This window comes from Actinomadura sp. RB99 (assembly GCF_014706005.1).
In the GTDB taxonomy this organism is placed as follows: domain Bacteria; phylum Actinomycetota; class Actinomycetes; order Streptosporangiales; family Streptosporangiaceae; genus Spirillospora.
In genome coordinates this window covers 1-56,178 of sequence record NZ_JABMCA010000065.1, presented here as the reverse complement: position 1 = coordinate 56,178, position 56,178 = coordinate 1, and the positions used below count along the sequence as shown (strand labels likewise).

51 protein-coding genes and 1 pseudogene (1 of these 52 only partly in view) are annotated in these 56,178 nt (G+C 74.6%); 34 read left to right on the top strand and 18 right to left on the bottom strand.

Features of this window, described 5'->3' with window-relative positions; translation table 11 throughout:
- Nucleotides 1-201, top strand: partial view of a helix-turn-helix transcriptional regulator gene (locus tag amrb99_RS38555; protein WP_190865804.1) — the 3' end only. 600 nt of this gene lie to the left of the window's left edge; only the last 201 of its 801 coding nucleotides appear in the window; its start codon lies off the left edge, out of view; its stop codon occupies nt 199-201.
- A gap of 36 nt (nt 202-237) precedes the next feature.
- Here amrb99_RS38555 and amrb99_RS38550 read toward each other — a convergent pair whose 3' ends face one another.
- Nucleotides 238-1,350 carry a globin domain-containing protein gene (locus tag amrb99_RS38550; RefSeq protein ID WP_241756329.1) on the bottom strand — a complete coding sequence of 371 codons (1,113 nt, stop codon included), beginning with the start codon at nt 1,348-1,350 and terminating at the stop codon, nt 238-240.
- Nucleotides 1,351-2,018: 668 nt separating this feature from the next.
- Here amrb99_RS38550 and amrb99_RS38545 point away from each other — a divergent pair.
- The 3 genes from amrb99_RS38545 to amrb99_RS38535 all read left to right on the top strand — a co-directional run bounded on the left by amrb99_RS38545 (nt 2,019) and on the right by amrb99_RS38535 (nt 4,618).
- A complete protein-coding gene (locus amrb99_RS38545; RefSeq protein ID WP_190865792.1) occupies nt 2,019-2,768 on the top strand; it encodes a gamma-glutamyl-gamma-aminobutyrate hydrolase family protein in 750 nt (249 codons plus the stop codon).
- Between the two features lie 75 nt (nt 2,769-2,843).
- Nucleotides 2,844-3,818, top strand: coding sequence for an alpha/beta hydrolase (locus amrb99_RS38540; RefSeq protein ID WP_190865790.1), 975 nt, complete (start codon nt 2,844-2,846; stop codon nt 3,816-3,818).
- Nucleotides 3,815-4,618, top strand: a complete 804-nt coding sequence (locus amrb99_RS38535) for an enoyl-CoA hydratase/isomerase family protein (RefSeq protein ID WP_190865788.1) — start codon at nt 3,815-3,817, stop codon at nt 4,616-4,618. The genes amrb99_RS38540 and amrb99_RS38535 overlap by 4 nt, the downstream gene beginning before the upstream one ends.
- Before the next feature lie 30 nt (nt 4,619-4,648).
- Here amrb99_RS38535 and amrb99_RS38530 read toward each other — a convergent pair whose 3' ends face one another.
- Entirely contained in the window at nt 4,649-5,083 is a 435-nt protein-coding gene (locus amrb99_RS38530) for an SRPBCC family protein (protein ID WP_190865786.1), read from the bottom strand.
- A 119-nt stretch (nt 5,084-5,202) separates the two neighbouring features.
- Between amrb99_RS38530 and amrb99_RS38525 the strand changes: the two genes are divergently transcribed.
- Nucleotides 5,203-6,669, top strand: a complete 1,467-nt coding sequence (locus amrb99_RS38525; RefSeq protein ID WP_190865784.1) for an AMP-binding protein — start codon at nt 5,203-5,205, stop codon at nt 6,667-6,669.
- 70 nt (nt 6,670-6,739) lie between these two features.
- Here the strand turns inward: amrb99_RS38525 and amrb99_RS38520 are convergent, their stop codons facing one another.
- A complete protein-coding gene (locus tag amrb99_RS38520; protein ID WP_190865781.1) occupies nt 6,740-7,921 on the bottom strand; it encodes an acyl-CoA dehydrogenase family protein in 1,182 nt (393 codons plus the stop codon).
- 144 nt (nt 7,922-8,065) lie between these two features.
- Between amrb99_RS38520 and amrb99_RS38515 the strand changes: the two genes are divergently transcribed.
- The gene (locus amrb99_RS38515) at nt 8,066-9,514 is read left to right on the top strand and encodes an aldehyde dehydrogenase family protein (RefSeq protein ID WP_190865779.1); all 1,449 of its coding nucleotides are present in this window, start codon (nt 8,066-8,068) and stop codon (nt 9,512-9,514) included.
- On the opposite strand, the gene amrb99_RS38510 is transcribed toward amrb99_RS38515, so the two are convergent.
- Both amrb99_RS38510 and amrb99_RS38505 read right to left on the bottom strand, forming a co-directional pair.
- On the bottom strand, nt 9,504-11,012 hold the full coding sequence (locus amrb99_RS38510; protein WP_190865777.1) for an RtcB family protein: 1,509 nt from the start codon (nt 11,010-11,012) through the stop codon (nt 9,504-9,506). The two genes, amrb99_RS38515 and amrb99_RS38510, sit on opposite strands and share 11 nt — an antisense overlap.
- Nucleotides 11,013-11,149: 137 nt before the next feature.
- Nucleotides 11,150-11,758: a TetR family transcriptional regulator gene (locus tag amrb99_RS38505; protein ID WP_190865775.1), complete on the bottom strand. Its 609-nt coding sequence runs from the start codon at nt 11,756-11,758 to the stop codon at nt 11,150-11,152.
- 55 nt (nt 11,759-11,813) lie between these two features.
- Between amrb99_RS38505 and amrb99_RS38500 the strand changes: the two genes are divergently transcribed.
- Nucleotides 11,814-12,311, top strand: a complete 498-nt coding sequence (locus amrb99_RS38500) for a hypothetical protein (RefSeq protein WP_190865802.1) — start codon at nt 11,814-11,816, stop codon at nt 12,309-12,311.
- Here amrb99_RS38500 and amrb99_RS38495 read toward each other — a convergent pair.
- Nucleotides 12,236-13,534: an ROK family transcriptional regulator gene (locus amrb99_RS38495; protein WP_190865773.1), complete on the bottom strand. Its 1,299-nt coding sequence runs from the start codon at nt 13,532-13,534 to the stop codon at nt 12,236-12,238. The genes amrb99_RS38500 and amrb99_RS38495 overlap by 76 nt on opposite strands.
- A 157-nt stretch (nt 13,535-13,691) precedes the next feature.
- On the opposite strand from amrb99_RS38495, the gene amrb99_RS38490 reads away from it, so the two are divergent.
- The 5 genes from amrb99_RS38490 (at nt 13,692) to amrb99_RS38470 (ending at nt 21,796) form a co-directional block, all read left to right on the top strand.
- Nucleotides 13,692-15,101 (top strand): sugar ABC transporter substrate-binding protein, encoded by a 1,410-nt coding sequence (locus amrb99_RS38490; RefSeq protein WP_190865771.1) that lies wholly within the window; start codon nt 13,692-13,694, stop codon nt 15,099-15,101.
- A gap of 7 nt (nt 15,102-15,108) precedes the next feature.
- Nucleotides 15,109-16,152: a sugar ABC transporter permease gene (locus tag amrb99_RS38485; protein ID WP_190865769.1), complete on the top strand. Its 1,044-nt coding sequence runs from the start codon at nt 15,109-15,111 to the stop codon at nt 16,150-16,152.
- Nucleotides 16,145-17,038 carry an ABC transporter permease subunit gene (locus amrb99_RS38480; protein WP_190865767.1) on the top strand — a complete coding sequence of 298 codons (894 nt, stop codon included), beginning with the start codon at nt 16,145-16,147 and terminating at the stop codon, nt 17,036-17,038. Before amrb99_RS38485 ends, amrb99_RS38480 begins: the two co-directional genes overlap by 8 nt.
- A gap of 52 nt (nt 17,039-17,090) precedes the next feature.
- Nucleotides 17,091-18,464 carry a GH1 family beta-glucosidase gene (locus amrb99_RS38475; RefSeq protein ID WP_190865766.1) on the top strand — a complete coding sequence of 458 codons (1,374 nt, stop codon included), beginning with the start codon at nt 17,091-17,093 and terminating at the stop codon, nt 18,462-18,464.
- Nucleotides 18,465-18,583: 119 nt separating this feature from the next.
- Nucleotides 18,584-21,796, top strand: coding sequence for a carboxyl transferase domain-containing protein (locus tag amrb99_RS38470; RefSeq protein WP_190865763.1), 3,213 nt, complete (start codon nt 18,584-18,586; stop codon nt 21,794-21,796).
- Here the strand turns inward: amrb99_RS38470 and amrb99_RS38465 are convergent.
- Nucleotides 21,729-22,577, bottom strand: a complete 849-nt coding sequence (locus amrb99_RS38465) for an ATP-binding cassette domain-containing protein (protein WP_241756328.1) — start codon at nt 22,575-22,577, stop codon at nt 21,729-21,731. The genes amrb99_RS38470 and amrb99_RS38465 overlap by 68 nt on opposite strands.
- Before the next feature lie 175 nt (nt 22,578-22,752).
- Here amrb99_RS38465 and amrb99_RS38460 point away from each other — a divergent pair, with 175 nt between their 5' ends.
- Nucleotides 22,753-24,111, top strand: coding sequence for an FAD-binding oxidoreductase (locus tag amrb99_RS38460; protein WP_190865759.1), 1,359 nt, complete (start codon nt 22,753-22,755; stop codon nt 24,109-24,111).
- 7 nt (nt 24,112-24,118) lie between these two features.
- On the opposite strand, the gene amrb99_RS38455 is transcribed toward amrb99_RS38460, so the two are convergent.
- Both amrb99_RS38455 and amrb99_RS38450 read right to left on the bottom strand, forming a co-directional pair.
- Nucleotides 24,119-24,928 (bottom strand): SDR family NAD(P)-dependent oxidoreductase, encoded by an 810-nt coding sequence (locus amrb99_RS38455; RefSeq protein WP_190865757.1) that lies wholly within the window; start codon nt 24,926-24,928, stop codon nt 24,119-24,121.
- Nucleotides 24,929-25,012: 84 nt separating this feature from the next.
- Complete coding sequence (locus amrb99_RS38450) at nt 25,013-25,705, bottom strand: alpha/beta fold hydrolase (RefSeq protein WP_190865755.1); 693 nt, start codon at nt 25,703-25,705, stop codon at nt 25,013-25,015.
- 223 nt (nt 25,706-25,928) lie between these two features.
- On the opposite strand from amrb99_RS38450, the gene amrb99_RS38445 reads away from it, so the two are divergent.
- On the top strand, nt 25,929-27,932 hold the full coding sequence (locus amrb99_RS38445; RefSeq protein ID WP_190865753.1) for an AAA family ATPase: 2,004 nt from the start codon (nt 25,929-25,931) through the stop codon (nt 27,930-27,932).
- Nucleotides 27,933-27,999: 67 nt separating this feature from the next.
- Nucleotides 28,000-28,893 carry a DNA-3-methyladenine glycosylase 2 family protein gene (locus amrb99_RS38440; protein ID WP_190865751.1) on the top strand — a complete coding sequence of 298 codons (894 nt, stop codon included), beginning with the start codon at nt 28,000-28,002 and terminating at the stop codon, nt 28,891-28,893.
- Here the strand turns inward: amrb99_RS38440 and amrb99_RS38435 are convergent.
- Entirely contained in the window at nt 28,872-29,465 is a 594-nt protein-coding gene (locus amrb99_RS38435) for a TetR/AcrR family transcriptional regulator (protein WP_190865749.1), read from the bottom strand. The genes amrb99_RS38440 and amrb99_RS38435 overlap by 22 nt on opposite strands.
- Before the next feature lie 83 nt (nt 29,466-29,548).
- Between amrb99_RS38435 and amrb99_RS50295 the strand changes: the two genes are divergently transcribed.
- The 4 genes from amrb99_RS50295 (at nt 29,549) to amrb99_RS38420 (ending at nt 32,754) form a co-directional block, all read left to right on the top strand.
- Entirely contained in the window at nt 29,549-29,947 is a 399-nt protein-coding gene (locus amrb99_RS50295; protein ID WP_206700269.1) for a nuclear transport factor 2 family protein, read from the top strand.
- Nucleotides 29,944-30,354 carry a nuclear transport factor 2 family protein gene (locus amrb99_RS50290; protein WP_206700268.1) on the top strand — a complete coding sequence of 137 codons (411 nt, stop codon included), beginning with the start codon at nt 29,944-29,946 and terminating at the stop codon, nt 30,352-30,354. The genes amrb99_RS50295 and amrb99_RS50290 overlap by 4 nt, the downstream gene beginning before the upstream one ends.
- Before the next feature lie 136 nt (nt 30,355-30,490).
- Nucleotides 30,491-31,684, top strand: coding sequence for an acyl-CoA dehydrogenase family protein (locus amrb99_RS38425; protein ID WP_347257034.1), 1,194 nt, complete (start codon nt 30,491-30,493; stop codon nt 31,682-31,684).
- Nucleotides 31,681-32,754, top strand: a complete 1,074-nt coding sequence (locus tag amrb99_RS38420; RefSeq protein ID WP_190865745.1) for an acyl-CoA dehydrogenase family protein — start codon at nt 31,681-31,683, stop codon at nt 32,752-32,754. The genes amrb99_RS38425 and amrb99_RS38420 overlap by 4 nt, the downstream gene beginning before the upstream one ends.
- Nucleotides 32,755-32,815: 61 nt before the next feature.
- Here the strand turns inward: amrb99_RS38420 and amrb99_RS38415 are convergent, their stop codons facing one another.
- From amrb99_RS38415 to amrb99_RS52790, 5 genes are all read right to left on the bottom strand, one after another.
- A complete protein-coding gene (locus tag amrb99_RS38415; RefSeq protein ID WP_190865743.1) occupies nt 32,816-33,694 on the bottom strand; it encodes a pyridoxal-phosphate dependent enzyme in 879 nt (292 codons plus the stop codon).
- On the bottom strand, nt 33,691-34,335 hold the full coding sequence (locus tag amrb99_RS38410) for a nucleoside monophosphate kinase (RefSeq protein WP_190865741.1): 645 nt from the start codon (nt 34,333-34,335) through the stop codon (nt 33,691-33,693). Before amrb99_RS38410 ends, amrb99_RS38415 begins: the two co-directional genes overlap by 4 nt.
- Before the next feature lie 44 nt (nt 34,336-34,379).
- Nucleotides 34,380-34,934, bottom strand: a complete 555-nt coding sequence (locus tag amrb99_RS38405; RefSeq protein WP_190865739.1) for a universal stress protein — start codon at nt 34,932-34,934, stop codon at nt 34,380-34,382.
- Nucleotides 34,935-35,010: 76 nt separating this feature from the next.
- Complete coding sequence (locus amrb99_RS38400; protein ID WP_190865737.1) at nt 35,011-36,486, bottom strand: radical SAM protein; 1,476 nt, start codon at nt 36,484-36,486, stop codon at nt 35,011-35,013.
- Nucleotides 36,487-36,561: 75 nt separating this feature from the next.
- Nucleotides 36,562-36,687 carry a hypothetical protein gene (locus tag amrb99_RS52790; protein ID WP_277820189.1) on the bottom strand — a complete coding sequence of 42 codons (126 nt, stop codon included), beginning with the start codon at nt 36,685-36,687 and terminating at the stop codon, nt 36,562-36,564.
- 127 nt (nt 36,688-36,814) lie between these two features.
- Between amrb99_RS52790 and amrb99_RS38395 the strand changes: the two genes are divergently transcribed.
- From amrb99_RS38395 to amrb99_RS38350, 11 genes are all read left to right on the top strand, one after another.
- Nucleotides 36,815-37,801, top strand: coding sequence for a sigma-70 family RNA polymerase sigma factor (locus amrb99_RS38395; protein WP_190865735.1), 987 nt, complete (start codon nt 36,815-36,817; stop codon nt 37,799-37,801).
- Between the two features lie 249 nt (nt 37,802-38,050).
- A complete protein-coding gene (gene pcaH, locus amrb99_RS38390; RefSeq protein ID WP_190865734.1) occupies nt 38,051-38,716 on the top strand; it encodes a protocatechuate 3,4-dioxygenase subunit beta in 666 nt (221 codons plus the stop codon).
- Nucleotides 38,716-39,282, top strand: a complete 567-nt coding sequence (pcaG, locus tag amrb99_RS38385; protein WP_190865732.1) for a protocatechuate 3,4-dioxygenase subunit alpha — start codon at nt 38,716-38,718, stop codon at nt 39,280-39,282. The genes pcaH and pcaG overlap by 1 nt, the downstream gene beginning before the upstream one ends.
- Entirely contained in the window at nt 39,272-40,465 is a 1,194-nt protein-coding gene (gene pcaB, locus amrb99_RS38380) for a 3-carboxy-cis,cis-muconate cycloisomerase (protein WP_190865730.1), read from the top strand. The genes pcaG and pcaB overlap by 11 nt, the downstream gene beginning before the upstream one ends.
- Complete coding sequence (gene pcaD / locus amrb99_RS53495; RefSeq protein WP_347257033.1) at nt 40,462-41,256, top strand: 3-oxoadipate enol-lactonase; 795 nt, start codon at nt 40,462-40,464, stop codon at nt 41,254-41,256. Before pcaB ends, pcaD begins: the two co-directional genes overlap by 4 nt.
- Nucleotides 41,257-41,299: 43 nt before the next feature.
- The gene (gene pcaC / locus amrb99_RS53490; RefSeq protein WP_347257032.1) at nt 41,300-41,689 is read left to right on the top strand and encodes a 4-carboxymuconolactone decarboxylase; all 390 of its coding nucleotides are present in this window, start codon (nt 41,300-41,302) and stop codon (nt 41,687-41,689) included.
- A gap of 14 nt (nt 41,690-41,703) precedes the next feature.
- A complete protein-coding gene (locus amrb99_RS38370) occupies nt 41,704-42,504 on the top strand; it encodes an IclR family transcriptional regulator (protein WP_190865728.1) in 801 nt (266 codons plus the stop codon).
- 67 nt (nt 42,505-42,571) lie between these two features.
- Nucleotides 42,572-43,732, top strand: a complete 1,161-nt coding sequence (locus amrb99_RS38365; protein WP_190865726.1) for a 4-hydroxybenzoate 3-monooxygenase — start codon at nt 42,572-42,574, stop codon at nt 43,730-43,732.
- A 138-nt stretch (nt 43,733-43,870) separates the two neighbouring features.
- The gene (locus amrb99_RS38360) at nt 43,871-44,464 is read left to right on the top strand and encodes a TetR family transcriptional regulator (protein WP_190865723.1); all 594 of its coding nucleotides are present in this window, start codon (nt 43,871-43,873) and stop codon (nt 44,462-44,464) included.
- Between the two features lie 161 nt (nt 44,465-44,625).
- Complete coding sequence (locus amrb99_RS38355) at nt 44,626-46,851, top strand: MMPL family transporter (RefSeq protein WP_190865721.1); 2,226 nt, start codon at nt 44,626-44,628, stop codon at nt 46,849-46,851.
- A 99-nt stretch (nt 46,852-46,950) separates the two neighbouring features.
- Complete coding sequence (locus tag amrb99_RS38350; RefSeq protein WP_190865719.1) at nt 46,951-47,841, top strand: phosphatase PAP2 family protein; 891 nt, start codon at nt 46,951-46,953, stop codon at nt 47,839-47,841.
- Here amrb99_RS38350 and cphA read toward each other — a convergent pair whose 3' ends face one another.
- Nucleotides 47,842-50,499: a cyanophycin synthetase gene (gene cphA / locus amrb99_RS38345; RefSeq protein ID WP_190865717.1), complete on the bottom strand. Its 2,658-nt coding sequence runs from the start codon at nt 50,497-50,499 to the stop codon at nt 47,842-47,844.
- Nucleotides 50,500-50,501: 2 nt separating this feature from the next.
- A complete protein-coding gene (locus tag amrb99_RS38340) occupies nt 50,502-51,335 on the bottom strand; it encodes a cyanophycinase (RefSeq protein ID WP_190865715.1) in 834 nt (277 codons plus the stop codon).
- A gap of 168 nt (nt 51,336-51,503) precedes the next feature.
- Here amrb99_RS38340 and amrb99_RS38335 point away from each other — a divergent pair, with 168 nt between their 5' ends.
- Nucleotides 51,504-52,181: a QsdR family transcriptional regulator gene (locus amrb99_RS38335; protein ID WP_190865713.1), complete on the top strand. Its 678-nt coding sequence runs from the start codon at nt 51,504-51,506 to the stop codon at nt 52,179-52,181.
- 100 nt (nt 52,182-52,281) lie between these two features.
- Nucleotides 52,282-53,640: an AarF/UbiB family protein gene (locus tag amrb99_RS38330; RefSeq protein ID WP_190865711.1), complete on the top strand. Its 1,359-nt coding sequence runs from the start codon at nt 52,282-52,284 to the stop codon at nt 53,638-53,640.
- Nucleotides 53,641-53,714: 74 nt separating this feature from the next.
- Here the strand turns inward: amrb99_RS38330 and amrb99_RS38325 are convergent, their stop codons facing one another.
- The gene (locus amrb99_RS38325; protein WP_190865709.1) at nt 53,715-54,560 is read right to left on the bottom strand and encodes a siderophore-interacting protein; all 846 of its coding nucleotides are present in this window, start codon (nt 54,558-54,560) and stop codon (nt 53,715-53,717) included.
- Between the two features lie 188 nt (nt 54,561-54,748).
- Between amrb99_RS38325 and amrb99_RS38320 the strand changes: the two genes are divergently transcribed.
- Nucleotides 54,749-55,210, top strand: coding sequence for a nuclear transport factor 2 family protein (locus tag amrb99_RS38320; protein WP_190865707.1), 462 nt, complete (start codon nt 54,749-54,751; stop codon nt 55,208-55,210).
- A gap of 77 nt (nt 55,211-55,287) precedes the next feature.
- Nucleotides 55,288-56,178: pseudogene (locus amrb99_RS38315) on the top strand (FUSC family protein); the annotation flags it as partial.

Below are 56,178 nucleotides of genomic sequence, written 5' to 3'. Positions count from 1 at the left end.
GAGGCGATGGCCCCGCCGGCGGACCACGACGTCTTCGTGCCGCTGCGGATGCGGATCGACGGCCGGGAGCTGTCCTTCTTCAGCACCATCGCGACGTTCGGGACGCCCGTGGACATCACCGTCGCCGAGCTGGCGATCGAGTCCTTCTATCCGGCGGACGAGGCGACCACCGCGTTCCTGCGCGAGCGCGCCGGCTGGTGAGCCCCTGTCCCGGGGCGGGGCCCCGGGACAGCCCGCTCATTCCTCGGCTTTCAGCAGGTCGTGGTGGACGTGCTCCAGCGGCATCCCGAGCCCCTGGAGCGCGGCGACCGTCCTGCGCACCATCGGGACGGGGCCGGCGATGTAGGCGTCGCGGTCGTCCCAGCCGCCGTCCCAGCCGTCCAGGTCGGCCAGGACGTCGGCGGGCGTGCCGCGCAGGCCGCGGAAGTCCGGCTCGTCCGACAGGACGGGCAGCACCCGCGCCCACGGGTACGCCGACTCCAGCAGGCGCAGGTCGGCGAGGTCGTACAGGTCGCGTTCGGTGCGGGCGCCGACCAGCAGCCGGACGTCGCGCCGGCGGCCGGCCGCGACGGCCTGCTCGGCCAGCGCCTTGACGGGGGCGAGGCCGGTGCCGCCGGCGACGAGCAGCAGGTCGCGCCGGGAGTGCGGGTCGAGGACCATGGTGCCCGTGGCGGGCCCGAGCAGGAGGGTGTCGCCCGTCCCGGTGGCGCGCACCAGCGCGCCGCTCACCCAGCCGCCGGGCCGGGCCCGCACGTGCAGCCGGAGCCGGCCGTCCGAGCGGGGGGCGTTGGCGATGGAGTAGGGCCGCCAGACGCGCGGCCAGCGCGAGGTCTGCACCGTCACGTACTGGCCGGGGGTGAACGGCAGCGGGCGCTCCGGGCTGAGCGTGAGCACGGCGAGGTCGTCGGCGCGGCGGTCGTGCTCGACGACCTCGGCCGCCCACCAGGGCGGGGCGCCGGCGGCGTCGCGCTCGGCCGCCGCGATCATCGTCGCGGCGGCGGACCGGTAGGCGTCGGTCCACGCCTGCTCGGCGCGCGGGCTCCACATGTCGCGTGCGAAGAGCCTCAGGGTGGCGAGGAGGGCGTCCTCGACCGCGGAGTAGTGCTCGGCCGTCACCCCGTACCGGCGGTGGTCGCGGCCGAGACGTGCCAGGTAGGAGGCCAGGTCCTCGGGGTTGTCCTGGCTCCAGACGATGCGGGTGAGCGCGTGGAAGAAGTGCTCGCGCTGGGCGTCCAGCGCGATCGGGAACAGCGCGCGCAGCCGCGGTTCGGTGGCGAAAAGGCGGCCGTAGAAATAGCTCATGGCCTTGTCGGCGCGGGATTCGAGGCGGGTGAAGCTCTCCTTGAGCATTCGCGGTTCCGTTGACATGGCAAGCACGCCCCCTCGGCGGGTGGTGACCGGGACCGGCGGCGATTCGGCGCCTTCGGCGCTCCGCGGTGCCCGGCTCGGTGAGATTCTCGCACTGAAATTCCCAGGTCCTCAAGGTGGCGACGTCCAGATGCTCCTTGATGTCACGGTATGTAATCGTTTTTCAATTCCCGGTGACCACGGTAACGACGACAAATAGGGCAAATACCGCTCGGTACCGTGCGGGGCCGGGAAGATCGGTCACATTGGTGCTCGTTCCTGAAACGCCGATGTTCGCGGACGGGCCGGTTCGGGTCGCGAGCCGCCGCCACGGGATCGGGGCGACCGGGCCGGTGGACGGATTCGCACCCCGGTAGAAGATTTGCCGATTCGGTGGTGGATGTTCTCCGGGCCGGGGGAGCGCCCCCGGCGGCCTTCCGGGCGGGGCTTCCCGCGCCCGCGACCAAGATCGTCCAGGTCGAAGGCCCGAACCGGGTTCGGCGCATCGGCCTGCGGGGATCGGGGACGTGCGGCAAGCTTTGCGGAGAAAGGCCGGGGGCGGGACGGTCCGTGGGGGCGGGCGATGCGCCATGATGTGCACGCAACAGTGGTGAATCACCAGATATCGGTAGCCGATCCGTGGCCAGTGCTCAGCAGAGGGGAATCCACGCATGTCAGAGGCGATCCGAGGGGCTCCGGGCTCCGCCGCAGGAGGAGGCGCGCCGCCGCTCATCGGCATCACCACCTACGAGGAGCCGGCCCGCTGGGGCGTCTGGGTGCGCGAGGCCGCGCTGCTCCCGGCGTCGTACGTGCGCTCGGTCGAACGGGCCGGCGGCGTCCCCGTCATGATCCCGCCGACCGGCAGCCTGCGCGGGCTCGCCGCGCTGGTCTCCCGGCTGGACGGGCTCGTCCTCGCGGGCGGCGGCGACCTCGACCCGGACCTGTACGGCGCCGAACGGCACGCCGAGACCGGGCCGCCGCAGCCGCAGCGCGACCGGTTCGAGCTCGCGCTGGCGCGGGCGGCGGTGGACGCCGACCTGCCGTTCCTGGCGATCTGCCGGGGCATGCAGGTGCTCAACGTGGCGCGCGGGGGCGCGCTCGTCCAGCACCTGCCGGAGGCCGTGGGGCACAGGGCGCACGCGCCCGAGGTCGGGAAGATCGGTACGCACCGGGTGCAGATCAGCGCGACCAGCGCCGTCGGCAAGATCCTCGGTGACGTCGCGGACGTGCCCACCTACCACCACCAGGCGGTCAGCCGCCTCGGCAAGGGCCTGTCGGCCGTGGCCTGGGCGGACGACCAGGTCGTCGAGGCCGTCGAGCTGCAGGGCCACCGGTTCGGCCTGGGCGTGCAGTGGCACCCCGAGGACGGCGACGACAAGCGGCTGTTCGAGGCGCTGGTGGCCGAGGCCGCCGGGCGCTGACCGGGGATTGATCCCCGCGCACCGGGGAAGGCGAAGCGGTAGGTTCCGCGCACATCGCCCCCCGGAGGTCGCCGCATGCCCTTGCATCCGCAGACCGTGAGCTTCTTGGAGACGCTGTCCGCCTGGACGGCGCCGCCGGAGGGCGCGCCGCCGGTCGAGGAGGACGCGGGGCCCGCGATCGAGGAGATGCGGCGCAGGATCGGCGAGGCGTTCCCCGTCGACCGGCGCGAGCTCCCGCACGTCGAGGACCTCGCCGTCCGGGGGCCGGGCGGTCCCGTCACGGTGCGGCTGTACCGTCCCGAGCCGGTCGAGCGCGGCCCGCTGCCCGCGCTGGTCTACCTGCACGGCGGGGGCTGGGTGCTCGGCGGAGTCGACAACGTGGACGCCGCGTGCCGCGACCTGGCGGCCGGCGCCGGATGCGCGGTGCTGAACGTCGGCTACCGGCTCGCCCCGGAGAACCCGTTCCCGGCGGCGGTGGACGACGCCTGGGCGGTCGTGGCGGCCGTCGCCCGCGAACCGGCCCGCTACGGGGTGGCGCCGGGCGCGCTCGCCGTGGGCGGCGACAGCGCGGGCGGGAACCTGGCCGCCGCCGTCGCGCTGCTCGCCCGCGACCGCGGCCTGCCCCTGGCCCACCAGCTGCTCGTCTACCCGGTGACGGACACCGCGATGGACACGCCGAGCTGGCGCCGGTACGGCACCGGGTACGGGCTGGACGCCGCGACCCTCGCCCGGTTCATGGACCTCTACCGCGACGGCGCCGACCCCGCCGATCCCCGGCTGGCGCCGCTGCGCGCCCCCGACCTCGCCGGCGCCGCGCCCGCGACCGTCATCACCGCCGAGTACGACATCCTGCGCGACGAGGGCGAGGCGTACGCGCGGCGCCTCGCGGCGGCCGGCGTGCCGGTGGAGGCGCGCCGCTTCGACGGCGTCGTGCACTCGTTCTTCCTGCTGCCGGAGATCTTCGACGCCGGCGCCGAGGCGATGCGGTTCGCTGTGCGACGATTGCGCGCGGCATTCGGCGATCAAGCGGCGGAGGGCAGTGCGGCATGAGCGACGCGGACGGGGTGTACGGGAAGTACGAGCGGCTGAAGATCGACTGGGCGGCGGACGGCGTGCTGCGCGTCACGATGAGCGCGCCGGGCCGGCTGAACGCCCTCGACACGGTCGGCCACCGGGAGCTGGCGGAGATCTGGCGGGACGCCGACGCCGACGACGCGGTCCGCGCGGTCGTGGTGCGCGGCGAGGGGACGGCGTTCTCCGCGGGCGGCGACATGTCCATGATCGAGGAGATGATGGACGACCACGCGTCGCGGCGGCGCATCATGCGCGAGGCCCGCGACATCGTGATGAACGTGCTGAACTGTGCGAAGCCGGTGGTCAGCGCGATCCAGGGCCCCGCGGTCGGGGCGGGGCTGGCGGTCGCGATGCTGTCGGACATCTCCGTCGCGGGCCGCACCGCGAAGATCATCGATGGGCACGTCCGGCTCGGCGTCGCCGCGGGCGACCACTCCGCGATCATCTGGCCGCTGCTGTGCGGGATGGCCAAGGCGAAGTACTTCCTGCTGCTGAACGAGGTGCTCACCGGCGAGGAGGCGGAGCGGATCGGCCTGGTCTCGCTGTGCGTCGACGACGACGAGGTGCACGAGCGCGCGCTGGACATCGCCGGCCGGCTCGCCGCCGGGCCCGCCGAGGCGATCTCGTTCACCAAGCACGCGCTGAACAACTGGCTGCGGCTGGCCGGCCCGACGTTCGACGCGTCCCTGGCCATGGAGTTCTTCGGCTTCACCGGCCCGGACGTGCGGGAGGGCGTCGCGGCGATCCGGGAGAAGCGCCCGCCGCGCTTCGGCTGAGCACCGCCCGCCGGCGGCGCGCCCCCGGGGTCAGGAGAAGCGCCTGGCGAGGGCGTCGAGGCCGGTGGCGTAGATGGCGGTGGACAGCGTCTTGCCCATCGCCTCCTCGTCGCCGGCGTCGGCGGAGAACTCGCCCCACCATTCGACGAACGCCTGGCCGGTGCCGGTCACGGGCGCCACGCGCAGGTGGCCGTGGGCGCCGCGGATGGGCAGCGGCGCCTCGAGGACCTGGTACCAGTAGGTCCGCTCGGCGTCGTCCAGCCCGGCCAGCCGCTCGCGGAACACCGAGTCCCCGGGGCCGATGACGCGGCGGACGCAGCCGACCCGGTCGGCGGGCCCGCCGTCCTCGATCAGGCTGGTCTCCGGGCCCGGCATCCAGTCGGCGATGTTCCCGAAGTCGCGCAGGTAGGCCCAGACCTCGTCGGCGGGGGCGTTGAGCACGGCGCTGGCGTACGACCTGGGCATCGGTTCTCCTCGGGCGGGGGGTGGATGCTGCCCTCATGCTGGCGCGGCGGCGTGATCATGGCAACGGGCCGGCGCGGCCGGATCTTGACCGGCCGAACCGGGTTCGGGAGGATCGGGGCATGCTCCTCGGCGACCTCGCCCATCGCGGCGCCGCGCTGTGGCCCGGCCGGACGGCGTTCGCCTGGGAGGGGCGCGCCCGCACCTACCGCGAGCTGCACGCCCGCGTCGAGCGCTGGGCCGGGCTGCTCGCCGCCGGCGGCGTGCGCGCGGGCGACCGGATCGCGCTGCTGAGCGTGAACGTCCCGGAGGCGATCGAGACCGCGTTCGCGGCGTCGCTGATCGGCGCGGTCGTGGTGCCGCTGAACGTCCGGCTGGCCCCGGCGGAGATCCGCTTCCAGGTCGAGGACGCGGCGGCGCGGCACGCGGTCGTCCACCCGGCGCTCGAGGACCTCGCCCGGGCGTCCGGGCTGCTCGACCTGACGCACTGGACGGTCGGCCCCGGCCTCGACCGGGCCCTGGACGGGGCGCCGCCGCACGACCTGCCGCGCCCGGCCCCGGACGCGCCGATCATCCAGCTCTACACGTCCGGCACCACCGGACGGCCGAAGGGCTGCCTGCTCACCAACCAGGGCTGGGTCGCCGCCACCGCCAACGCGGTGCACGCGTTCGGCATCACCGGCGCGGACCGCCTGCTCGGCGCGCTGCCGCTGTTCCACGTCGCGGGGTACGGCGCCGCGCTCGGCCACCTGGCGGCCGGCGGGACGGTGGTGTTCCCGGCGGGCGCGTCGCCCGACGTGCTCTGGCCGCTCGTCGCCGAGCACGGCGTCACGGTCGCGATCTTCCCCACGGGCACGGGACGGGCGCTGCGGCATCCCGCCGCCGCGCCCGGGACGCTGCGGCTGGTGTTCGGGATGGCCGGCACCGAGCGCGCCGGGACGCTGGAGGCGCTCCGCGGCCTCGGCATCGGCTACCGCGGCGTCTACGGCTCGACCGAGGCGGGCAACTTCGTCACGGTCACCACCCTGGACGACGAGCTGGAGCGCCCCGGCACCGTCGGCCTGCCGCTGCCGCCGTTCGACCTCGCGCTGGACGGCGCGGACGGGCCCGGCGAGGTCGGCGAGCTCCTGCTGCGCGGCGCGAGCGTGATGGCGGGGTACGCGGGGCTTCCCGACCCGATGGACGGCGGATGGCTGCGCACCGGCGACCTGATGCGCCGCGACGCCGACGGGTATTTCCACTTCGTCGACCGCGCCAAGGACATGGTCCGCAGCGGTGGCGAGAACGTGTACTCCGCCGAGGTCGAGCAGGTGCTCGTCCGGCACCCGGGCGTGCTGGACGCCGCGGTGGTCGGCGTGCCGGACGCCCGGTGGGGCGAGGCGGTCAAGGCGCTCGTCGTCGTCCGCGCCGGGACGACGCCCGCCGACCTGGACGCGCACTGCCGCGCCCTGCTCGGCGGGTTCAAGCGGCCCCGCTGGTACGAGTTCGTCGAGGCGCTGCCGCGCAACCACTCCGGCAAGATCCTCAAGCGCGACCTGCGGGCCGCGCACGATCCGGAGCGCTCCGTCCGCCTCGCCGAAGGCGGCTAGAAACTCGTTCGCTCGCGGCGAGCCGTCGTCATGGGCCGGCTCATGGCGACGGCTCGCCGCGGGCCTGCGGTCAGTAGGAGCGGGGGAGGCCCAGTTCGTGCTGGGCGATGTGGGCGAGGACCAGTTCCTCGGCCACCGGGATGTTCTTGGCGATGCGGGCGTCGCGGAACATCCGGGCGACCGGGTACTCCAGCGAGTAGGCCATGCCGCCGTGGGTCTGGAAGGCGCGGTCGGCGGCCTGCCAGGCGGCGTCGGCGGCGGTGAGCTTGGCGATGTTGGCCTCGGACCCGCAGGGGCGGCCCCGGTCCCACAGCCACGCCGCCTTGTAGGTCATCAGCCGGGCCAGCTCCAGCTGCGCCTTGATCCGCGCGAGCGGGAACGCGATGCCCTGGTTCGACCCGATCGGCCGGCCGAACGGCGCCCGGTCGGTGGCGTAGTCGCAGGCGATCTTCAGCACCAGGCCGCCGGACCCGACGCCGCCCGCGGCGGCGAGGATCCGCTCGGGGTTGAGGATGTCCCACAGCACGGCGAAGCCCTGGTCGACCTCGCCGAGGACGCGGTCGGCGGGGACGCGCACGCCGTCGAGGAACACCATGCTGGACGCGACGGTGTTGGTGCCGAGCTTGGGGATCGGCCGGTAGGTCAGCGTGCCGTCGGCGACTGCCTGCTTGACGTCCACCAGCAGGACGGTGAAGCCGGACGTCCGGGGCTTCGCCTCGGCGGCCGGGATCGTCCGGGTGACCAGCACCAGGTGGTCGGCGCGCTCCACCCCGGAGATCCAGATCTTCTGGCCGTTCACCACGAACCCGTCGCCGTCGCGGCGGGCCTGCGTGGTGATGTTCATCGCGTTGCTGCCCGCGTCCGGCTCGGTGATCGCGAAGCAGGTCTCGATCTCGCCCGCCGCGATCCCCGGCAGGAACGCGCGCTTCTGCTCCTCGGTGCCGTGTCGGGCGATGGTGAGCCCGCCGAACGCGGGCGTGAGCAGGTACATGAACGACGCGGCGCCGCCCGCGCCGCCCTCGGCGAGCGCCTCCAGCGCCACCGCCAGCTCCAGCAGGCCCTGGCCCGCGCCGCCGTACTCCTCGGGGATCGCCAGGCTGTGCCAGCCGCCCTGGACCAGCTCCCGCCAGACCTCCTCCGGCCACCGCTTGTCGGCGTCGCAGCGGCTCCAGTACTCCTGGTCGTACTTCCCGGCGATCGCCAGCACGCCCTCGCGCACCGCGGCCGCGTTCTCCGGCAGATCGAAGTCCACCCGCGCCTCCTCGACTCTCGTGCGGGCTCCACCGTAGCCGATGGAGTAAGTGAGCACTGACGCAGGTCCCCGCCGTCATTGAAGCGCGGATCTCCGGGTAGTCAACGGCGGTCGAGGTCTTACGCGCGGCAGGGGGGTCACGGGATGCGACCAGGCGACAGGTGGACGCTGGCGGGCGCGCGGTGGAGCCGCGGGGGCGGGGACGGCGCGTTCACGGTGACCGATCCGGCGACCGGCGAAACGGTGGGGGAGGTGCCCGTCGGCACGGCCGTGGACGTGGCGGCCGCGGTGGCCGCCGCGACGCGGGCGGGCCCCGGCTGGGCCGCGACCGCGCCCGCCGCGCGCGGCGCCGCCCTGCACGCCGCCGCGAGCGCGGTCGAGCGGTATGCCGACGACCTGGCGGCGCTGGTCACCGCGGAGATGGGCAAGCCGGCGGACGACGCGCTCGGCGGCGTCCAGGCCGGCATCGGGACACTGCGCCAGTACGCCGAGCTGGGGCCGCTCCACGGGGGCCGGAGCCTGCAGGGCGGCTGGAGCGCCGCCGACTTCATGGCCCGCGAACCGCTCGGGCTCGTCGCGGTCGTCACGCCGTGGAACGACCCCGTCGCCATCGCCTGCGGCCTCATCGGCGCGGCCGTGGTCACCGGCAACACCGTCGTGCACAAGCCGTCCGAGCGGACGCCGCACACCGGGGCGCTGCTCACCGAACTGCTCGCCGAGGCCCTGCCGGCCGGCGTCGTGAACATGGTCAGCGGCGACGGGACGACCGGCGAGGCGCTCGCGAGCCACCCGGACCTCGACGCGATCGCGCACGTCGGCTCCACCCGCACGGGCCGCCGCGTCGCCGAACTGGCCGCCGCGAGCGGCGCGAGGACGCTGCTGGAGAACGGCGGCGCCGACCCGCTGATCGTCGACGCGGGCGTCGACCCCGCCTGGGCCGCGGAGCAGGCCGCCACCGGCTGCTTCGCCAACGCCGGCCAGATCTGCACCTCGGTCGAGCGGATCTACGTGCACGGAGCGGTCGCCAAGGACTTCGTCGCGGCGCTGACCGCCCGCGCGCAAGCGCTGCGGACCGGCCCGGGCGACGACCCCTCGACCGAGCTCGGCCCGCTGGTGGACGAGCGGCACCGCGCCCAGGTGCACGAGCAGGTCGAGAAGGCCGTCGCGGACGGCGCCCGGCTGCGCGCCGGCGGCCGGATCCCGGACGGGCCCGGCTGCTTCTACCCGGCGACCGTCCTGGACTACTGCACCGACCAGATGGCGGTCATGGCGGAGGAGACGTTCGGGCCCGTCGCGCCCGTCCGCGCCGTCGCCTCGTTCGAGGAGGCCCTGGACAGGGCGAACCGGTCCCGCTACGGCCTCGCCGCGACCGTCCTCACCCGTGACATGGCGCACGCACAGCGCGCCTGGCGCACCCTGAAGGCCGGCACCGTGAAGATCAACGCGGTGTTCGGCGGCGCCCCCGGCGGCGCCGCCACCCCGCGCCGGGCCAGCGGCCGGGGCTTCGGCTACGGCCCCGAACTGCTGGACGAGATGACCGCCGTGAAGGTCGTCCACCTGCAGACCGACGTCCCCGGAGGCGTCACCCCTTGACGGTCAGCAGCGGGCGCAGTTCCGCGACGGGCGTCGCGACGCCGCCGCCGCGCAGGCTCGCCACCACCGGCCCGATGTCCTTGTAGGCCCACGGCGCCTCCTGCTTGAGGTCGCGGCGCCACGCGGCCATCACGTCCGACCGCCGTGCGACCATCGGATCGCGGTGGTCCAGCGGCGTCACGACGCGGAACTCGCGCAGGAACGCGTCGAGCTCCGCGTCGTTCCCGCGCGCCGACGCACCGCGCGGAACCCGGCGTCCCGCGCCGTGGCAGGCGCTGGCGAGGGTGCGCGGGTCGCCGTGCCCGCGCAGCACGAAACTCGCGGCGCCCATCGACCCCGGGACGATCACCGGCTCGCCCCACATCGCGTACGGGCCGCCCGCCATCGCCTCGTGCCCGGCCGCGGGCGTGGCGCCCTTGCGGTGCACCACCCGCTCCCCGTCCTGCCAGAACAGGTTGTGCGGCGCGTCGTACAGCAGCCGCGCGTCCGCGCCGCCGCACTCCGCCGCGAGCCCGGCGCGCATCGTCAGCGACAGGAAGAACCGGTTCCCGGACGCGAAGTTGGCGGCGTTGCCGAACGCGTCCAGGTACCGGCGCCGTGCGCGTGCGGACCGCTCGTCGAGCAGGAACGGCAGGATCCCGTTCGCCGGGCGGGGAAGGCCGCCGGGCCAGCCGGCGCGCAGCGCGTCCAGGGCCGTCGCGTTCGCCTGATGGCCCAGGGACAGCGAGCCGCTGTGCACCATCGTCACGACCGTTCCGGGCGCAAGCCCCCACGCGTGCGCCGCCGCCGCGTCGTGCACTTGCGACACGTACTGGAGTTCGGCGAAGTGGTTGCCGCCGCCTATCCCGCCGATGACGCTATCGTGGCTGGCGCCGCCCGCGCTGCCGATCCAGTCGGCGAACGCCTCGGCCGTCCCCACCGGAAGAGCGGGCGCGTGCATGCGGTCTAGGGCGTCGTCGGCGTCCTCGGGCCGCACGCCCTGCCACGGCGTGCCGCCAGCGAGCAGCAGGCCGGGCAGCCCGTCCCGCAGCAGCGCCTCCCGCTGGACGGGGGTGAGCGCGATCCGACGGCCGCCCTCGAAGAACAGGTGCCGCAGCCGCCGCTCCAGCGCGCCGAGCCTCGGCCGGACGCGGTCGGCGTCCAGGGACGTGACCTCCAGCCGCATCCCGCAGTTGACGTCGTTGCCGACCGCCTGCGGCAGCAGCGCGTGCTCGGTCTCCAGCACCGTGCCGATCGGGATCCCGGCGCCCTTGTGGAAGTCGGGGGTGAGGGCGACGCGGGCGATGCGCGGCTCTGGGCCGTCATAGCCGGGCGTGGACCCGGCGAGGCGTTCCAGGGTGCGGGCGGTCTCCAGGAGCGCGAGCGCCTCGTCGACGGCCGCGTGTTCGAGCGGGACGTCGTCCCCGGCGCAGATCTCGACGGGGACGCCGTACGGGTTGGGGAGGTGGAGCCAGTGGTCGCCGGTGCGGACGAGCCGCCGGTCCTGACGTGCGGGCATAGGGGGATCCTTCGGGCTGCCGGAAGGCGCGCGACGGCGCGCGCAGGGAAGAGGGCCGTTCGCGCGGAAGGGCGCGACGGCCGGGGGAGCGGGACGGAGGGCCCGCTCGTTCCTCGGGTTCAGCAGCCGCGAGGCGGTTACGACCGTACCGCGCGGTCCTCCGCCGGGCCACCGGTTTTCCCGTAGGCCCCGATGTAGCTCGTCACCATCCGGGCGACGAAGTGCGCGACCTGCTCCGGCGGGCCGGACGGCAGCATGATGTGGCTCATCGTCAGCCGGACCGCCGCGTCGGCGATCTCCACGAGCGCGTCGCGGTCCACGCCCGGCCACTGGCGCAGCGCGTGCTCGGCGAGCCGGGAGCTGGCGGTGAACAGCACCGGCTCGGCCCGCGTGGTCAGCAGCGGCAGCATGTCGTCGCCGTCCGCGCCGGTCAGCACGGCCTTCTTCAGCTGGTCGTCGGCGGACATCTCCAGCGTGAACAGCACCGCCGCGACCACCGCCGAGTACAGGTCCTCGTGCTCGGACAGGACCTGGTCGATCCCGTCGAGGTAGCGGTCGTTGTCGCGCACCACCACCGCCTGCGCGAGGCCCCACTTGTCGCCGAACTCGTTGTAGACGGTCTGCCGGCTCACCCCTGCCGCGGCGGCGACGTCCTGCATGCGCACCGCCCGGTAGCCGCGCTCGACGAGGAGCGCGGCGGCGGCGTCCAGCAGGCATTCGCGCACCGGACGTTCCGCGCTGCTCATGAGTCGTCCTTCCGGCCGGCGGTCACCCCGTCATTATCCTTGTCCGGTGACGGAAATGGACTACCGGGCGCTCAACCGCGCGCTGTGGGACGAACGGGTCGCCATCCACGTCGCCAGCGACTTCTACGACGTCGCCGGCTTCCGCGCGGGCGGGACGGCGTTGCGCGACTTCGAGATCGCCGAGGTCGGCGACGTGGCGGGCCGCCGCTTCCACCCGTTCGCCGACATGCTCGACGACGCGGAGGGCACCACCGTCGCCTACGACTACTTCGACACCTCGCCGCAGGTCTGGGACGAGCCCGGCACCTACACCGACGGCGACCAGGACTCCCGCAACACCCGGTCGGTGCAGTTCCACCACGGGATCGGCGAGGTCGTCAGCGCCCTCGCCGCCGCCGGGCTCCGCGTCGACTTCCTGCACGAGCACGACCACACGCTGTTCCGGCGCTTCACGTCCCTGGAGCGCGACGGCGCGATCTACCGGCTGCCGGCGGGCCGCCCGCGCGTCCCGTTGATGTACTCCCTGCGTGCCACCCGTCCCGCCGACGGCTGAACCGGGGGCGCGGGCGGGGCGGCCGGCTCGCCGCCCGCGTCGAGCAGGTGCGCGAGGGGCAGCGTCGCCGCGCCCACCGCGACGGCCTCCGGGCCGAGGTGGCACGGCTCGACGGAGGTCTGCGCGAACGGCTGCCGCAGCGCGTACCGGGCGGTGGCGTCCACGATCCGGTCGAGCATCCGGCCGCCGAGCAGCAGCCCCGCCCACCCGCCGATGATGATCTTCTCGGGGCTGAACAGGTTGACCAGGTCCGCGACGCCCGCGCCGAGGTGCTCGGCGACGTCGGCGCGCAGCTCCGCCGCGGCCGGCGACGGATCGTCCAGCAGCCCGGCGAGCGCGGTCTCCTCGTCGGCGCCGGCGGGCCCGCCCGCGGCGCGGTAGCGCTCCAGCAGCGCCGCGGCGCCCACGTAGGCCTCCAGGCAGCCGAGCGACCCGCACCGGCACGGCACGCCGCCGACCCGCGACGTCGTGTGCCCCCACTCGCCGGCGCTGCCCGCCGCGCCCCGGTAGGGCGAGCCGTCGATCATCACCGCGGAGCCGACGCCCGACCCGATGAGCGCGACCACCGCGTTGCGGTGCCCCCGCCCGGCGCCGAACCACATCTCCGCCTGGCCGAGCGCGGTCGCGCCGTTGTCGACGAACAGCGGCAGGCCGGTGCCCTCCCGGAGCATCCGCTCCAGCGGCACCCCGTCCCAGCCGATCGTCTGGCAGTGCACCACCGCCTCGGTGCCGCCCTCGGCCGCGCGGTGCTCGACGACGCCCGGGACGCCGACCCCGACGCCGATGATGGTGGACGGGTCGACCGAGGCGCGCCCGATGACGTCGGCCAGCCCCGCCAGGATGTGCCGCGCCACGGCGCGGTCGTCGTGCCCGCCGTCGCCGAGCGGCAGGTCGGCCTTGGCGAGCTGGGTGAGGTCGAGGTCGAACAGCTCGACCATCACCCGCGTCTCGCCGACGTCCACGCCGACCAGATGGCCGAAACCGGCCGCGACCTTCAGCAGCACCCGCGGCCGGCCGCCGTCGGACTCCACGCTGCCGGCCTCCGCGACCAGGCCCGCCTCGATCAGCTCGCCGACGACGTTGCTGACCGACGCGGGGCTGAGCCCGGTCTCGCGCGCCAGGTCCTGGCGGCTGAGCGGGCCGTCGAAGTAGAGCCTGCGCAGCAGCACCGAGCGGTTGGTGCGGCGCAGATCGCGCACGGTCCTGCGGCGCCGGTCCGGCATCGGGCCCCCTTTCGCCGCGGCTCGGCGGCCGCGTCCCCCGGAAGGTTCTCAGGTCTTGACCCCGGAATTATGTCACTGCTTAGATCACGCCGTGAAATAAGGTGTGACGTAACTCTCCCGAGTGACGCACCCCACTCCTACGCGGAAGGCCGAGCCGATGCGCCACCCCACCTCACCGGCGTCCGGACACAGCGCGACATCCTCCGGGGAACACCCGCCCGCCACCGCACCGACCTCCCGTCCCGGCCGGCGCGCGCACCGGCCGCGCCGCGCCGCGACGGCCCTCACCGCGGGGGCCGCCGGACTCCTGCTGGCCGCGACCGCCTGCGGCGGCGGGACGACCTCCGGCGGCGGGGGCGGCTCGTCGAAGACGCTGACCTACTGGGCCAGCAACCAGGGCACCGACATCGCGGCGGACCAGCGCGTCCTCGGCCCCGAGCTGGCCAAGTTCGAGAAGCAGACCGGGATCAAGGTCAAGCTCGAGGTCGTCCCGTGGACGGACCTGCTCAACCGCATCCTCGCCGCCACCACCTCCGGGCAGGGCCCGGACGTCCTCAACATCGGCAACACCTGGTCGGCGTCCCTGCAGGCGACCGGCGGGCTGCTGCCGTTCGACGCCAAGACGATCGCCGAGGTCGGCGGGGCCCAGCGGTTCGTGCCCGCGGCGCTCGCCAGCGCCGGCGCCAAGGGCAAGGACCCGGCGGCCGTGCCGCTCTACTCCCTCGCCTACGGCCTCTACTACAACAAGAAGATGTTCGCCGACGCCAAGCTCGACCCGCCGAAGACCTGGCAGGAGATGGTCGACGACGGGCACCGGCTGACCAAGGGGAACGTGCACGGCATCGCGGTCGAGGGCGCGAGCATCCCCGAGAACGTGCACGCCGCGTTCAACATCGGCCAGATGTACGGCGCCGACTTCTTCACCGCCGACGGCAAGCCGCAGTTCGCCACCCCGCAGGCCGTCGCGGCGATCAAGTCCTATGTCGGGCTGCTCGGCACCGAGAAGATCGCCGCGCCGGGCAACGCCGAGTACTCGGCCAACCAGTCCCTCAACGACTTCGCCACCGGCAAGGCGGCGATGCTCATGTGGCAGGCGACCACCAGCGGCTTCACCAACCTCGGCATGAAGCCCGGCGAGTGGGGCGTGGTCCCGATCCCGGCGCCGTCGCCCCTGCCGCCCGGCGGCCGCCCCATCACCTCCATGGTCGCCGGCATCAACATCGCGGTCTTCAAGAACACCGGGAACCGCGGCGGCGCCCTGAAGTTCGTCAAGTTCATGACCAGCGACGACGAGCAGAAGATCCTCAACAAGGCGTACGGGTCGCTGCCGTCGGTCACCGCCGCGCAGAACGACCCCGCCTTCGACACCGCCGACCTCAAGGTGTTCAAGGACATCCTCGCCTCGCACGCCGCGCCGCTGCCGCAGGTGCCCGCCGAGAGCCAGTTCGAGACCGCCGTCGGCACCGCGATGAAGGAGCTGTTCGCCGACGCGGCCGCGGGCCGCGCCGTCACCGACGGCGAGATCAAGTCGAAGCTGGAAGCGGCCCAGCAGCAGATGGGCAAGTGACCGGCCGATGACCTCCGCCGACGTCACGCCCGAAGCGGCACGGGCGGGCGGCGCGGCGGGCGGCCGGCGAGGGCGCCCTGGCGGTGCGGGGGCCGCCGGGGGCCCGCCGGCCGCCCGCGCCCGCCGGCCGCGCGGCCGGTTCCGGGTCCCGCCCCGCCTGCTGCCCTACCTGCTGCTCGCGCCCGCCGTGGCCGCCGAGCTGATCGTCCACGTCGTGCCGATCGCGGTCGGCGTGTGGATGAGCTTCCGCGACCTCACGCTGTTCTACATCCGCGACTGGGCGAAGGCGCCCGGCAAGGGCCTCGGCAACTACCGGATCGCCGTCGACTTCGACGCCGCCATCGGCCGGGACCTGCTGGGCTCGTTCCTGGTCACCGTCGCCGTCACCGTCCTCGCCGTCGGGCTGTCCTGGCTGCTCGGGACGGCCGCCGCGATCCTGATGCAGGAACGGTTCCGGGGGCGCGGCCTGCTGCGCGCGGCCTTCCTCGTCCCGTACGCGCTGCCCGTCTACGCGGCTGTCATGACCTGGGGCTTCCTGTTCCAGCGCGACACCGGGATGGTCGACCACGTGCTGGTCGACCAGCTGCACCTCACCGGCGGCGACCGGCCGTTCTGGCTGATCGGCGGGAACAGCTTCTGGGCGCTGCTCACCGTCATCGTGTGGCGGTCCTGGCCGTTCGCGTTCCTGGTGCTGATGGCCGGGCTGCAGAACGTGCCGCGCGACCTGTACGAGGCGTCCGCGCTCGACGGCGCGGGCGTCTGGCGGCAGATCCGGCACATCACGCTGCCCGCGCTCCGGCCCGTCAACCAGGTGCTCGTCCTGGTGCTGTTCCTGTGGACGTTCAACGACTTCAACACGCCGTTCGTGCTGTTCGGCAAGGCGGCGCCGGACGGCGGGGACCTGATCTCGCTGCACATCTACCAGACCTCGTTCATCACCTGGAACTTCGGCACGGGCTCGGCGATGTCGGTGCTGCTCCTGCTCTTCCTGCTGCTGGTCACGGCGGTCTACCTGATCGCCACGTCGCGACGGAGGACCGCCCGTGCCTGAGACCGCCGCCCCCGCCCGCGTCCCCGCGAGGAGGCGCCGCGCGCCCACCGACCCGCCCGCGTCCTTCCTCTGGACGCGCCGGATCGTGCTGACGCTGCTGGCCGTGTTCACCCTCGTCCCGGTCTACGCGATGATCAGCTCGTCGCTGAAGCCGCTGAAGGACGTCCAGGGCGCGTTCCACTGGCTGCCCTCGGAACCGACGCTCCGCCCCTATGTCGACATGTGGTCGACGGTGCCGCTGGCCCGCTACTTCGCCAACAGCGTCATCGTCGCGGTCGGCGCCACGGCGGCGTCGGTCGTCATCGCGGTCGGCGCCGCGTACGCGGTGAGCCGGTACCGGTTCGCCGGCCGCCGGGTGTTCACCGTCACGGTGCTGTCCACGCAGATGTTCCCCGGGATCCTGTTCCTGCTCCCGCTGTTCCTGATCTTCGTGAACGTGGGCAACGCGACCGGGATCGCGCTGTACGGCAGCCGCGGCGCGCTCATCCTCACCTACCTGACGTTCTCGCTGCCGTTCTCGATCTGGATGCTCGCCGGGTACTTCGAGTCGATCCCGCGCGAACTGGACGAGGCGGCGCGGGTGGACGGCTGCGGACCCGTCGGCGCGCTGCTGCGGGTGATCGTGCCCGCGTCGCTGCCCGGGATCGTCGCGGTGACCGTCTACGCCTTCATGACCGCCTGGGGCGAGGTGCTGTTCGCCTCGGTGATGACCAACGACCGGACCCGGACGCTGTCGATCGGCCTGCAGGGCTACTCGACGCAGCACGAGGTCTACTGGAACCAGGTGATGGCCGCCTCCCTCGTGGTGAGCGTCCCCGTCGTCGCCGGGTTCCTGCTGCTGCAGCGGTTCCTGGTGACCGGACTGACCGCCGGCGCCGTCAAGTGACCGCCCGCTTCCCCGCCGCCCCGGCCTCGCGCCCCACCCCAGAGGGAGACCTGTGCCCATCGACGACCTGACCGCGTTCGGACCCGACTTCGCGTGGGGCGCGGCGACCTCGGCCTACCAGGTCGAGGGCGCCGCCCGCGAGGACGGCCGCGCCCCGTCCATCTGGGACGTGTTCTGCCGCGTCCCGGGCGCGGTCGCCGGCCGCGACACCGGCGACGAAGCCTGCGACCACTACCACCGCTGGCGCGAGGACGTCGCGCTGATGGCGTCCCTCGGGCTCGGCGCCTACCGGTTCTCCATCGCCTGGCCGCGCGTCCTGCCGGACGGCGCCGGACCGGTGAACCCGGCCGGGCTCGCCTTCTACGACCGGCTCGTGGACGCGCTGCTGGAGGCGGGCATCGAACCGCACCCGACGCTCTACCACTGGGACCTCCCGCAGGCGCTGCAGGACCGCGGCGGCTGGCCGGCCCGCGACACCGCCGAGCGCTTCGCCGAGTACGCCTCGGTGGTCGCCGGGGCGCTCGGCGACCGGGTGGCGTCCTGGGCGACGCTGAACGAGCCGGTCTGCGCGGCGTGGCTCGGGCACCTCAAGGGCGTGATGGCGCCCGGCGTCGCCGACGTGCGCCGGGCGGTGCCCGCCTCGTACCACCTGCTGCTGGCGCACGGCCTCGGCGTGCAGGCGATCCGCGCCGCGGTGCCGGACGCCCGCGTCGGGATCGTCAACCTGCTCACCGACTGCGAGCCCGGCGGCGACCGGGACGAGGACGCGGCGGCGGCACGGCGCGAGGACGGCCACCACAACCGCTGGTGGCTCGACCCGATCCACGGGCGCGGCCTGCCCGCCGACATGATCGAGGTGTACGGGGTCGAGCCGCCGGTGCGGAGCGGTGACCTGGAGGCGATCGCGGCGCCACTGGACTGGCTGGGCGTCAACTACTACCGCCGCTCGGTCAACGTCGCCGACCCGGACGGCCCGCCGCCGCACGCCCGGCAGATCACCCCGTCCGGGACGCCGCGCACCGGCATGGACTGGGAGATCCACCCGGACCGGCTGGAGAGGATCCTCGTCCGCGTCACCGAGGAGTACGCGCCGCGCAGCCTCATGGTCACCGAGAACGGGTCGGCGTACACCGACACGGTGACCGGCGACGGCGCCGTCCACGATCCCGAGCGGACCGCCTACCTGGAGGCGCACCTGGCGGCCTGCGCGTCCGCGATCCGCAAGGGCGTCCCGCTGGACGGCTACTTCGCCTGGTCGCTGCTCGACAACTTCGAATGGGCGTACGGGTACGCGCAGCGGTTCGGGCTCGTCCACGTCGACTTCGGGACGCAGAAGCGGACCGTCAAGGACAGCGGGCACCGCTACGCCGACATCATCCGCGCGCACCGCGGCCTGTCCGCCGGGACGGTCGCGACCGGCCGCTGACCGTCCGGGCCGGGGCCCTTCGCCGCATGGGGGTCCCGGTCCGGGCCCGCCGCCCGCCCCGCCTACAGTGAGGCTCCACCAGACCCGCGACGGGCGGGCGCCGGGGTGAGGAGGGGCCGGTGGGCAGGATCCTTGTGGCCAACCGGGGCGAGATCGCGCTGCGGATCGTCCGGGCGGCGGCGGAGCTGGGGCTGCGGACGGCCGCCGTGCACACCCGCGACGACGCCGCGTCCCCGCACACCCGCCGGGCCGACGAGGTCCGGGCGCTGCCCGGCGAGGGCGTCCCCGGCTACCTCGACGCGGACGCGCTGATCGCCGCCGCGAAGGACGCCGGGGTCACCGCCGTCCACCCCGGCTACGGGTTCCTCAGCGAGAACGCCGCGTTCGCCGCGCGGTGCGCCGCCGCCGGCCTGACGTTCGTCGGCCCGCGCCCGGAACTGCTGGAGCTGTTCGGCGACAAGACCCGGTCCCGCGAGCTCGCCCGCGAGACGGGCGTGCCGGTGACGCCCGGCACGCCGGGACCGGTGACGCCCGCCGGGGCCGAGGCGTTCGCGCGCGAGCACGGGCCGGTGATGCTCAAGGCGCTCGCGGGCGGCGGCGGGCGCGGAATGCGCGTCGTCGCCGAGCCAGGCGACATGGCGGAGGCGTACGAGCGGTGCCGTTCCGAGGCGCTCGCCTCCTTCGGGAACGGCGACCTGTACGCCGAGAAGCACGTGCCTCGCGCCCGCCACATCGAGGTGCAGATCGCGGGCGACGGCTCCGGCGCCGTCACCCACCTGTGGGAACGCGACTGCAGCGTCCAGCGGCGCAACCAGAAGCTGGTGGAGATCGCCCCCGCGCCCGCGCTGCCGCCGCACCTGCGCGACGCGCTGCTGGACGCCGCCGTCCGCATGGCCGCGCGCGTCCGCTACGACAGCCTCGGCACGTTCGAGTTCCTCGTGTCCGGCGAGGAGTTCTGGTTCCTGGAGGCCAACCCGCGGCTGCAGGTCGAGCACACCGTCACCGAGGAGGTCACCGGCATCGACCTGGTGAAGGCGCAGATCCGGCTCGCGCTGGGCGAGGACCTCGCCGGCGTCGGCCTCGCCGCGCCGCCGCCCGCGCACGGCTGCGCCGTCCAGGTGCGCGTCAACACCGAGACGATCGGCCCCGACGGCGCGCCGCACCCGAACGCCGGGACCCTCACCGCGTTCACGCCGCCGACCGGCCCCGGCGTCCGCGTCGACACCTACGGGCACCCCGGCTACCGCACCAGCCCCCGCTACGACCCGCTGCTGGCGAAGGTCGTCGCCCGCGCGGAGGACCTGCCGTCCGCCGCCGCCCGCGCCCACGGCGCGCTCGGCGAGTTCGAGATCGCGGGCGTCGCGACGAGCATCCCGCTGCTGCAGGGCGTCCTGCGGCACCCCGAGTTCACCGCGGGCGGCGTGACCACCTCGTTCCTCGCCGACCACCTTCCGGAACTGCTGCGCAGCGAGCACCGCCGGTTCTGCGTTCCCGCGACGGAGGAGGCCGCCGCGCCCGTCGCGGCGGTGCCCGACGCGCCGCCCGGCACGGTCGCGGTGACCGCGCCCATGCAGGGCACGGTGGTGAGCGTGGAGGTCGCCGAAGGGGACCTCGTCCGCGCGGGCGCGCCGGTCCTGATCCTCGAGGCGATGAAGATGGAGCACGTCGTCCGGGCGGGGGAGGCGGGCGTCGTCCGCGCCCTCGCCGCGGCGCCCGGCACCACCGTCGCCGAGGGCGCGCCGCTGCTGTTCCTCGAACCCGCCGAGGCCGACGGCGACCACGCCGACGACGAGGCCGAGGCCGACCTCGACGCCATCCGCGCCGACCTCGCCGAGACGATCCGGCGGCACGAGATCGGGCTGGACGCGGCCCGTCCCGACGCGGTCGCCAAGCGGTACGCGCGCGGCCACCGCACCGCGCGGGAGAACATCGAGGACCTCTGCGACCCCGGCACGTTCGTGGAGTACGGCGCGCTCGCCATCGCGGCGCAGCGGCAGCGCCGGTCCCTGGACGACCTCATCGAGCCCACCCCCGCCGACGGCATGGTCTGCGGCCTCGGCGACGTCAACGGCGGCCAGGCCGTGGTGATGTCCTACGACTACATGGTGCTGGCCGGGACGCAGGGCCACCACAACCACCGCAAGACCGACAGGATGCTCGACCTCGCGCGGCGGCGCCGCCTCCCGGTCGTGCTGTTCGCCGAAGGCGGCGGCGGGCGACCCGGCGACACCGACACCTCGATGGTGTCCGGCCTCGACGTGACGACCTTCCACGCCATGGGCCGGCTCAGCGGCGCCGTCCCGTCGGTCGGGATCGCGTCCGGGCGCTGCTTCGCCGGGAACGCGGCCCTCCTCGGCTGCTGCGACGTCATCATCGCCACCCGCGACGCCAACATCGGCATGGGCGGGCCCGCGATGATCGAGGGCGGCGGCCTCGGCGTGTTCGCCCCCGAGGAGATCGGCCCGATCGCCGACCAGGAGCCCAACGGCGTCGTCGACATCGCCGTCGAGGACGAGGCGGAGGCCGTCGGCACGGCCCGCCGCTACCTGTCCTACTTCCAGGGCCCGGTGGACGAGTGGACGTGCGACGACCAGCGGATCCTGCGGCACGTCATCCCGGAGAACCGGCTGCGCGCCTACGACGTCCGCCGGGTCATCGGGCACCTGGCCGACACCGGGTCGGTGCTGGAGTTGCGGCGGGCGTTCGGCGTCGGGATCGTCACCGCGCTGGTGCGGATCGAAGGCCGCCCCATGGGGCTCATCGCCAACGACCCGGCGCATCTCGGCGGCGCCATCGACCGCGACGCCGCCGACAAGGCCGCCCGCTTCCTGCAGCTCTGCGACGCGCACGGCCTGCCCGTGGTGTCGCTGTGCGACACCCCCGGGTTCATGGTCGGCCCGGACGCCGAGCGCACCGCGACCGTCCGGCACTTCAGCCGGATGTTCGTCACCGGAGCGAACCTGAGCGTCCCGCTCGTCACCGTGGTCCTGCGCAAGGGGTACGGGCTCGGCGCGCAGGCGATGGCGGGCGGCGGCTTCAAGGCGCCGCTCGCGACCGTCGCGTGGCCGACCGGCGAGATCGGCGGCATGGGCCTGGAGGGCGCCGTCCGGCTCGGGTTCCGCAAGGAGCTCGCGGCGGCCGAGGACCCGAAGGCGCTGTTCGAGACGATGGTCGCCGCCGCCTACGAGCACGGCAAGGCGCTCAACGCCGCCACCGTGTTCGAGCTGGACGACGTGATCGACCCGGCCGGCACCCGCCGGCTCGTCACCACGGCGTTCGCGTCCGCACCGCCCACCGCGGACCGGTCGCGGCGCTGGGTGGACACCTGGTGACCGGGGCCGGTCCCGCCAGGTAGGCGGCCCGGACGCACGGGTCGGCGCGGACCTCGGCGGGCGGCCCGGCCGCGATGACCCGGCCGCCGTCCAGCACGTGCAGGACGTCGCACACGCCGAGCACCGGCTCCAGGTCGCGCTCGGCGACCAGCACCGCGACGCCCTCGGCGGCGAGGTCGCGCAACAGCACCTCCAGCGCCCTGGCGTGGCGCTCCGGTAGGTCCGCCCACGGATCGTCAAGCAGCAGCACGGCGGGCTCGGCGGCCAGCGCGCGCGCCAGCCCGGTCAGGCGCACCACGCCCGGTGGCACGTCCCGCTCCGGCAGGTCGGCGAACTCGGCGATCCCCACGCGGGCCAGCAGCTCGTCGGCGCGGTCGCTCGCCTCGCCGCGCGCGCGGCGACGGCGCGCCCAGCGGTCCCGCGCGGTCCGGCCGCCGTGGTCGCACAGGGCCGCATGCCTGCGCGCCGCGGCCCGGACGCTCTCGCGGACGGTCCGCGACCGCCACCGGGCCGGCTCCCGGGACGTCCGGGCGATCCCGCGCCGCGCGCGCTCCCGCGCGGCGCTGCCCGTCAGGTCGGCGTCGCCCAGGTGGACGGTGCCCTCGGCGGGCCGGCGCAGCCCGGCGATGACGTCGCACAGCGTCGCCCGGCCCGCGCCGTCCGGCCCGACGAGCCCGGCGACCGTGCCGGGCGGGACCGTCAGCGCGGCGCCCCGGACGGCGGTGACCCCGCCGACCCGCACGGTGACGTCCGCGACCCGCAGTCCCTGAGCGGTCGACATCGGCGCCTCCCGGCCGGTCCGGTGCCCGGCGGTCCGCATCGCGGGCCTTGTGCCATCGCGGGCCTTGTGTGATGTGGATCACTGACGGATCATCACCCTACTGAGGCGTGCGCGCGCGGGCAACGGGTGCTCGCGAGCAACGCGCGCGCGTGCCGGCGACGGCGCGGAGGGCGTTATGGCGGACTGGAGGACGCGGAGCCTGTGGCTGTCCCGCAACCCCTACGAGCCGGCGCCGCCGCTCGACGGCGACCTGGACGTGGACGTCGCCATCGTGGGCGGCGGCTTCACCGGACTGTGGACCGCGATCCACGTCAAGCACGCCGACCCGTCCGTGGACGTCGCCGTGCTGGAGCAGCGCGTCGCGGGGTACGGCGCGTCGGGCCGCAACGGCGGCTTCGCCATGACGATGGTGGGCCGCAACCTCCACGACCTGGCCCGCAAGGTCGGCCCGGCGCGTGCGCGCGCCACCCGGCTGGCGATGCGGAGCACGCTGCGCGAGATCGCCGCGTTCGTCCGCGACGAGGGCATCGACGCCGACCTGACCCGCCCCGGCCTGCTGACGGTCTCGAACGGGCCCGAGCAGGACGAGCGGATCCGCCAGGACCTCGAGGCGTCCCAGCGGCTCGGCCTCGACGACCTGCGCTACCTCAGCGGCACCGAATGCCGCGCCCTCGTCGCCAGCGACCGGATCCGGTGCGGGCACTTCGAGGACGACGCGCTGCTGGTGGACCCCGCCGCGCTCACCCGCGGCCTGCGCGACGCCGCCGTCCGCCTCGGCGTGCGGGTCTTCGAGTCGACGCCCGTCCACAGCCTCGCCCTGCCCGGCACGCACGTCCTGGCCCGCACCCCCGGCGGCGACGTCCGGGCGGACCGGGCGCTGCTCGCCACCAACGCCTACGCGCACGCGGTGCCCGCGCTGCGGCGCTGGCTGTTCACCATCGTCGCCTCGATCGTCGTCACCGAGCCGCTCACCGGCGAGCAGTGGAAGCGCGCCGGCTGGGAGGGCGGCGCGGGCGTCGAGGACAAGCGGATCATGCCGCACTTCCACCGGCCGACCCCCGACGGCCGGATCCTGTGGGGCGGCCGCGACGCGCCGTTCGCGCCCGGCGGCCCCGACCCGCGCCAGGACCGGTCGCCGCAGGTGTTCCGGCGGCTGGAGGAGACGTTCCGCTGGACGTTCCCGCAGCTGGACGACGTGCGGATCGACCGCGGCTGGTGCGGTCCCGTCGCCGGCACCGTCAACTGCTTCGCGCACGCCGGGCGGCTCGGCCGCGGGCGGCGCGTCGTCTACGCGCTCGGGTACGCCGGCCACGGCGTCGGCCCGAGCCACCTGACCGCGAAGATCGCCCGCGACCTGCTGCTCGACCGCGACGGCGAACTGCTCGACCTGCCGATGGCCGCGAAGCGGCCCGTGCCGCTGCCGCCGGGCCCGCTGCGCGCGCTCGTCCTGAACGGCTCGCAGCGCGTCCTGCAGCGCGCCGACGACGGCGACCGCGGCCCGCTGACCGGGCTCGCCCTGCGCTTCCTGCAGTGACGCCGGGTCAGGCCGGCTCGGCGCCGAGCGCCTGGAGCCGGTCGCGGGTCCACTCCTTCACGCCCGCGAGGAACCCCTCGACGTCCGCGGCCTTGCCCGACGCCATCTCGGCGAACCAGTCGGGCACGTACCGCTCGAACCGCCCGTTCTCGATGACCTCCAGCACCGCCGCGGCGACCTCCCGCGGCGGCAGCGCGTCGGACAGGTCGCTGAGCGGCGGCTCGTTGCCCGGCAGGGTGAACAGGTCGGTGTCGATCAGCGCCGGCTGGACGATGTGCGCCTGCACGCCCGTCCCGTCCAGGTCGACGGCCATGCTCTCCCAGAACGCGGTCAGCGCCGCCTTGGACGCGCCGTACGCGGCCTCGTGCGGCGGGCCGAGCCGCGCCGCGACGGACCCGATCGCGACCAGGTGCCCGTGCCCCCGCTCGATCATCCCGGGCAGCAGCGCGAGCGTCAGCCGCACCGGCGACAGGTAGTTCAGCCGCATCACCTCGTCGTTCTCGGCGAGCGCCATGTCCTGCACGCGCCGCCGCTTCGGCATCGCCGCGTTGTTGACCAGGACGTCCACGCCGCCGAGCTCGGCCGCCGCGGCGGCCGCGAGCCCGGCGGCAGCGTCCGGGTCGGAGAGGTCGGCGACCCACATCGCCGAGCCGGGGGAGTGCTCGCGGCAGCGGGCGAGCGTCTTCTCCAGCAGTTCCTCGCGCCGCGCGACCAGCCCGACCCGCGCGCCCGCCTCGGCCAGCGCCTCCGCGACGACCGCGCCGATGCCGGACGACGCGCCCGTGACCAACGCCGACTTTCCCGTCAGACTCACCATGCCGCCAACGTCACACACGGCCGCGCCGCGCGGCAAGGCGCACCGCCGTCCCGCGGCCGAAGAGCACGGCGGCGCGGCGGCCGCTCAGATCCAGCCCTCCAGCGACGCCATGAAGCCGCCGAGGTCGTCGCGGTGCACGCAGTGGCCGGTGCCCTCGACCCGCGTGACCGCGAAGCCCTTCGCGCGCAGGCCGGCGGCGAGGTCGTCCGGCACCAGCCGCCGGTCGCCCGCGGCCTGCACCAGCGACGGCACGACGGGCCGGTCCGGGACGAGGTCGATCGCCTCGCGCAGCCACCCGGCCGCGCGGACGTCCCATCGCGCGTACCCGTCCAGCTCGGCGGCGATGTCCTCGTCCGCCCACTTCGGGCACATCTTCCGGAGCCGCTCCGCCGTGGCCCGCTTGGTGAAGGCGGCGAACCCGTCGTGGTCCGCGCCCGGCTCGCCGCCGATCCGCCACGCCGGGTCGCTGTAGACGGCCTTGGCGGGACGCAGGTCCGCGGCGGCCAGGGAGAGCGACAGCGCGCCGAGGGAGTGCCCGATCGCGACGTCCGCGCCGGTGGGAAGGGACTCCACCAGGTCGGCGGCGAACAGCTCGGGGGAGTACTCGGCGGCGTGCGCGCTCTCCCCGTGGCCGCGCAGGTCCGGCATGAGGACCCGGTAGCCGCGCGCGGCGAGCAGCGGCGCGACGCGGCACCAGGTGCCGGCGGACGCCATGACGCCGTGGATGAGCACGGCGGTCCTGTCGCCGCCGCCGGCTTCGTGGACCTTCAGTTTCACGGGGCTCCTTCCCGAGGGGACCGCGGACGCTCCTGACCGGCGGGAGCGAGAGCAGCGGAGGGCAGGAGGACTGATCATTTATACCTACAAGTGCTGTATAGCACCCTCTCTCGGACGCCCCGCCGCCGGCGTCGAAATGGTGCCGCGCGAGCCGTTCCAGGCCGGTAAGGTGGTGGGTTTCGCCGCCCCGCGTCCACCCCTCGCCTCCAGGAGGTCCTCCGGCATGCCCGCCGAACCGTCGATCCTCGCCGCCGAGCGCGCCCACCTGGCCGAGTCCCGCGCCGCGCTGCGCCGGATGCGCGAGCACGCGGAAGGCCTGTCCGCCGACGTCGCCGCCGACTGGGTGTCCAAGCAGTTCCTGGAGTCGCTGCTCGACCAGCGGGTCGCGGCGCTCGCCGACCACCCCGACACCCCGCTGTTCTTCGGGCGGATGGACCGCGACGGCGACGACGGCCCCGACCTGCCCGCCGTCATGTACGTCGGGCGGCGGCACGTCCACGACGGCGACGAGGGCCGCCCGCTGGTGCTGGACTGGCGCGCCCCGGTATCGCGGGCGTTCTACCAGGCGGGCCCGGCCGAGCCGATGGGCTGGGGGCTGCGGCGCCGCTTCGGCTTCCAGGGCGGCGAGCTGACCGCCTTCGAGGACGAGCCGCTCGACGGCGGCGCGGAGCCCGGCCCGTCCCGGATCCTGACCGAGGAGATCGAGCGCCCCCGCACCGGTCCGATGCGCGACATCGTCGCGACCATCCAGCCGGAGCAGGACGTGATCGTCCGCGCCGACCTGCCCCGCACCGTCTGCGTGCAGGGCGCCCCCGGCACCGGGAAGACCGCGGTGGGCCTGCACCGCGCCGCCTACCTGCTGTTCACCCACCGCGAGCGGCTGTCGCGGTCCGGGGTGCTGATCGTCGGCCCGAACCGCGCGTTCCTCGCCTACATCGCGGCGGTGCTGCCCGCGCTCGGCGAGGTCCGGGTCGAGCAGGCCACCATCGACGACCTGCTCGGCGAGCCGCTGGGGGAGGAGCCCGCGGCGGTGTCGGCCGCCAAGGGCGAGGCGCGGATGGCCGACGTGCTGCGCAGGGCGCTGTGGCTGCACGTCCGCAAGCCGGAGGAGGGCCTCGTCGTCACCCGCGGCGTCGCCCGCTACCGGCTGGCCGACCACGAGGTCAGGGAGATCGCGGCCGCGCTGCGCGGCACCACCCGCTACGGCAGCGGCCGCGCCGCGTTCGCGCAGCGGCTCGCGCACCAGATCCTCGTCCGGATGGAGCAGCGCGGCGAGGCCCCCGACGACCGCGTCCAGGACCAGGTGGCGCGCAGCAGGCCGGTCAAGCAGCTGCTCGACCAGGTGTGGCCCAAGGTCTCGCCCGAGCAGGTCCTCTACCGGCTGCTGTCGGACGCCGCCTTCCTGAGCGCCGCGGCGAAGGGCGTCCTCGACGCCGAGGAGCAGGCGGCGCTGCTGTGGGAGAGGCCCGCCCGGTCGCACCGCTCGGTGAAGTGGACCACCGCCGACCGGGCGCTGCTGGACGAGCTGGCCGACCTCATCGAGCGCACCGCATCGCTCGGGCACCTGGTCGTGGACGAGGCGCAGGACCTGTCGGCGATGCAGCTGCGCGCCCTCGGCCGCCGCTGCGGCACCGGGTCGGCGACCGTCCTCGGCGACCTCGCCCAGGGGACGACGGCCTGGTCGGCGCGGTCCTGGAAGGAGGTCCTGACCCATCTCGGGCAGGACGGCGAGGTCACCGAGCTGACCCTCGGCTTCCGCGTGCCCGGCACCGTCCTCGACTACGCCGCGCGGCTGCTCCCGCACATCGCGCCCGAGCTGGAGAGGCCGCGGTCGCTGCGCGCCGGCGCCGGGGCGCTGGACGTGCGGCGCGTGCCCGACGTGGTGGCCGCGGCGGTGGACGCCGCGCGCGAGGCCCTCGCCCGGGCGGGCTCGATCGGCCTGATCGTGCCGGACGCGCTCGCGGACGCGCACGCGGCGGCGCTGGCGGAGGCCGGGCTGGACGCCTCGCTGCTCGGGCCGGAGTCCGACGGCACCGCGCGGCTGCTCGTCGTCCCGGCGACGCTGGCCAAGGGCCTGGAGTACGACCACGTGATCGTCGCCGAGCCCGCCGCCATCGCCGCCGCCGAGGCGCGCGGGCTGGCCCGGCTGTACGTCGTGCTGACCCGCGCGGTGACCTCGCTGACGGTCCTGCACCGGGACGACCTGCCCGCCGAGCTGGCCTCCTGACGCCGCCGCCGTCCCCGCGCCCCGTATCCCCGCTTCCGCCCACCGCCCTGATCGGGAAGGACCGGCCATGACCGTCCCGCCCCTGTTCACCGAGACCGTCGAGCTGCCCGCCGCGCCGCCGTTCGACCTGGGGCCCGCGCTCCGCTTCATGTGCGGTTTCGCGCCCACCGCCGGCGAGCAGGCGGTCGACGGCGGCACCCTCACCAAGGCGCTGCGCGCGGCCGGCCGGACGGTCGCCGCGAGGGTCGTCCAGGCGGGCGACGGCGTGCGCGCGACCCTGCACGCCGCCGAGCCGCTCACAGAGGACGTCGTCAGCGCCGCCGCCGACCGCATCGCGTTCCACCTCAGCCTCGGCGACGACCTCACCGGCTTCTACGCGATCGGACGGGAGGATCCCGCGTTCGCGCCCGTCCTCGACCGGCTGTACGGCTACCACCAGGTGAAGTTCCCGACGCCGCTGGAGAACCTCGTGTGGGCGATCCTGTCGCAGCGCGCGCCGCGGGCCGCCGCCGCGCGCGGCAAGCACGCCCTGCGCGACGAGTTCGGCGACCGGATCACCGTGGACGGCGCCGAGTACGCGGCGTTCCCCGACGTCGACCAGCTCGTCACCCTGTCCGAGGGGCGGATCGCCGAGCTCGTCGGCAACGAGCGCAAGGGCCGCTACCTGCACGGCGCGCTGCACGCCTGGCACGGGACGGACGAGGACTTCCTCCGCACCGGCCCCTACGGCGAGGTCAAGAAGTTCCTGCTGTCGCTGCCCGGTGTGGGTGCCTGGTCGGCGAACTTCATCCTCATCCGGGGGCTTGGCCGGATGGAGGAGACACCGCTGGAGAAGGCGCTGCGCGGTGCCGCGTCGCGCGCCTACGGGCGCCCGCTGTCGGACGCCGACCTGCAGCGGATCGCCGAGGGCTACGGCCCGTGGCAGGGGTACTGGGCGCACTACCTCCGCGCGGCCGCCTGATCCGCCTCGCCGCCCTGCGGGCGCAGGCCGTCGAAGGCGATCCGGAGGACGTCGTCGCTGCCGCCGGCCCGCCCGGCGGCGAAGGAGATCCCGGCCAGCAGGGCGGTGACCTCGGCCGGGCCGATGTCCGCGCGGACGGCCCCGGCCCGCTGGGCCCGCTCCAGCAGGGCGCCGATCGCGTCCTTCACGTCCGGTCCGGTGCGTCCGGTAGCCTCGCGGGCGTCGACGCCCGCCTCGGCCAGCGCCTCGGTGACGGCCTGCTTGGTCGCCGCCTGGGAGACCACGCGGGCGAAGAAGCCGAAGAACGCCTCGCCGGGGTCGGCGGCCGACGCCAGCTCCCGCGCCTCGCCGGCCAGCCGCTCCAGCAGCGCGACGAGCACGGCCTCCAGCAGCGACTCCTTGGTGGGGAAGTGCCGGAAGACGGTGCCGATCCCGACCCCGGCGCGGCGCGCGACCTCCTCGGTCGAGGCGGAGGTGCCCTGCGCGGCGAACACGTCCTCGGCCGCGGCGAGGACCTTGGCGCGGTTGCGCAGGGCGTCGGCGCGCAGCGGCTTCCCGGACGAGGTCGTCATCGCGGCCTTCCCGTTGACAAGTGGAGTGCGGACTCCATATTTTCGGATGCGGAGCAGAAACTCCGATTGTACGGGAGAGAGTTATGTCCGAGTTCGCCACCCCCCGCGCCGTCTTCCAGCGGCTGATCGACGGGGTGACCGCGCGGCGGCCCGACGGGCTGCCGCAGCTGTACGCCGAGGACGCGGTGGTCGTGCACCCGTTCGCCCGCCCCGCGTCCCGGCTGGAGGGCCGCGAGGCGCTGCGCGAGCACTTCGCCCAGTTGGAGACCCTCCCGGTGGAGATGGCGGCCCGCAACGTGGTCGTCCACCAGACCGCCGACCCGGAGGTGATCGTCGCCGAGTTCGAGTACGCGGGCCGCAATACCGAGACGGGCCGCGACTTCGTGGTGCCGAACGTCTTCGTCATGCGGGTCCGGGACGGGCGCATCGTCGAGTCCCGCGACTACGCCCACCACCAGGCGTTCGAGGAGGCGATGGCGTGACCGCCCCCGCGCCGCGCGAGGTGTTCGCGCGGCTGAGCGCCGGGATCTCCGCCGGCCGCTGGCACGAGCTGGCGGACCTCTACGCCGAGGACGCGGTGGTCGACCAGCCGTTCGCGCTCCCGCCGGCGCCGTCGCACCTGGAGGGCCGCGCGGTCATCGGCGAGCACTTCCGCAGGGCCGCCGAAGGGCCGCTCCAACTGCGCGCCCGGGACGTGGTGGTGCACGAGACGGACGATCCGGAGGTGATCGTCGCCGAGTTCGACTACGACGGCCGCGTCGCCACCACGGGCCACGAGTTCCGCTTCTCGAACGTGCAGGTGCTGCGCGTCCGGGACGGACTGATCGTCGAGACGCGCGACTACCACGACCACCGGGCCCTCGCCCGCGCGTTCGCCGCCGGTTCGTAGGGCGACCGGGTCGCGCGCGGGCGGTTGACCGACCCCCGTGCCGGTTCCTAGGGTGGACGGGCCATACCGACCGGTTGGTATGTTCGTTCGCGGTGGCCCGTTCGCCACCCCTGCACCCCGCGCGGAGGTTCGCCCTGTGAGCACTGCACCGCCCGACGCCGACGAGCTGAGCAGGCGCGTCGGCGAGTTCCTCGCCGCCCACGACCCGTCCGCCACCGAGCCGCTGGAGTTCCTGCGCGCCCGGTTCGACGCCGGCCTGGCCTGGGTCCACTACCCCGAGGGGCTCGGCGGGCTCGGCGCCCCCCGCGCCCTGCAGCCCGCCGTCGACCGGTGGTTCGCGAAGGCGGGCGCGCCCACCAACCACCCCGAGCGCAACGGCATCGGGCTCGGCATGGCCGCGCCGACGATCCTCGCCTTCGGCACCGAGGAGCAGAAGCGCCGCCTCCTGCGCCCGCTGTGGACCGGCGAGGAGCGGTGGTGCCAGCTGTTCAGCGAGCCCGGCGCCGGCTCCGACCTCGCCGCGCTCGCCACCCGCGCCGTCCGCGACGGCGACCGCTGGATCGTCAACGGCCAGAAGGTCTGGACGTCGATGGCGCACGAGGCCCGCTGGGCGATCCTCGTCACCCGCACCGACCCGGACGTGCCCAAGCACCGCGGCATGACCTACTTCGTCTGCGACATGACCGCCCCCGGCGTCGAGGTCCGGCCGCTGCGGCAGATCACCGGCGAGGCCGAGTTCAACGAGGTCTTCCTCACCGACGTCGCGATCCCCGACGAGCACCGGCTCGGCGAGGTCGGCCAGGGCTGGCAGGTCTCCACCACCACGCTGATGAACGAGCGGGTCGCGATCGGCGGCGCCGCCACGCCCCGCGAGAGCGGGATGATCGGCGTCGTCGCGGCCCTGTGGCGCGACCGGCCCGAGCTGCGCACCCCCGGCCTGCACGACGCGGTCCTGCGCGCCTGGGTGGAGACCGAGGCCGCCCGGCTCACCGGCGAGCGGCTGCGCCAGCAGCTCACCGCCGGGCAGCCCGGCCCCGAGGGCTCCGGCGCCAAGCTCGCCTTCGCCAAGCTCAACCAGGAGGTCTCCGGCCTGGAGCTGGAACTGCTCGGCGACGAGGGACTGCGCTACGACGACTGGACGATGCGCCGCCCCACCGAGGTCGACTTCACCCGCCGCTCGCCCGGCTACCGCTACCTGCGCGCCAAGGGCAACTCCATCGAGGGCGGCACCTCGGAGATCCTGCGCAACATCATCGCCGAGCGCGTCCTCGGCCTGCCCGGTGAGATCCGCGTCGACAAGGACGTGGCGTGGAAGGACCTGCCCAAGTGAGCGACCTCCTCTACTCCGAGATCGAGAACGACCTGCGCGCCGGCGTCCGCGAGCTGCTCGACGACAAGGCGCCCTGGACCGCCGTCCTCGCCGGCACCGAGAAGGACGAGCCGTACGACGCGGCGCTGTGGCGGGCCGTCGCCGGCCAGCTCGGCTGCGCCGGGCTGCCCGTCCCCGAGGACCTCGGCGGCGCCGGCGCGACCTGGCGCGAGACCGCCGTCGTGATGGAGGAGCTCGGCCGCGCCGTCGCGCCCGTCCCGTTCCTGGCCAGCTCCGTCATCGCGACGGCGGCGCTGCTGGCGGCGGGGGAGCGGGAACTGCTCGGGTCCCTGGCGGCCGGGGAGAGGATCGCGGTGCTCGCCGTCCCGTTCGCGACCCCGCCCGGCGAGGTCGCCCCGACCGTCCGGGCGGCGGACGGGACCCTGACCGGCGAGATCGCCGGGGTTGCCGACGGCCTCGCGGCCGACGTGCTGCTCGTCCCGGCCGCCGACGGGCTGTACGCGGTGGACGCCGCCGACGCCACCCGCACCGCCGTCACCTCGCTCGACATGACCCGGCGCCTGGCCGACATCGCCCTGTCCGGGGCGCCCGCGCGGCGCGTCGCGGAGGGCGGCGACGCGGTCCGCGCCGCGCTGCTGACCGGCGCGGCGATGCTGGCGTCCGAGCAGCTGGGGCTCGCCCAGCGGTGCCTGGACGACACCGTCGCCTACGTCAAGAACCGGTACCAGTTCGGCCGTCCCGTCGGCTCCTACCAGGGCCTCAAGCACCGGCTCGCCGACCTGTGGACGTCCATCACGCAGGCCCGCGCCGTCGCCCGGTACGCCGCGTCCTGCGCGGCCTCCGGCGACGCGGACCTGCCGGTCGCCGTCGCGGTCGCCCAGGCGCACTGCTCGGCGGTCGCGCTGAAGGCCGCCGAGGAGTGCGTGCAGATGCACGGCGGCATCGGGTTCACCTGGGAGAACTCCTCGCACCTGTTCCTCAAGCGCGCCAAGGCCGACTCGATCGCGCTCGGCACCGCCGACCGCCACCGCGCGGCGCTGGCGGCGCTGGTCGACCTCCCCTCGGCCTGAGGCGGGGGCGCGCGGGCGTCGACCGTGCGGCACCGCCCCGGCGAGCGCGACGCCGGGGCGGTCAGCCGGTGATGACCGCGAGGATCCGCGTGCCCTCCGGGAACGCGCCGCGTTCGGCCAGCGCGGCGATCCCGAACATCATCTTCGCGGTGTAGATCCGGTCGAGGACCAGCCCGTGCCGGGCGGCGAAGCCGCCGATGAAACCGTCCAGTTCGGGGGACGTCCGGGCGTAGCCACCGAAGTGGAAGCCGTGCTCGACGCGCCACGACCCGCGCCGCTCCCCGTACGTCTCCCGCTGGAGCCGCTCCACCTCGGCGTCCATGAAACCGCCCTTGAGGACGGAGAAGCCGAGGGCGCGCGCGCTCGGCGGCAGCCCGGCCGCCAGGCCCGCCAGCGTCCCGCCCGTCCCGCACGGGCAGCAGACGACGTCGAAGCCCGCCGACTCGGCGCCCAGCTCCGCGCAGCCCCGGACCGCCAGGGCGTTGCTGCCGCCCTCCGGCAGCAGGTAGAAGTCGCCCCACCGCTCCCGCAGCGCGGCGACGACGTCCGGTTCGTGCTTGCGGCGGTACGTCGTCCGGTCCATGTACGCGAGCCGCATGCCCCGGCCCTCGGCGTACGCCAGCGAGGCGTTGAGCGGCAGGTGCTCCTCACCTCGCACCACCCCGACGGTCGCGAACCCGAAGACGTCCCCGGCCGCCGCCGTCGCCCGCAGATGGTTGGAGTACGCCCCGCCGAACGTCAGCAGCGTCCCGTGCTCGCGGGCGGGGCCGATGTTGTGCCGGAGCTTGCGCCACTTGTTGCCCGGAAGCTCCGGGTGGACGAGGTCGTCGCGCTTCAGGAACAGCCGGAGGCCGCGCCGCGCGAACCGGGCGTCGTCCAGCTCCACGACCGGGGAGGGCGCGGCTTCGGGCGGGAGCGCCGGGGGCCGGGCCGGGGTCATCGCGGCGCCGGCAGGCCGAGCTTCTTCCGCAGCGTCCGCTGCACCTCGTCGATGCCGGGCCGCGCGTCCACCGTCACCACGTACTCCTTGCGGGCGAACAGCTCCAGGATCGGGGCGGTCTTCCGCCGGTAGAGCCGCAGCCGCTCCGTCACGGCCTCCTCGGTGTCGTCCTCCCGGGCGACGAGCCGGCCGCCGCACACGTCGCACCGACCCTCCTGGGTGGGCCGGTCCGCGATCAGGTTGTAGTCCATCCCGCACTCGGAGCACAGCCTGCGCGCCAACACCCGGCGGCGGACCTCCTCGTCCGGCAGGTCCAGGTGGATCACTCCGTCGATGTCGTAGCTCTCCAGGAAGAACTCCGCCTGCCGCCTGCTGCGCGGGAACCCGTCGATGATGAACCCGTAGTTCCAGTCGTGCTGCTCGAGCCTGCCGCGCACGACCCCCTCCACGAGGTCGTCGCCGACCAGCTCGCCCGCCGCCATCGCGCGCCGCACCTGCGCGCCGAGTTTGGTGTGGTTCTGCACATGCCAGCGGAAGATGTCACCGACCCCGATGTGCACCAGGTCGAGATCGCGCGCCAGCAGCAGCGACTGCGTCCCCTTCCCGCTGCCCTGGGCGCCGATGATCACGTACTTGCGCATGCCCGCAGCCTATGCGGCGCGGGCCCGGGCGGCCGCGCCCCGGGTCAGCGCGCGAGCCGCAGCGCCCGGCCCAGCCACCGGAACCGCGAGCGGTCGGGCACGTGCTCGGGCTCGTCGCGCAGCGTCAGGCAGTCCGGCAGCGTCCCGATCGCCGGCGGCCGCACGCACACCAGCGTCGCCCGCGCCCGGCGCGCGCAGTGCAGCCGCACCGACGGGCGCAGCAGCCGCGAGAACGGCCCCCGCGTCCCGTGCCCGACGACGAGGATGTCGTCCTCGCCCGCCAGCCGGACCAGCGTCGCTCCCGGCTCCCCGACCAGCGCCAGCGCGCTCATCTCCACGCCGTCCGGCGGGCCGCCGCTCACCTCGTCCAGCAGCCGGGCGACGAGCTCGGCGCCCGACCCGCGCAGCGCGTCGGTGATCCCGCAGCCGAGCTGGCCCGCCGCCGAGACGTGCGGCGGCAGCGGCGCGGAGTGGGCGACGAGCAGCGGCAGCCGGCGCAGCCGCGCCTCGCCGATCGCCCAGGAGAGCGCGCATCGTGCCCCCGAGGAGTCATCGACTCCCACGACGACGCGCGGGCCGCCCTCCGGTCTCGCGATCACGGTCCCTCCTGAAGGCAACGGACTGATGTGCACTCTAGGGTGCAGGCATACCCGTTCCGACGGAAGTGTTTCCGCTTCAGGAAAGCGGAGTTTCCGCAATCGTCACCGGCGTGTCGCCCGCGGGCCGCTCGCCGCGCCCCGCCGCGGGCCGGTCGTCGGGTGCCGCCGCGGGCCGTCCGGCGCCCGCGGGCCGGGCTCCGAAGCCGGACAGGACCGACTCCAGCAGCGGCAGCGCCGCACCCGCCCGCTTCGCGCGGATCACCACGTCCCACGCCGGCTCGAACTTCTTCCACCCGCCCGCGTAGGCGGCGTGCCGGGCCTTGCCGCGCAGCGTCGGCTTCGACGCGGCGCCCCGCGCGATGTTCCGCCACCGGTAGAAGTCCCGGTAGGCGCGCCAGTACCCGTCCTCCAGCTGCGTGGCGGTCATCCGGGCGGGCTTGAACACGACCGTACGCGTGTCGTAGCGGTCCCAATCGCGGTGAAGGATCCGTCCCGCCTTCTCCATCCGCGCGTACAGCCGCGTGCCGGGATACGGCGTCATCACGTGGAACGTCGCGGTCTCGATGCCCTGGCCGACCGCCCACTCGACCGTCCGCCCGAACACGCTCGGGTCGTCCTGGTCCATGCCGAACACGAAGCTGCCGTTCACCATGACGCCGTGGTCGTGCAGGCGCCTGATCACCTGCCCGTAGTCCCGGTCGATGTTCTGCCACTTGCGCTGCTCGGCCAGGTTGCCGGAGTTGACCGTCTCGAACCCCACGAACAGGCTCCGCAGCCCCGACTCCACGGCCTTCTCCAGCAGCCCCGGCCGAAGCACCGACTGGACCGTCCCGGCGGCCTGCCACAGCCGCCCCATCCCGCGCATCCCGTCGAACAGCGCCCCCGCGAACCGCGCGTTGCCGAACAGGTGGTCGTCCAGGAAGTACAGATGCCGGCCGGGCAGCCGGTCGATCTCGGCGAGCGCCGCGTCCACGGTCTGGGTGTAGAACGACTTGCCGCCCTCGAAGAACGCCTCCTTGTAGCAGAAGTCGCAGACGTGCGGGCAGCCGCGGGACACGACGATCGAGTTCGGCACGAGGTACCGGCGCCGGTCGATGAGGTCCCGCCGCACCGGCGGCAGCCCGGCCAGCGTCCGCTCCGAGGAGTCGTAGCGCGGCGCCGGCCGCCCCGCGCGCAGGTCGGCGAGGAAGCGCGGCCAGGTGTCCTCGCCCGGCCCGCAGAAGATCGTGTCGGCGTGCGCCGCCGCCTCGTCCGGCAGCGACGTCACGTGCAGCCCGCCGAGGCACACGTAGGCGCCCCGCGCGCGGTAGTGGTCCGCCAGCTCGTAGGCCCGCCGAGCGGACGTGATGTACACCTGGATCACCACCAGGTCGGGCTCGTCGGACAGGTCGACCTTCTGGACGTGCTCGTCGGTCAGCGTCACGTCGTCGTCCGGGTCGAGGTGGCCGGCGAGCGTGGCGAGCCCGAGCGGCGGGAAGAGCGAGTACTTGATCGGCCTGAAGAACGGCGACGACGCCTCGGTCAGGGCGGGCAGGATCATCTTCACGCGCATGCCCCCACGCTCCCGCCCGGAAAGGTGCGACCTGTGCGCCCGATGTGCCGATCTCGTGGAGGTCCGCCGGACCCCCTACCCGGAGCCGGGACCCGACGTCCACAGCCACGCCGTCGCCTTGGTCTCCTTGCAGGCCAGCCGGGCTGCTGGCGGGCGTTCGGGGCGCGGCCGGGTGAGGTCGCGGATCCCTCTGGTCGGCACTGGTGAATCCGCAGGTCGGGCGTAGGATCGGTGGAACCCGTCTGTTCTGTCGGTGGGGTCGCCTACGGTCGGGGGTGTGAGGCGGCCGTGTGAGCGCCGCCACAGTGACGCCGCCCCAGTAAAGGTGATGACCACCATGGCGAACAGCACCAAAGAGACGGACCGGGACTTTCAGGAGCTGGCCGACCCGTACCGGCGGGAGCTGCTGGCGCACTGCTACCGGATGCTCGGGTCCATCCACGACGCCGAGGACCTCGTCCAGGAGACGTACCTGCGCGCCTGGCGCTCCTACGACGGCTTCGAGGGGCGGTCGTCGCTGCGGACGTGGCTCTACCGGATCGCGACGAACGTCTGCCTCACCGCGATCGACCAGCGCGGCCACCGGCCGATGCCGTCCGGGCTGGGCGCCCCGAGCGACGAGCCGGAGCGGCCCGTGGTGGCCTCGCCGGAGGTGCCGTGGCTGGAGCCGGCGCCCGACGCGGTGCTCGGCGCGGACGCCGCCGACCCCGCCACCATCGTCGCCGCCCGCGAGAGCACCCGGCTCGCCTTCGTCGCCGCCCTCCAGCACCTGCCCGCCAAGCAGCGGGTCGTGCTGATCCTCCGGGACGTCCTGAAGTGGAAGGCGGCCGAGGCCGCCGAGCTGCTCGGCACCTCCACCGCGGCCGTCAACAGCGCGCTGCAGCGGGCGCGGGCGCAGCTGGAGGAGACGGCGCCGCTCCGCGACGAGCTGGTCGAGCCCACCGACCCGGGCCAGCGCGACCTGCTCGAACGGTACGCGAGGGCGTTCGACGACGCGGACGTGGACGCGCTGCTGGAGCTGTTCAGGAAGGACGCGGTCTGGGAGATGCCGCCGTTCCCGCAGTGGTTCGTCGGCGCGGACACGATCGTCCGGCTCATCAAGGCGCAGTGCGGGCCCGAGCCGGGGGAGCTGCGGATGGTACCGGCGTCCGCCAACGGGCAGCCCGCCTTCGGCATGTACCGGCGCGACGCGGAGGGCGTGCACCGGCCGTTCCAGCTCCAGGTGCTCGGCATCACCGGCGAGGGGGTGGCGCAGGTGTCGGCGTTCTTCGACACGTCGCTGTTCCCCGTGTTCGGCCTGCCCGAGACGCTCTGACCGCCGCCCGGGGAGGCGTAAGGCGGTCGGTGCCCGGATTCCACCGGGGAGCCCACTGGTGTCCGGTGCTGACGGTGGCCCTGATTTTCCGTTGAGTGGAAACCCGGGTGGGCTGCCGTCGCCGGCTGCTGCCAGGGTTGAGGCAGTGCGGACGGCGCAGGCGGCCCTGCCGGGATCACGGAGGGGCGGGCGCCGCCGCGCCGCGACCGGGGCGGCACCGGCGGAGCACGCCGAGGAAGGAACGAGCGCATGACGCATCCCCCGTACCTGTATCCGGGCTACAAGAGCACGGTGCTCCGCGCCCCGTCGCAGGAGCTGATCATGCCGAAGCTCGGCCCGGACAGCGTCGAGCTGGCCTCGCCGGTCTTCGGCCACCAGGAGCTCGGACGGCTGGACCACGACCTGACCGTGCAGCACTCCGGCGAGCCGCTCGGCCAGCGGATCATCGTGACCGGGCGGGTCCTGGACGGCGCGGGCCGCCCGGTGCGGAACGCGCTCGTCGAGGTCTGGCAGGCGAACTCCGCGGGCCGCTACGACCACCTCGGCGACATCCACCCCGCGCCGCTGGACCCGAACTTCACCGGCGCGGGACGGTGCCTCACCGACGACGAGGGCCGCTACCGGTTCATCACGATCAAGCCGGGCGCCTACCCGTGGGGCAACCACCACAACGCGTGGCGGCCGGCGCACATCCACTTCTCGGTGTTCGGCACCGCCTTCACTCAGCGGCTCGTTACGCAGATGTACTTCCCGGACGACCCGCTGTTCCCGTTCGACCCGATCTTCCAGTCGATCCCCGAGGAGAAGGACCGCGAGAAGCTGATCTCGCGGTTCGACATGGATCTCACCGAGCCGGAGTGGGCATTGGGGTTCCAGTGGGACATCGTGCTGGGCGACACCCCGATGGAGGCGTGATGACCGTGCCCGCGAACAGCGCATCGGCGAAGGCCACGCCTTCGCAGACCGTCGGCCCGTTCTACGGCTACGCGCTGCCGTACGAGGCCGGCCCGCGGGTCGCGCCCGCGTGGCGCCCGGACGCGATCAGCGTGCGCGGGCGGGTGCTCGACGGCGCCGGCGAGCCGGTGCCGGACGCGCTGCTGGAGATCTGGCAGGCCGACGAGAACGGGGAGATCCCGGCTCGGCCGGGCGGCATCGTCCGGGAGGGCCATGACTTCTCCGGGTTCGGGCGGTGCGGCACCGACCCGGCGGGCGGGTTCTGGTTCACCACGGTGAAGCCGGGCGCGGTCGGGGCGGGCGCGCCCTACATCGCGCTCCTGGTGTTCGCGCGTGGGCTGCTGAAGCCGGTCGCGACCCGGATCTACTTCCCGGAGGACGAGGCCGCGCACGCCGCCGACCCGCTGCTCGCGGAGGTCCCGGCGGACCGCCGCGGGACGCTCGTCGCCGAGCGGGAGGGCGACCGGACGTACCGGTTCGACGTGCGGCTGCAGGGCGAGGGGGAGACGGTCTTCCTTGCCTTCTGAGACGTCGCCGTCTCCTGGCGGGCCGTCGCCCGACGCGGGGCTGCTGTCGCCCGTGCGCGCCGGGACGGAGGCCGAGGCGGCCACGAGCGACGCCGCGTACCTCGCGGCGATGCTGGACGCCGAGGCGGCGCTGGCCCGGGCCCAGGCCCGCCTGAAGATCATTCCGGTCGCGGCGGCCGAGGCGATCACCACGGCCGCCGCGTCCTGCGGGATCGACGTGGCGGACGTGGCGCGCCGGGCCCGCGGGTCGGGGAACCCCGTCGTCCCGCTGGTCGCCGACCTGCGCGGCCTCGCCGGCGCGGCGGGCGAGCACGTCCACAAGGGCGCCACCAGCCAGGACATCGCCGACACCGGCGCGATGCTCGTCGCGGCCCGGGCCAGGCGCGCCGTCCTCGCCCATCTCGACCGGGCACTGGACGCGCTGGCCGGGACCGCGGCGCGGTACCGCGACACCCCGATGGCGGCGCGCACGCTCGGCCGACAGGCGCTGCCCACCACGTTCGGCGCGAAGGCGGCGAACTGGCTGCTCGGCTGCCTGGAGGCGCGCGAGCGGCTGGCGGCGGTCGCGCTGCCGGTCCAGCTCGGCGGCGCCGCCGGCACGCTGGACGCCTACGGCGACCGGGCGTTCGACCTCGTGGCCGCGTTCGCGGAGGAGACCGGCCTGGACGCGCCGGTCCTGCCGTGGCACACCCGCCGGACCCCCGTCGCGGACCTGGCCTCGGCGCTCGCGGTGACCGCCGGCGCCCTCGGCAAGATCGCCACCGACGTGTGGCTGCTCGCGCAGAGCGAGGTCGGCGAGGTGGCCGAGGCCGCCGGGCCCGGGCGCGGCGGCTCGTCGTCGATGCCGCACAAGCGCAACCCGGCGCTGTCGGCCCTCGTCCGCTCGGCGGCGCTGCAGGTCCCGGCGTACGCGCAGGTCGTCCTCGCCGCGCAGGCCGCGCCGCTGGAGCGCCCGGCGGGGGAGTGGCACGCCGAATGGCAGCCGCTGCGCGAGTGCCTGCGGCTGACGGGCGGCGCGGCCGAGACCGCCGCCGAGCTGGTCTGCGGCCTGGAGGTGTCGGCGGACCGGATGCGCGCGAACCTCGACGGCCTGCTGGACGTCCTCGGAGACGATCCCGGCACCGGCGCGGCCGCCGCCCTGGCCGACCGCGCCCTCGACGCGTACCGGAGGAACCGCGCATGACCCCGCACCCGGGAACCCTGCACCACGGCATCCCGCAGTACCGCCTCGACGGGCCGCCGGACGCGCCCGTCGTCGTCCTCGGCCCGTCGCTCGGCACCTCGATGGACCTGTGGCTGCCGCAGCTTCCGGCGCTCACGCGCAGGTGGCGGGTGCTGCGCTACGACCTGCCGGGGCACGGCGGCGCGCCCTCGCCGCCCGGCCCGTACACCGTCGAGGGCCTCGCCGCCGGGGTCGCCCTGCTGCTCGACCGCCTCAGGATCGTCGGGGCCGCGTACGCCGGGGTGTCGCTCGGCGGCGCCATCGGCACCGCCCTCGCGCTTCTCGACCCGGTGCGCGTCAGGAGCCTCGTCCTGTGCTGCACCTCGCCCCGCTTCGGCGACCCGGGGCCGTGGCGGGAGCGGGCGGAGCTCGTCCGCCGCGAAGGCGTGGAGCCGGTCGCCGCCACGGCCGCCGGACGCTGGTTCACGCCCGGTTTCACCGGCGCGGACCCGTACGTCGCGATGCTCCGCGCAACCGACCCGGAGGGCTACGCGGGCTGCTGCGACGCGCTCGCCTCCTTCGACGCCACCGCGACGCTCGTCAACATCGCCGCGCCGACGCTGGTGATCGCCGGCGCGGAGGACGGCCCCACCCCGCCGCGCGGGCACGCCGACCGGCTCGCCGAAGGCATCCCCGGTGCCGAGCTCGTCGTGGTCGACGGCGCCGGGCACCTCGCCAACGCCGAACGCCCCGAACCCGTCACCGAGGCGATCACCGCGCACCTGGACCGCACATGGAAGGGACGAGAATGAGCGAAGCGAACCGGTGGGGGGCCGTCCCCCCGCAGGGTGCCCGATGAGCGCGCGCCGCACCGACGAGGAACGGCACGCGGAGGGCATGCGGACGCGCCGCGAAGTGCTCGGCGACACGCACGTCGACCGCGCCGAGGCCCGCAAGGACGCCTTCACCGAGGACTTCCAGGACCTGATCACCCGGTACGCCTGGGGCGAGATCTGGACCCGCCCCGGCCTGGACCGCAGGACCCGCAGCTGCATCACGCTGACCGCCATGGTCGCGGGCGGCCACCTGGACGAGCTGGCCATGCACGTGCGCGCCGCCCTCCGCAACGGGCTGACCCCCGAGGAGATCAAGGAGGTCCTGCTGCAGACCGCGATCTATTGTGGAGTGCCCGCCGCGAACTCGGCGTTCGCCGTCGCCCAGCGGGTACTGGCCGAACAGGAGTGACCGGCGGGAGGGCCATGGCTGAGCGCGCGCGCCCGGTGAGCGTGGCGGGCAAGGTGATGGCCATCCTGAACGCCTTCGCCCAGGGCGACGTGCGCCTGAACCTGAGCGAGATCTGCCGCCGCGCCGAGCTGCCGCTGGCCACCGGGCACCGGCTGGTCGGCGAGCTGGCCGCGGGCGGGTTCCTGGAGCGGGTGCCGGACGGGACGTACCGCATCGGCACCCGGCTGTGGCGGATCGGCAGCCAGGCCCCCGCCGTCACCGGGCTGCGCGAGCTGGCACTGCCGCACATGGAGGACCTGTACGAGGCGACCCACGACAACGTGCAGCTCGCCGTGCTGCGCGATGACCGCGCCCTGGTCGTGGAGCGGCTGCGCGGGACGCGCTCGGTGCCGGTCGTGACGCAGGTCGGCGCGACGCTGCCGCTGCACACCACCGGTGTCGGGAAGGTGCTGCTGGCGTTCGCGGCGGCGGAGTACCGCAGGCGGGTGATCGACGCGGGGCTGGAGCGGTACGCGGCCCGCACGATCACGGATCCGGACGAGATGCGGCGCTGCCTGGAGCAGGTCCGCCGCTCGGGGTACGCGCTGACCCGCGACGAGATGACGCTGGGCGCCTCGTCGGTCGGCGCGCCCGTCCGCGACGGGACGGGGGAGGTGGTGGCCGCGCTGTCGCTGGTCGCGCGGACCCGCAGCGCGGACCTGCGGCGGCTGCTGCCGCCCCTGACGACGGCGGCGCGGGCGCTGTCGCGGGACGTCGCCCAGCACTGGCGCGGACACCCTGAGGTGTTTTCCACCGAGCGGAAGACCGGCGCCTGAACCTGCGGGTACGCGCGCCAGCATCACAGGGGGATCCCCCCCGAGAGAGCGATGACGAGGAGGCTCGATGCGTACCCAGGTGGCGATCATCGGCGGCGGCCCGGCGGGGCTGCTGCTGTCGCATCTGCTGCATCTGCAGGGGATCGATTCGGTGGTCCTGGAGAGCCGTGACCGCGGCTACGTGGAGCGGCGGCAGCGGGCCGGGATGCTCGAGCAGGGCACCACGGACGTGCTCCGCGAGAGCGGCGTGGGGGAGCGGCTCGACCGCGAGGGCCTCGTCCATCACGGCCTGGAGCTGCGGTTCGGCGGCGCGGGGCACCGGGTCCCGCTGACCGACCTGACGGGCCGGACCGTCACGGTCTACGCGCAGACCGAGATCGTCAAGGACCTGGTCGCCAGGCGGCTGGCGGACGGCGGCGACGTGCGCTTCGAGACCGAGGTCGTCGGCCTCGACCCGTCGGCGCCCAGCGTGACGTTCCGCGACGCCGGCGGCGGGACGCACACGCTCGACTGCGACTTCATCGCGGGCTGCGACGGGTTCCACGGCGTCAGCCGCCCGGCGGTGCCGGGGCTGCGGACGTTCTCCCGCGAGTACCCGTTCGCCTGGCTCGGCGTCCTCGCCGACGTCCCGCCGTCCACCGACGAGCTGATCTACGCCAACCACGACCGCGGGTTCGCGCTGCACAGCCTGCGCTCCCCGCAGGTCAGCCGGCTGTACCTGCAGGTGGCGCCGGACGAGGACATCGCGGACTGGTCCGACGCGCGGATCTGGGAGGAGCTCGCGGCCCGGTTCGCCACCGACGACGGCTGGAAGCTGCGCGAGGGGCCGATCACCGACAAGTCGATCACGCCGATGCGCAGCTTCGTGGCCGAGCCGATGCGGCACGACCGGCTGTTCCTCGCGGGCGACGCGGCCCACATCGTCCCGCCGACGGGCGCCAAGGGCCTGAACCTGGCGGTGTCGGACGTGATCGTGCTGGCCAGGGCGCTGACGGAGCGGTACGCGACGGGCTCGGACGCTCTGCTCGACGCGTATTCTTCGACCTGCCTGCGGCGCGTGTGGCGGGCCGAGCACTTCTCCTACTGGATGACCACGCTGCTGCACGTGGATCCGGCCGCCGACGACTTCGCCCTGCGGCTCCAGCGCTCGCACCTGGACTACGTGGCCTCCTCCGAGGCCGCGAAGGCGTCGCTTGCGGAGAACTACACGGGGCTGCCGCTCGACTAACGACGCCGCGTAGGGGCGGTGCGGGCACTGAACGGCGGACGCCGCGGATCCGTTCCCGCCCGCGATGAGATGCACATCACGCAAGCTGGCAGTGCCTGAAATTTTGCCGGACACGCAAGTTCGGTTTACCGTGAGGGCATGACCGAGACGAGCCTGCGCGAGCGCAAGAAGGTCGCGACGCGCCGGGCGCTCAGCCGCGCCGCCGCGCTCCTCGCCGTGGAGCGCGGCGTCGAGGGCGTCACCATCGAGGCGATCGCAGACGCGGCCGGGGTCTCCCCCCGCACGTTCCACAACTACTTCCCCGGCAAGGAAGAGGCGATCGTCGCGCCGCTCACCGACGGGGCGCAGGCCGTGATCGACGCCCTGCGCGCCCGCCCGGCGGGCGAGCCGATCTGGGACGCGCTGCGCGAGGTCGTCCGGGAGGCCCTGCTGCCGACCGACACCCGCGACGAGACCATCGCGCTGCTGCGCGTGGTCAAGCGGAACCCCGCGCTCGTCGGCAAGCAGCTGTGCGGGCTCGGCGAGATGCAGCGGCAGATCGCCGAGGTCATCGCCGCGCGCACCGGCACCCACGCCGGCCGCGACCTGTACCCGCACCTGCTGGCCGGCGCCGCGGGCGTCGCCATGCGCACCGCCGTCGACCTGTGGGTCGACGGGCCCGGCGGCGCCGACCTGCCCGAACTGATCGACTCGGCGTTCGCGCAGCTGCGCGCCGGGCTGCCCGGCCCGTGACCGGGCGCCTCCCGACCCCCGGCGCCGCGCCGCCGCCCAGCGGCGCCGGGTCCCCCAGCAGGGCGGCCGCACCCCCACCACCCCCCTGACCGAAGTGACAGCCCGACGGCCGGCCGCCGTGGGGCCATGTCCGCACGCCCCGTTACCGATGGGACGCTCTCTTGGCCACCTTCCTCTACCGGCTCGGCCGGTTCTCGTTCCGGCGCCGCCGGCTCGTCACGCTGCTCTGGGTGGGGCTGCTCGTGCTCTTCGGCGTCGGCGCCGCCGTGCTCAAGGGGCCCACCTCCAACGACTTCTCGATCCCGGGGACCGAGTCCCAGCAGGCGATCGACCTGCTCAAGGACCGGATGCCGCAGGCGTCGGCGGACGGCGCCACCGCCCGGGTCGTGTTCGCCGCGCCCGACGGGAGGACCGTGACCGACCCCGCCGGCAAGGCGGGCGTCGAGAAGGTCGTCGCTCGGTTGAAGGCGGCGCCGCAGGTCGCCTCCGTCGTCGACCCCTTCCAGGCGAAGGCCGTCTCGCAGGACGGCCGGATCGCCTATACGCAGGTCACCTACAAGGTGCCGGCGATCGACGTCACCGACGCCGCGCGCGACGCGCTGACCGCCGCCGCCCAGCCCGGCCGGGACGCCGGGCTCCAGGTGGAGATGGGCGGCGACGCGACCGAGGCGATGCCGGAGCAGAGCGCCACCGAGGTGATCGGCGTCGCGGTCGCCGCGGTCGTGCTGATCATCACGTTCGGGTCGCTGATCGCCGCCGGGCTGCCGCTGCTGAACGCCATCCTCGGCGTCGGCATCGCGATGGCCGGGATCACCGCGGCGACCGGGCTGTTCGAGATGAGCTCGATGACCTCGACGCTCGCGCTGATGCTCGGCCTCGCCGTCGCGATCGACTACGCGTTGTTCATCGTCTCCCGGTACCGGCACGAACTGCGCGAGGGCCGCACCGGCGAGGAGGCCGCGGGACGCGCCGTCGGCACCGCCGGGTCGGCGGTGGTGTTCGCCGGGCTGACCGTCGTCATCGCGCTGGCCGGCCTCGCCGTGGTCGACATCCCGATGCTCACCGAGATGGGGCTCGCCGCCGCGTTCGCCGTGGTCGTCGCGGTCCTGATCGCGCTGAGCCTGCTGCCCGCGCTGCTCGGCTTCGCCGGCCGCAAGGTGCTCGGCGGCTGGATCCCGTTCCTGCGCGGCGGCGTCTCCCGCCGCGGCCGCCCGCCGTTCGGCGAGCGGTGGGCCCGGTTCGTCATCCGGCGCCCGCTGCCGGTGCTCCTGCTGGCCATCGCCGGCATGGGCGTGATCGCCGTCCCGGCGCTGGATCTTCGGCTCGGCATGCCCGGCGACGAGGTCGCCTCGTCCGCCACCACGCAGCGCAAGGCGTACGACCTGCTCGACAAGGGATTCGGGCCCGGCTTCAACGGCCCGCTGATGGTCGTCGTGGACGGCGCGAACGCGCAGGCGGCCGGGCAGCGGTTCGCCGGCGAGATCAAGGCGCTGCCGGACGTCGCCGCCGTGACGCCGCCGCAGGCGAACCCGGCGGGGGACACCGCCGTCCTGACCGTCGTTCCCAAGAGCGGGCCGAGCAGCCAGCAGACCGAGGACCTCGTCTCGGCCATCCGCGGCAAGGGCGACGGGCTGAAGGCGCAGACCGGCGCGCAGGCCATGGTCACCGGCCGGACCGCCATGATGATCGACGTGTCGGCCAAGCTCAGCAGCGCCCTCGCGCCCTACCTCGGGCTCGTCGTCGGGCTCGCGTTCATCCTGCTGATGCTGGTGTTCCGGTCGCTGCTGGTCCCGCTGAAGGCCACGCTCGGATTCCTGCTCACGGTCGCGGCCACCTTCGGCGCCGTCGTCGCGGTGTTCCAGTGGGGCTGGCTGTCCGGGCTGTTCGGCGTCGAGGAGACCGGCCCGATCATGAGCATGATGCCGATCTTCATGATCGGCGTGGTGTTCGGGCTGGCCATGGACTACCAGGTCTTCCTGGTCACCCGGATGCGCGAGGAGCACGTGCACGGCGCGCCCCCGGGGGAGGCGGTGGTCACCGGCTTCCGGCACGGCGCCCGCGTCGTCACCGCCGCCGCCGTGATCATGATCGCGGTGTTCGCCGGGTTCCTCTCCTCCTCCGAGTCGATGATCAAGATGATGGGCTTCGCGCTCGCCGCCGGCGTCGCCTTCGACGCCTTCGTCGTCCGGATGACGATCGTCCCGGCGGTGATGGCGCTCGTCGGCCGGGCCGCGTGGTGGCTGCCGCGGTGGCTCGCGCGCATCCTGCCCAACGTGGACGTCGAAGGTGAGAGGCTTCGGCATCTGCTCCACGACGGGCACGGCGGCGGCGACCCCGCGCCGCGCCCCGGCGAGGGCGAGCGCGAGCTCGACCCGGCCGTGACCTGACCCAGGGCCCGGGCCGTCCCTCGCGGGGGACGGCCCGGGCCGTCCCAGCAGCCGCCGGCTCACCCGAGCGCGGCGGACCCGCCCGCCAAAGGACCTCCCATGAGCCTCCTCGAACAGCCGTCCCGGCCGGTCTCGTCGTTCGCGCGGCTGCGCAGACCGGGCGGGGCGCGGCCGGGCGGGCGGCCGAGGCCCGTCCGCGAGCTGCTGCTCATCGGGGTGCTGTTCACGGTCTACAAGCTCGGGCGGCTGCTGGCCAACGACCGGGTGGGCGAGGCGTTCGGCAACGCCCGCCGGATCTGGGACGTGGAGCGGGCCCTCGACCTGCCGAACGAGCTGCACCTCCAGCACGGGCTGCTGCACAGCCAGTTCCTGGTGCACGTGGCCAACTGCTACTACGCCTACGTCCACTTCCCCGCGATGGCGCTGTTCCTGCTCTGGATCTACCTGCGCCGGCCCGCGCACTACCGGTGGATCCGCCGGGTGCTGGTCGCGCTGACGGCCGGGGCGCTCGCGCTGCACCTGCTCGTCCCGCTGGCGCCGCCCCGGATGCTGCCCGCCACCGGCCTGATCGACACCGCCGCCCGATTCGGCCCCTCGGTGTACGGGTCGCCGCAGCACGACACCATGGCCAACCAGTACGCGGCGATGCCGTCGCTGCACATCGGCTGGGCCGCGATCATCGCGATCGGGCTCATCGTCACGTGCCGGACGCGCTGGCGGTGGCTGTGGCTGGCGCATCTCGCCGCGACCGTCGCCGTCGTCGTCAGCACCGCCAACCACTACTGGATGGACGGGATCGTCGTGCTGGCGCTGCTGGCCGTCGCCGTCCTGCTGCTGCGGCCTCCCGCGGCGGCGCTGCCCGCCGCGGGTCCGCCGCGCGCCCCCGGCAAGGCGCGCGCCCGCGGCGAGAAGCGTGCTCCCGACGAGACGCGCGTCCCTGGCGAGACGCCCTCCGCAGGCGAGGCGCGCGCGGAACCGGAGACGTCCTAGTCAGGGCGCCGCGGGCTCGGCGCCGAGGGTCTCGAGCAGCTCGACGACCGGCTGCAGCTTCTCGTACAGCAGCAGCACCGGCTCGCCGGGCCCGGCCATGTCCAGCGCCGAGGTCAGCGCCCCCTTCAGGTCGCCCGCCGGGTGGTGCAGCACGTCCGGGCGGCCCTCCCGCAGCCCCTGGACGATCAGCCGCGTCATCTCGCCGGACCGGCGGCCGCGCAGGTCCTCGTCCTCGTAGACGACGACGCGCCCGAACGCGCCGGCCACGCACCGGGCCGTCTCGGCGACGAGCTCGTCGGACCGGTCGCCGGGCAGCGTCACCGCCGCGACGCCGCCCCCGCCCCAGCGCGCCCGCGCGAACTCGCCGATCGCGGTGACCGCCGCCGGGTTGTGCGCGTAGTCGACCAGCACCGGGTTGTCGCCGACCTGGTACACGCAGCCGCGCCCGGGATTGCGGGTGTGCGGCTCGAAGGTGCGCAGCGCCTCCGCGGCGACGTCCAGGGGCACGCCCAGCGCGCGGGCGGCGGCCAGCGCGGCCAGCGCGTTCGCGACGACGTGCCCGGCGCGGCCGCCGAAGGCGCCCGCGACCTCCTCCACCGGCAGCACCGGCGTGCGGCGGCCGCCGCGCGCCTCCGTCAGCCGGCCGTTCTCGACGAAGTACCCGGCGCCGCCGCCCGCCAGGTGCCGGACCAGCACCGGGGCGTCCGCCGACATCGCGAAGAAGCACACCTCCGGGTCGCGGCGCGCCACCGCGGGACGCCCGGCGAGCCCCGCCGACGGGCCGTCCTCCGCGTTCAGCACCAGATGGCCGCCCCGGCGGATCTCCTCGGCGACGAGCGCCTTGATGTCGATCAGGTCGTCCACCGACTCGGTGGCGTCCATGCCGAGGTGGTCGCGGGTGATGTTGGTGACCACGGCGACGTCGGCGCGGTCGTAGCCGAGGCCGCGCCGGACGATCCCGCCGCGCGCCGTCTCCAGCACCGCGGCCTCCACCGACCGGTCGCCGAGCACCATCTCCGCCGACCGCGGCCCGGACGCGTCCGACCGGTGGATCAGCCGGCCGCCCACGTACACGCCCTCGGTGCTGGTCATGCCGGTGCGCACGCCGTGCAGCTCCAGCATGTGCGCGATCATCCGGACCGTGGTGGTCTTGCCGTTGGTGCCGGTCACCGACACCACCGGCACCCGCGACGGGGTCCCCGGCGGGTACATCAGGTCGATGACGTCGCCCGCCACGTCACGGGGCTCGCCCTCGTACGGGGCCAGGTGCATGCGCAGCCCGGGCGCGGCGTTCACCTCCAGGATCCCGGCGGCGCCGCGCTCGGCGGGCAGCGGCGAGCCGATGTCGGGCAGCCGCAGGTCGATGCCGCACACGTCCATCCCCACGGTCGCGGCGGCGCGCACGCACATCGCGGCGACCTCGGGGTGCACGTCGTCGGTGACGTCCCGGCTCGTCCCCCCGGTGGACAGGTTCGCGTTGCGGCGCAGCCGCACCGTCTCGCCCTCCCCGGGCACCGAGTCGGGGCCGTGGCCCTGCCGCGCCAGCAGCGCCAGCTCCGTCGCGCCCAGCGCCAGCCGGGTGAGGGGACGGTCGTGGCCCTCGCCGCGCGCGGGGTCGGCGTTGACCCGCTCCACCAGCTCCGCGACCGTGGACGTCCCGTCGCCGGTGATCCGCGCTGCGGTCAGCTCGGCCGCCGCCGCGATCCGTCCGCCGACCACCAGGACCCGGTAGTCGCGGCCCGGGATGTAGGACTCGACGAGCACCCCGGGCGCATCGGCCCGGCCGTCCCCGCCCGCCGCCGACGTGAACGCCGCCACCACCTCCGGCGGCTCCGACAGCTCGATGTGGACGCCCTCGCCCTGGTGCCCCGACAGCGGCTTGACCACCACTGGCGCGCCGATCTCCCGCAGCGCCTCCAGCGCCTCGGCCGGCGACTGCGCCACCCGGCCCTCCGGCACGGGGACGCCAGCGTCCGCCAGCATCCGGTGCGCCAGCCGCTTGTCCGCGGCGACCTCCATCCCGATCGCGGACGTGCGGTCCGTCATCGCCGCCCAGGCCAGCCGGCGGTACCGCCCGTACCCGAGCCGCAGCAGGTTCAGGCCGCCGACGCGGCGGACCGGCACGCCCCGCTCGCGGGCGGCGCGCGCCAGCGCGGCGGTGCTCACCCCGAGCCTGCCCGCCTCGTGGTCGGCGGCGATCGGGGCGAGGTCCGGGGCGGGGTCCGGCACCGTCCCGGACAGCGCCGCGGTCACCGTCCGCACCGCCAGCTCGACCAGCCTCTCCACCAGGTCCGTCTCGGCCGGCTCGTCCCGGGGGCATTCGAGGATCAGCTCGTAGTCGCCGGGGCCGCCCGCGCGGACCGTCCGGCCGAAGTACGCCTCCCGGCCGATCAGCCCGGACAGCTCCAGCGTCACGTGCTCGGTGACGTGGCCGAAATAGGTGCCGCGGTCCATCGCGTCGAGCAGCCCGCCCGGCCGCCCGGCCGAGCAGTGGTGCGAGCGCAGCCCCGGCAGCGCCGCCACCAGCCGCTCGGCGAAGCCCGGGTGGTCGGTGGTCTCGTGCCCGGTCAGGTCCTGCAGGTCCAGCCGCGCGACGGCGACCGGGCGGTTCAGATAGACGTTCGGGCCGCCGAGGCGGCGCACATGCAAGAGCCGCACGGTCACTCCTCCCCGGGCCCGCGCATCGTGCCGATCGCGGGCAGCCGGTCGTGCATCTGGAACGAGCAGCCGGCGGGCAGCAGGTGCAGGGAGACGTCGAACATCGCCATCGGCTCGTCGTCGGACGCGGCGTAGGCGACGGTCGACTGGCCCGCGTCCACAACGGTCACGACCCCCGTGCCGACCACCTGGAACTGCCCGTCGCCGACCACGATCGCGGTGTCCTCGTCGATCCCGACGCCGAGCAGCCGGGTGTCCAGGGCTATGCCGCTGAGCAGCCTCGGCAGCCGCCCCCGCTCGTTGAAATGCATGTCGATCAGCACGTTGTCCAACAGCGCCAAGCCCGGACCCACCTTCACACTGGAGGCCGCGACCTCATGGCCGTGGCCGCCGAGGATCATCCAATGCCCCATCGCGGTCGCGCCGGCGCTCGTTCCCGCGATCACGAGGCCCTCCTGCTTCAGCCGCCGCTTGAGCAGCTCGTTGGTCCGCGACCCCACCAGGGTCCGGATCCGCGACTGGTCGCCGCCGCTGAACAGCACCCCGGTCGCCGCGTCCAGCGCGCGCAGCGTCGCGGCGTCGTCGGCGGCGGCGCGGCCGAGCAGCCGCAGCTCCCGCACCGACGGCACGCCGAGCCGCCCGAACACCGCGGTGTACTCCTCGGCGACCTCCTCGGGAACCTCGGTCGCGGTCGTCACCACCACGATCCGCGCGTCCTCCGCGCCGGCCAGCTCGACGAACGTCTCCAGGGGCCCGGCCCCGCAGGTCCGGTTCTCCGCCCCGCCAATGATCAGCAGCCGGCCCTTGCGTCCGGCGTCCCCGCTTCTCTCTTTCACACCTACCGACTACCCTTGATCACTCCGGGTAGTCGCACGTTCGCGAGCTGTCATCGGAACGGTTCTCCGGCCCGCCGGCGGCAGCGGCCGCGCGCCGGGGGAGGGGCCTCCCGGAACCGCGTTCGCGCACCTGCCGGAGCATCGTCCCCGCTGTGTCATGCTGGGCGGATGAGCGGCAGCTCTGTTCCCCCGAGCGGGCCTCCCGGCCCGTCGCCCGTCCCGGCGCCGGCGCGCCGCCCGACCGGGCCCGAGGCCGCGCTCGCCGCGGCGTCCGCGCACTACCGGCGGGGAGAGCCGATCGACATGTCCGCGCTCGCCGCCGAGCTGGGCGTCGGCCGCGCCACCCTCTACCGCTGGGTCGGCAGCCGCGAGCAGCTGCTCGGCACCGTGCTGGCGGAGATGACCGAGCGCACCTACCGGGTGGCCGCGCGCGGCGTGCGGGGCACCGGCCCGGAGCGGATCCTCACGGTGCTGGACCGGTTCATGCGGGCGGTGGTGGACGCCGCGCCGCTCAAGGCGTTCACCGAGCGCGAGCCCCGGCTGTTCATCCGGCTCGCCACGATGCCCGGCACCATCGAGGACCGCGCGACCGAGCTGCTGACCCGGGAGCTGCAGCGGGAGATCGACCGCGGCGCGCTGCGGGTGCCGCTGCCGACCCGGACGCTCGCCCAGGCCGTCGTCCGCATCGCCGACTCGTTCATGTACGCGCACTACCTGGGCGGGAACCGGCCGGAGATCGAGCAGGCCCTCGAGGTGGTGGAGCTGCTGCTGCGGCCCTGCGGGCACGAGGCGGCGGCTCACGGGCACCGGCCGCGCGACGGCGAGGGAATCTCCGAGCCCGTCTGAGCGCTGGGGTTTTTAGCGGGAATGACTATTTCGTGGCATTAACCCGCCATGAGAGGCTGGAGATCATTGGACGCACTGTCGAACGAGGGACGGCCGGGCCGTGACTGACATCCCCCGCCGCGCGGTGACGCGCACCGCGAAACTGGCGACGCTCCCGCTCGGCTTCGCCGGGCGCACCGCCCTCGGTTTCGGCAAGCGGACCATCGGCCGGCCCGCCGAGGCCGTCGCGCTGGAGGTCCAGCGGCGCACCGCCGAGCAGCTGTTCTCCGTGCTCGGCGAGCTCAAGGGCGGCGCGATGAAGGTCGGGCAGCTCCTGTCGATCTTCGAGGCCGGGCTGCCCGAGGAGGTCGCCGCGCCGTTCCGCGCGAGCCTCACCCGGCTGCAGGAGGCCGCGCCGCCGATGCCGGCCGCCACCACGCACAAGGTCCTCGCCGAAGGACTCGGCGCCGACTGGCGCGACCGGTTCGCCGAGTTCGACGACCGGCCCGCCGCCGCCGCGTCCATCGGCCAGGTGCACAAGGCCGTCTGGCACGACGGGCGGACCGTCGCGGTCAAGGTCCAGTACCCGGGCGCCGCCGACGCGCTGATGAGCGACTTCAACCAGATCTCCCGGCTGAGCCGCGTGATCACGCCGCTGTTCCCGGGCGTCGAGGTCAAGCCGGTCGTCGCCGACCTGAAGCGGCGGCTGCAGAAGGAGCTCGACTACGTCGACGAGGCCCGCGCCCAGACCGCCTTCCACGACGCCTACGCGGGCGATCCCGACTTCGTCGTCCCGGCGGTCGTCGCGCAGTCCGGGAACGTGCTGGTCACCGAGTGGCTGGACGGCACGCCGCTGGCCAAGGTCATCGCCGAGGGGAGCCGGGAGGAGCGCGACCGCGCGGGCCTGCTGCTGTTCCGCTTCCTGCTGTCGGGCCCGTCCCGCTGCGAGATGATCCACATCGACCCGCACCCCGGCAACTTCCGGCTGCTGGACGACGGCCGGCTCGGCGTCATGGACTTCGGCGGCGCCGCCCGCGTCCCCGACGAGCTGCAGTGGTCGATCGGCCGGCTGCTGCGCATCGGCACGCTCGGCGACCCCGACGAGATCGTGGACGCGCTGTGGGAGGAGGGCTTCCTCGCGCCGGACGCGGAGGTCGACCCGGAGGAGGTGGCCGCGCTCGTCACCCCGCACGCCGCGCCGTTCGCCGTCGACCGGTTCCGCTACACCCGCGAATGGATGCGGGAGCAGACGGCGCGCGGCCTCGGCCTCGCCTCCGACATGCGGCCGGGCGCGCTCGCCCGCCAGTTCCGGCTGCCGCCGCAGTACCTGGCGGTGAGCCGCGCCCTGGCGGGCGGCGGCGGTGTGCTCTGCCAGCTGGAGGCGGAGGGCGACTACCGCGCCGAGGCCGAGCGCTGGCTCCCCGGTTTCGCCGACGACGACGGCCCCGACCTCAACGACGAGACCGAGGCCACCGCCTGACCCGCGAGCCCGGCCGCGCGGCCGGGCCGAACGCGCGGCGGACGCCGCGGGACGCCGGCGGGCGGAGGCCGCCGTCAGGAGAGGGCGCGGGCCTCTTCCTCCTCGACCTGGCGGTTCCAGTCGCGCTTGCTCGACTGCCAGCCGTCCTCGTCGCGGCCCCGGCGCCAGTACCCGGAGATCGACAGCCGCTCCATCGGCAGGCCGCGGTCGACGCGCAGGTGGCGGCGGAGCGCCTTGACGAAGTTGGCCTCGCCGTGGACGAACGCGTGCACGTCGCCGTCGGGGAAGTCGAGCTTCTGGACGGCCTCGACGAGCAGGTCGCCGACCTGGCCGCCGTCGCGGTGCAGCCAGACGATCTCGGTGCCGGCGGAGGCGCGGAGGTCCTGCTCCTCCTCCGACCCGGCGACCTCGACGAACACGCGGGCGGGCACCCCGTCGGGGATCCGCTCCAGCGAGGCGGCGATCGCGGGGAGCGCGCTCTCGTCCCCGACCAGGAGGTGCCAGCCGGCGTCGGGGCTGGGCGCGTAGGCGCCGCCGGGGCCGTTGAAGAAGATCTCCTCGCCCGGCCGGACGCGCGCCGCCCACGGCCCGGCGATGCCCTTGTCGCCGTGGTGCACGAAGTCGATGGTCAGCTCGACGGCCTCGGGGTCCCAGGCGCGGACGGTGTAGGTCCGGACGCTCGGCCACTGGTCGCGCGGCATCTCGGCGCGGACCCTCTCCATGTCGAACGGCTCGGGGTACTCCACGCCCGGCTGGGGGAACAGCAGCTTCACGTAGTGGTCGGTGAACGCTCCGGCGCCGAACCCGGCGAGGTCCTCGCCGCCGAGCACCACGCGGATCATGTGCGGGGTGAGGCGCTCGGTGCGCAGCACCGTCCCCCGGTTGAGCCTGCGCCCCTTGCGTACCGGTTCCGTCGCCATGCGGACCTCCGCCGATATGGATCAGTGGTAATTAGGCAACCCTAACCTCTGACGCGTCAGGATTGTTCCGCCGGACCCGGCGTGTTCTGCCGCCCGTGCCCGGCGGGACGCCGGGGGCCGACGGCCGGACGCCCGCCGGGGTACGGTCTGCGGGGCGGCTTCCTCTGCGCACGGGACGGGTGAGGCGGTTGGCGGTCAGCAGGCAGACGATGACGGACGAGCAGCGCAAGTCGGTCGCGCTGGAGTATCTCAAGGGGTTCGACAACGGCGGGGTGACGTCCGACGGCGCGCCGCTGCTGGACCTGTTCGCCGACGACGCGCAGGTCTACTTCCCGAAGTGGGGCCTCGCGACCGGCAAGGAGGCGATCGGGCGGCTGTTCGGCGACGTCGGCGCGACGATCGCGTCCATCGAGCACCACTACGCCACGTTCAACTGGGTGTTCTCCGGCGGGGACACCCTGGTGGTGGAGGGCACGAGCCACGGCGAGCACCGGGACGGGCCTTGGCGGGCGGGCGTGCCCGAGTGGGGCGCCGGGCGGTGGTGCGACGTGTTCGAGATCCGCGACTGGAAGATCCAGCGGGTGTTCATCTACCTGGATCCGGACTACGCGGGCGGCGACACGGCCCGTTATCCCTGGTTGAAGGAGTAGCCGGGGCGGCGGGGACGTGGCGGGGAGCACACGCCTCCCATATATTTCACGAGTAAATTACTTGTTAAGCTTTAGGGGTGAGCGAGAAGAGCATCGGCGCCCCGGCCGTCCGGATCCGGCCGCTTCCGCTGCGCGGCGTCCTCAAGGTCGGGAAGGCGGCCGACATCTGGCACAAGGCCGCCCTGAGCGCGCCCGTCGCGTTCGGCGTGCCCGCGCTGGTCCTGCTGGCCCTGGGCCGGCTCGACCTCGCGCTCTACACCTCCGCCGGATCGCTGTGCGCGATCTACTCGCACGGCGAGCCGTACGCCTCCCGCGCCCGCTTCATGGCGGTGATGGTCCTCGGCATGCTCGCCGGCGTCGGGATCGCGCTCGTCACCGCGGCCTCGACCGACTCCACGGCGATCCGGGTCGCGGTCGCCGCGCCGCTCGCCGCCGCCCACAAGACGCTCTGCGACGCGGCGCGCACCGGGCCGCCCGGCGGCCTCATCCTCACCTTCGTCGCGGCGAGCTGCCTGTTCGTCCCGGGCGAGCGGCTCGCGGACGTCCCGTTCCACCTGGCCCTCGGCCTCGCGGGCGGCGCGGTCGCCTGGCTGGTCACCATGGCGCCCGGACTCGTCCGGCCCGACGGCCCCGAGCGGACGGCGGTCGCCCGCGCGCTGGAGGCCGCGTCCCGCCTCGCCGGCGCGGAACCGGACGGCGCGGCGCGCGCCCGCCACGACACCGCCGCCGCGATCAACGCCGCCTGGCACACGCTGCTGCGCGCGGGCGCCCGCACCCCGGCCAGGGCCGCGAACCGGCGGCGGCTCGAACGCCTCCTCGTGCACGCCGGGACCGTCGTCGCCGGGACCCCGGACGATCCGGGCCGGCTCGCCGGCTGGGCCGCCGACCTGCGGCGCGACCGGCCCGTCCCGAGCCCGCCCGCGCGTCCCGGCGAGGACGGCGAGCTCGCGGGCATCGCCGCCGACCGC

Bases quoted from the DNA above. Each gene is read 5' to 3' on its own strand.
- amrb99_RS38550 (WP_241756329.1), bottom strand. From the start codon at position 1,350: ATGCTCAAGGAGAGCTTCACCCGCCTCGAATCCCGCGCCGACAAGGCC.
- amrb99_RS38545 (WP_190865792.1), top strand. From the start codon at position 2,019: ATGTCAGAGGCGATCCGAGGGGCTCCGGGCTCCGCCGCAGGAGGAGGC.
- amrb99_RS38540 (WP_190865790.1), top strand. From the start codon at position 2,844: ATGCCCTTGCATCCGCAGACCGTGAGCTTCTTGGAGACGCTGTCCGCC.
- amrb99_RS38535 (WP_190865788.1), top strand. From the start codon at position 3,815: ATGAGCGACGCGGACGGGGTGTACGGGAAGTACGAGCGGCTGAAGATC.
- amrb99_RS38530 (WP_190865786.1), bottom strand. From the start codon at position 5,083: ATGCCCAGGTCGTACGCCAGCGCCGTGCTCAACGCCCCCGCCGACGAG.
- amrb99_RS38525 (WP_190865784.1), top strand. From the start codon at position 5,203: ATGCTCCTCGGCGACCTCGCCCATCGCGGCGCCGCGCTGTGGCCCGGC.
- amrb99_RS38515 (WP_190865779.1), top strand. From the start codon at position 8,066: ATGCGACCAGGCGACAGGTGGACGCTGGCGGGCGCGCGGTGGAGCCGC.
- amrb99_RS38510 (WP_190865777.1), bottom strand. From the start codon at position 11,012: ATGCCCGCACGTCAGGACCGGCGGCTCGTCCGCACCGGCGACCACTGG.
- amrb99_RS38505 (WP_190865775.1), bottom strand. From the start codon at position 11,758: ATGAGCAGCGCGGAACGTCCGGTGCGCGAATGCCTGCTGGACGCCGCC.
- amrb99_RS38500 (WP_190865802.1), top strand. From the start codon at position 11,814: ATGGACTACCGGGCGCTCAACCGCGCGCTGTGGGACGAACGGGTCGCC.
- amrb99_RS38495 (WP_190865773.1), bottom strand. From the start codon at position 13,534: ATGCCGGACCGGCGCCGCAGGACCGTGCGCGATCTGCGCCGCACCAAC.
- amrb99_RS38490 (WP_190865771.1), top strand. From the start codon at position 13,692: ATGCGCCACCCCACCTCACCGGCGTCCGGACACAGCGCGACATCCTCC.
- amrb99_RS38485 (WP_190865769.1), top strand. From the start codon at position 15,109: ATGACCTCCGCCGACGTCACGCCCGAAGCGGCACGGGCGGGCGGCGCG.
- amrb99_RS38465 (WP_241756328.1), bottom strand. From the start codon at position 22,577: ATGTCGACCGCTCAGGGACTGCGGGTCGCGGACGTCACCGTGCGGGTC.
- amrb99_RS38460 (WP_190865759.1), top strand. From the start codon at position 22,753: ATGGCGGACTGGAGGACGCGGAGCCTGTGGCTGTCCCGCAACCCCTAC.
- amrb99_RS38455 (WP_190865757.1), bottom strand. From the start codon at position 24,928: ATGGTGAGTCTGACGGGAAAGTCGGCGTTGGTCACGGGCGCGTCGTCC.
- amrb99_RS38445 (WP_190865753.1), top strand. From the start codon at position 25,929: ATGCCCGCCGAACCGTCGATCCTCGCCGCCGAGCGCGCCCACCTGGCC.
- amrb99_RS38440 (WP_190865751.1), top strand. From the start codon at position 28,000: ATGACCGTCCCGCCCCTGTTCACCGAGACCGTCGAGCTGCCCGCCGCG.
- amrb99_RS38435 (WP_190865749.1), bottom strand. From the start codon at position 29,465: ATGACGACCTCGTCCGGGAAGCCGCTGCGCGCCGACGCCCTGCGCAAC.
- amrb99_RS50295 (WP_206700269.1), top strand. From the start codon at position 29,549: ATGTCCGAGTTCGCCACCCCCCGCGCCGTCTTCCAGCGGCTGATCGAC.
- amrb99_RS38415 (WP_190865743.1), bottom strand. From the start codon at position 33,694: ATGACCCCGGCCCGGCCCCCGGCGCTCCCGCCCGAAGCCGCGCCCTCC.
- amrb99_RS38410 (WP_190865741.1), bottom strand. From the start codon at position 34,335: ATGCGCAAGTACGTGATCATCGGCGCCCAGGGCAGCGGGAAGGGGACG.
- amrb99_RS38400 (WP_190865737.1), bottom strand. From the start codon at position 36,486: ATGCGCGTGAAGATGATCCTGCCCGCCCTGACCGAGGCGTCGTCGCCG.
- amrb99_RS38395 (WP_190865735.1), top strand. From the start codon at position 36,815: ATGACCACCATGGCGAACAGCACCAAAGAGACGGACCGGGACTTTCAG.
- pcaH (WP_190865734.1), top strand. From the start codon at position 38,051: ATGACGCATCCCCCGTACCTGTATCCGGGCTACAAGAGCACGGTGCTC.
- pcaG (WP_190865732.1), top strand. From the start codon at position 38,716: ATGACCGTGCCCGCGAACAGCGCATCGGCGAAGGCCACGCCTTCGCAG.
- pcaD (WP_347257033.1), top strand. From the start codon at position 40,462: ATGACCCCGCACCCGGGAACCCTGCACCACGGCATCCCGCAGTACCGC.
- pcaC (WP_347257032.1), top strand. From the start codon at position 41,300: ATGAGCGCGCGCCGCACCGACGAGGAACGGCACGCGGAGGGCATGCGG.
- amrb99_RS38370 (WP_190865728.1), top strand. From the start codon at position 41,704: ATGGCTGAGCGCGCGCGCCCGGTGAGCGTGGCGGGCAAGGTGATGGCC.
- amrb99_RS38365 (WP_190865726.1), top strand. From the start codon at position 42,572: ATGCGTACCCAGGTGGCGATCATCGGCGGCGGCCCGGCGGGGCTGCTG.
- amrb99_RS38360 (WP_190865723.1), top strand. From the start codon at position 43,871: ATGACCGAGACGAGCCTGCGCGAGCGCAAGAAGGTCGCGACGCGCCGG.
- amrb99_RS38350 (WP_190865719.1), top strand. From the start codon at position 46,951: ATGAGCCTCCTCGAACAGCCGTCCCGGCCGGTCTCGTCGTTCGCGCGG.
- amrb99_RS38335 (WP_190865713.1), top strand. From the start codon at position 51,504: ATGAGCGGCAGCTCTGTTCCCCCGAGCGGGCCTCCCGGCCCGTCGCCC.
- amrb99_RS38325 (WP_190865709.1), bottom strand. From the start codon at position 54,560: ATGGCGACGGAACCGGTACGCAAGGGGCGCAGGCTCAACCGGGGGACG.